The sequence below is a fragment of the Alteromonas sp. P256 genome, assembly GCF_036864455.1.
In the GTDB taxonomy this organism is placed as follows: domain Bacteria; phylum Pseudomonadota; class Gammaproteobacteria; order Enterobacterales; family Alteromonadaceae; genus Alteromonas.
The window spans coordinates 1-57,671 of the sequence record NZ_JAZETM010000012.1; the positions used below are offsets into that span (position 1 = coordinate 1).

The 57,671-nt window shown below is 43.6% G+C and carries 40 protein-coding genes and 2 pseudogenes (1 of these 42 running past the window's edge); 10 read left to right on the forward strand and 32 right to left on the reverse strand.

All coding sequences use genetic code 11. The annotated features are described in order from the left end of the window. Positions 1-435: pseudogene (locus V7R39_RS15550) on the forward strand (DEAD/DEAH box helicase); the annotation flags it as partial. A 734-nt stretch (positions 436-1,169) separates the two neighbouring features. Here V7R39_RS15550 and V7R39_RS15555 read toward each other — a convergent pair. The 6 genes and pseudogenes from V7R39_RS15555 to V7R39_RS15580 form a co-directional block, all read right to left on the reverse strand. Beyond that, positions 1,170-1,706, reverse strand: coding sequence for a hypothetical protein (locus V7R39_RS15555; protein ID WP_334031813.1), 537 nt, complete (start codon positions 1,704-1,706; stop codon positions 1,170-1,172). 3 nt (positions 1,707-1,709) lie between these two features. Next, complete coding sequence (locus tag V7R39_RS15560; RefSeq protein ID WP_334031814.1) at positions 1,710-3,899, reverse strand: integrase; 2,190 nt, start codon at positions 3,897-3,899, stop codon at positions 1,710-1,712. Between the two features lie 11 nt (positions 3,900-3,910). After that, positions 3,911-6,379, reverse strand: a complete 2,469-nt coding sequence (locus tag V7R39_RS15565; RefSeq protein ID WP_334031815.1) for a hypothetical protein — start codon at positions 6,377-6,379, stop codon at positions 3,911-3,913. Between the two features lie 4 nt (positions 6,380-6,383). Next, positions 6,384-7,793 carry a tyrosine-type recombinase/integrase gene (locus V7R39_RS15570; protein ID WP_334031817.1) on the reverse strand — a complete coding sequence of 470 codons (1,410 nt, stop codon included), beginning with the start codon at positions 7,791-7,793 and terminating at the stop codon, positions 6,384-6,386. Positions 7,794-7,979: 186 nt separating this feature from the next. After that, a pseudogene (locus V7R39_RS15575) lies at positions 7,980-8,207 on the reverse strand (Y-family DNA polymerase); the annotation flags it as partial. Further along, positions 8,207-8,614, reverse strand: a complete 408-nt coding sequence (locus V7R39_RS15580) for a LexA family protein (RefSeq protein WP_334031819.1) — start codon at positions 8,612-8,614, stop codon at positions 8,207-8,209. The gene V7R39_RS15580 and the pseudogene V7R39_RS15575, both read right to left, overlap by 1 nt. Before the next feature lie 329 nt (positions 8,615-8,943). On the opposite strand from V7R39_RS15580, the gene V7R39_RS15585 reads away from it, so the two are divergent. Then, positions 8,944-9,804 carry a formate/nitrite transporter family protein gene (locus tag V7R39_RS15585; RefSeq protein ID WP_287008638.1) on the forward strand — a complete coding sequence of 287 codons (861 nt, stop codon included), beginning with the start codon at positions 8,944-8,946 and terminating at the stop codon, positions 9,802-9,804. Positions 9,805-9,868: 64 nt separating this feature from the next. On the opposite strand, the gene V7R39_RS15590 is transcribed toward V7R39_RS15585, so the two are convergent. Beyond that, on the reverse strand, positions 9,869-10,627 hold the full coding sequence (locus V7R39_RS15590; RefSeq protein WP_334031821.1) for a methyltransferase domain-containing protein: 759 nt from the start codon (positions 10,625-10,627) through the stop codon (positions 9,869-9,871). A 30-nt stretch (positions 10,628-10,657) separates the two neighbouring features. Next, entirely contained in the window at positions 10,658-11,419 is a 762-nt protein-coding gene (locus V7R39_RS15595; protein ID WP_334031824.1) for a Nif3-like dinuclear metal center hexameric protein, read from the reverse strand. 234 nt (positions 11,420-11,653) lie between these two features. On the opposite strand from V7R39_RS15595, the gene V7R39_RS15600 reads away from it, so the two are divergent. Further along, the gene (locus V7R39_RS15600) at positions 11,654-12,013 is read left to right on the forward strand and encodes a hypothetical protein (protein WP_334031825.1); all 360 of its coding nucleotides are present in this window, start codon (positions 11,654-11,656) and stop codon (positions 12,011-12,013) included. Between the two features lie 55 nt (positions 12,014-12,068). Here V7R39_RS15600 and V7R39_RS15605 read toward each other — a convergent pair whose 3' ends face one another. The 4 genes from V7R39_RS15605 to V7R39_RS15620 form a co-directional block, all read right to left on the reverse strand. Continuing rightward, positions 12,069-12,692 carry a TetR/AcrR family transcriptional regulator gene (locus V7R39_RS15605; RefSeq protein WP_287008698.1) on the reverse strand — a complete coding sequence of 208 codons (624 nt, stop codon included), beginning with the start codon at positions 12,690-12,692 and terminating at the stop codon, positions 12,069-12,071. Positions 12,693-12,752: 60 nt separating this feature from the next. Next, positions 12,753-13,775 (reverse strand): protease SohB, encoded by a 1,023-nt coding sequence (gene sohB / locus V7R39_RS15610; RefSeq protein ID WP_334031826.1) that lies wholly within the window; start codon positions 13,773-13,775, stop codon positions 12,753-12,755. A 201-nt stretch (positions 13,776-13,976) separates the two neighbouring features. Further along, positions 13,977-16,556: an acylase gene (locus V7R39_RS15615; protein WP_334031829.1), complete on the reverse strand. Its 2,580-nt coding sequence runs from the start codon at positions 16,554-16,556 to the stop codon at positions 13,977-13,979. A gap of 184 nt (positions 16,557-16,740) precedes the next feature. Next, positions 16,741-19,338: a VolA/Pla-1 family phospholipase gene (locus V7R39_RS15620; RefSeq protein ID WP_334031830.1), complete on the reverse strand. Its 2,598-nt coding sequence runs from the start codon at positions 19,336-19,338 to the stop codon at positions 16,741-16,743. 306 nt (positions 19,339-19,644) lie between these two features. Between V7R39_RS15620 and V7R39_RS15625 the strand changes: the two genes are divergently transcribed. Further along, complete coding sequence (locus V7R39_RS15625) at positions 19,645-20,388, forward strand: YciK family oxidoreductase (protein ID WP_334031831.1); 744 nt, start codon at positions 19,645-19,647, stop codon at positions 20,386-20,388. A 164-nt stretch (positions 20,389-20,552) separates the two neighbouring features. On the opposite strand, the gene glnS is transcribed toward V7R39_RS15625, so the two are convergent. Beyond that, entirely contained in the window at positions 20,553-22,220 is a 1,668-nt protein-coding gene (gene glnS, locus V7R39_RS15630) for a glutamine--tRNA ligase (protein WP_334031833.1), read from the reverse strand. Positions 22,221-22,535: 315 nt separating this feature from the next. Between glnS and V7R39_RS15635 the strand changes: the two genes are divergently transcribed. Further along, positions 22,536-23,558, forward strand: coding sequence for a LacI family DNA-binding transcriptional regulator (locus tag V7R39_RS15635; RefSeq protein WP_334031834.1), 1,023 nt, complete (start codon positions 22,536-22,538; stop codon positions 23,556-23,558). 66 nt (positions 23,559-23,624) lie between these two features. Here the strand turns inward: V7R39_RS15635 and V7R39_RS15640 are convergent, their stop codons facing one another. The 16 genes from V7R39_RS15640 to sdhC form a co-directional block, all read right to left on the reverse strand. Beyond that, positions 23,625-25,358: an alpha-amylase family glycosyl hydrolase gene (locus tag V7R39_RS15640; RefSeq protein WP_334031835.1), complete on the reverse strand. Its 1,734-nt coding sequence runs from the start codon at positions 25,356-25,358 to the stop codon at positions 23,625-23,627. Beyond that, a complete protein-coding gene (locus V7R39_RS15645) occupies positions 25,348-26,856 on the reverse strand; it encodes an MFS transporter (protein ID WP_334031836.1) in 1,509 nt (502 codons plus the stop codon). Before V7R39_RS15645 ends, V7R39_RS15640 begins: the two co-directional genes overlap by 11 nt. Before the next feature lie 26 nt (positions 26,857-26,882). After that, positions 26,883-28,814, reverse strand: coding sequence for a glycoside hydrolase family 13 protein (locus V7R39_RS15650; RefSeq protein ID WP_438823556.1), 1,932 nt, complete (start codon positions 28,812-28,814; stop codon positions 26,883-26,885). Positions 28,815-29,236: 422 nt separating this feature from the next. Next, positions 29,237-31,270, reverse strand: coding sequence for an alpha-amylase family protein (locus V7R39_RS15655; RefSeq protein ID WP_334031837.1), 2,034 nt, complete (start codon positions 31,268-31,270; stop codon positions 29,237-29,239). A gap of 97 nt (positions 31,271-31,367) precedes the next feature. Further along, entirely contained in the window at positions 31,368-32,291 is a 924-nt protein-coding gene (locus tag V7R39_RS15660; protein WP_334031838.1) for a PEP-CTERM/exosortase system-associated acyltransferase, read from the reverse strand. Between the two features lie 66 nt (positions 32,292-32,357). After that, a complete protein-coding gene (locus V7R39_RS15665; RefSeq protein ID WP_334031839.1) occupies positions 32,358-32,864 on the reverse strand; it encodes an RNA methyltransferase in 507 nt (168 codons plus the stop codon). A gap of 965 nt (positions 32,865-33,829) precedes the next feature. Beyond that, entirely contained in the window at positions 33,830-35,323 is a 1,494-nt protein-coding gene (locus tag V7R39_RS15670) for a tryptophan halogenase family protein (RefSeq protein WP_334031840.1), read from the reverse strand. Between the two features lie 201 nt (positions 35,324-35,524). Next, complete coding sequence (locus tag V7R39_RS15675) at positions 35,525-38,446, reverse strand: TonB-dependent receptor (RefSeq protein WP_334031841.1); 2,922 nt, start codon at positions 38,444-38,446, stop codon at positions 35,525-35,527. 385 nt (positions 38,447-38,831) lie between these two features. Beyond that, positions 38,832-39,704 (reverse strand): succinate--CoA ligase subunit alpha, encoded by an 873-nt coding sequence (gene sucD, locus V7R39_RS15680; protein ID WP_013783986.1) that lies wholly within the window; start codon positions 39,702-39,704, stop codon positions 38,832-38,834. Further along, positions 39,704-40,870: an ADP-forming succinate--CoA ligase subunit beta gene (sucC, locus tag V7R39_RS15685; RefSeq protein WP_163106255.1), complete on the reverse strand. Its 1,167-nt coding sequence runs from the start codon at positions 40,868-40,870 to the stop codon at positions 39,704-39,706. Before sucC ends, sucD begins: the two co-directional genes overlap by 1 nt. Positions 40,871-41,023: 153 nt before the next feature. Continuing rightward, positions 41,024-42,541, reverse strand: coding sequence for a 2-oxoglutarate dehydrogenase complex dihydrolipoyllysine-residue succinyltransferase (gene odhB / locus V7R39_RS15690; protein WP_334031845.1), 1,518 nt, complete (start codon positions 42,539-42,541; stop codon positions 41,024-41,026). A 9-nt stretch (positions 42,542-42,550) separates the two neighbouring features. Continuing rightward, a complete protein-coding gene (gene sucA / locus V7R39_RS15695; RefSeq protein ID WP_334031846.1) occupies positions 42,551-45,370 on the reverse strand; it encodes a 2-oxoglutarate dehydrogenase E1 component in 2,820 nt (939 codons plus the stop codon). 174 nt (positions 45,371-45,544) lie between these two features. Beyond that, positions 45,545-46,255 carry a succinate dehydrogenase iron-sulfur subunit gene (locus V7R39_RS15700; protein ID WP_334031848.1) on the reverse strand — a complete coding sequence of 237 codons (711 nt, stop codon included), beginning with the start codon at positions 46,253-46,255 and terminating at the stop codon, positions 45,545-45,547. A 14-nt stretch (positions 46,256-46,269) separates the two neighbouring features. Continuing rightward, positions 46,270-48,042, reverse strand: coding sequence for a succinate dehydrogenase flavoprotein subunit (gene sdhA, locus V7R39_RS15705; RefSeq protein ID WP_334031849.1), 1,773 nt, complete (start codon positions 48,040-48,042; stop codon positions 46,270-46,272). Position 48,043: 1 nt separating this feature from the next. After that, complete coding sequence (sdhD, locus tag V7R39_RS15710) at positions 48,044-48,391, reverse strand: succinate dehydrogenase, hydrophobic membrane anchor protein (RefSeq protein WP_032094187.1); 348 nt, start codon at positions 48,389-48,391, stop codon at positions 48,044-48,046. Further along, the gene (sdhC, locus tag V7R39_RS15715; RefSeq protein WP_032094188.1) at positions 48,385-48,759 is read right to left on the reverse strand and encodes a succinate dehydrogenase, cytochrome b556 subunit; all 375 of its coding nucleotides are present in this window, start codon (positions 48,757-48,759) and stop codon (positions 48,385-48,387) included. The genes sdhD and sdhC overlap by 7 nt, the downstream gene beginning before the upstream one ends. Positions 48,760-49,458: 699 nt before the next feature. On the opposite strand from sdhC, the gene V7R39_RS15720 reads away from it, so the two are divergent. Together V7R39_RS15720 and V7R39_RS15725 are read left to right on the forward strand one after the other, a co-directional pair. Then, the gene (locus V7R39_RS15720; protein WP_032094189.1) at positions 49,459-50,736 is read left to right on the forward strand and encodes a citrate synthase; all 1,278 of its coding nucleotides are present in this window, start codon (positions 49,459-49,461) and stop codon (positions 50,734-50,736) included. Between the two features lie 87 nt (positions 50,737-50,823). Next, entirely contained in the window at positions 50,824-51,246 is a 423-nt protein-coding gene (locus tag V7R39_RS15725) for a DUF3429 domain-containing protein (protein WP_163106245.1), read from the forward strand. A 160-nt stretch (positions 51,247-51,406) separates the two neighbouring features. Here the strand turns inward: V7R39_RS15725 and V7R39_RS15730 are convergent, their stop codons facing one another. After that, entirely contained in the window at positions 51,407-52,312 is a 906-nt protein-coding gene (locus tag V7R39_RS15730) for a pirin family protein (RefSeq protein ID WP_334031851.1), read from the reverse strand. A gap of 15 nt (positions 52,313-52,327) precedes the next feature. Beyond that, positions 52,328-53,290: a glutathione S-transferase family protein gene (locus V7R39_RS15735; protein WP_334031853.1), complete on the reverse strand. Its 963-nt coding sequence runs from the start codon at positions 53,288-53,290 to the stop codon at positions 52,328-52,330. Between the two features lie 638 nt (positions 53,291-53,928). Here V7R39_RS15735 and tcdA point away from each other — a divergent pair. Continuing rightward, a complete protein-coding gene (tcdA, locus tag V7R39_RS15740) occupies positions 53,929-54,705 on the forward strand; it encodes a tRNA cyclic N6-threonylcarbamoyladenosine(37) synthase TcdA (RefSeq protein WP_163106239.1) in 777 nt (258 codons plus the stop codon). 141 nt (positions 54,706-54,846) lie between these two features. Beyond that, entirely contained in the window at positions 54,847-55,254 is a 408-nt protein-coding gene (locus tag V7R39_RS15745; RefSeq protein ID WP_334031855.1) for a hypothetical protein, read from the forward strand. Positions 55,255-55,290: 36 nt separating this feature from the next. Here V7R39_RS15745 and V7R39_RS15750 read toward each other — a convergent pair whose 3' ends face one another. Further along, on the reverse strand, positions 55,291-55,872 hold the full coding sequence (locus tag V7R39_RS15750; protein ID WP_334031856.1) for a DUF2919 family protein: 582 nt from the start codon (positions 55,870-55,872) through the stop codon (positions 55,291-55,293). Positions 55,873-56,248: 376 nt separating this feature from the next. Between V7R39_RS15750 and rimO the strand changes: the two genes are divergently transcribed. After that, positions 56,249-57,671, forward strand: the 5' portion of a protein-coding gene (rimO, locus tag V7R39_RS15755; RefSeq protein ID WP_334031857.1) for a 30S ribosomal protein S12 methylthiotransferase RimO. It continues 17 nt past the right edge of the window; 1,423 of the gene's 1,440 nt are visible here — the first part of the coding sequence; it begins with the start codon at positions 56,249-56,251; the stop codon falls past the right edge of the window.

Consider the following 57,671-nt stretch of genomic DNA (forward strand, 5'->3'; position numbering starts at 1 on the left):
GTTGGCATGATAAGTGAAGGAACGAATATACCTCGGCTACGGGTTTGTTGCTATTTATCACTAGTCACAACAGAACTTTATTTTAGACAGGTTTTAGGCCGTATTTTGAGGGTTCAGTATTCACCTTTCGAGGCTGGATATCTTATAACACTCGCACACCCTCGTTTGCTTGAGTATTCCAATCGTGTCGCTGAAGAAGTACCGCATTATGCAGTGGTAAAATCACCAGGCACTAATCAAGTTTCTTACTCTGAGCATCCTGATTCGGAAAACGCCAGTGATTTGCTCCCCAAAAGTACGGAAAAAAATCAATTTCCCACAGCTACCTCGGATATTGAAATAGACGATGAGCCTTCTCAAGGACCACTCAAATCATGGTATGAATCCAAGATTGACTTTTTCGGTCGCTTTCAGCAAAAAGTTTTCATGTTATGACTTTCTGCCAGTTTTTTGCCAAAAATAATCGAGCATCTTTTAAAATAACTTTGGATATTTCATTGTTATCACACAAGGTGGTTGCTGAAATAATGTCGTTTGTAGCAAAGCAAGAAGCATGATATTGAACTTTGTATCGTCTACGAACTAGTTAAGTACAAGGCCCCATCAAAAAGCAGTATCTCAAACAATGCAGTTAAGTCTGTAAATAGATTTTACAATGGATGGTCATAGGCCAGGGTTACCAGTCTTGACTATTGTTGGAACAGGATATGAAAAGGCACTTGGTGCCATAGAGTAAATGGAAAGTTCTAGCTCACTCATATTCCTTCCCAATTCAATCGAAGAAAAGTATAGAGAAGACGTTGATAAGGTAAATTAAAAAATTTTAAGCGTTACAAACAAAACAAAATCGAGTACGACATTGGAAATCCGGTACAAGCCATTTTTTCAATTGAGTCTTTGATAAACGCGAATAAATCGTACTTTCTCCGTTTGGCCCGAAAATACATTTTGCCTGTTCTCTGATTGCTGCCATTACTCACCCTGAAACCTCTGTTTGGTATGTTAGTGAAGAGGGTAATGATAAAAATTCATCTCAAGATCGAGATGTAGCCACGCTCATCGGCTTCAATTGTAAGATAAAGGGAAAAGATAAACCAAAGTATCACGAAAAATATGAGTTGCTTCACCGCGAAGAATCGTATGGAAATTATCTGGAAAAATTCTCCAGATTAATCTAGCTTCTCTCGCTTTTTGAATTCTAGAACGTTGCTTGTTGCCCCCGTTGTTTCCACACCGATCATTAACTCAATATGCTTGCATTCTTCAGGCATATGTTCCCACATAGCAACGGTCATTTGGTGCATTCTCACAGCTTGAGACTTTAAGCGTTTTTTATAATCTCCAAGCTTTTCTTCTTTCTTCTCAATTTCTCCCTTGAGCTTTTTGATTTCTTTTTTAGCTTTGTCTAAGTCTTCCTTAGACTTTATGTGGAGAGAGTAGTCGCTAACCACAGTATCGGACACATTACTTACTCCATAAACGCGATTTGCTTCAGCACTTTCGATCAGCGATTTTGTTTCTGGATAGCGCCTGGCCGATCCATTCGATAACCCCGCTTCTTTCTCAACATTAGAAACAACAATTTTAAGCTTGTTGGCTTTAAGCTTTTGTTTCAACTCTCTGTTAATCGGCTTTTGATCAACAAGCCGCGCCAATGCGTCTCTTAGCTGTCTTTCTGTTGAGCTTAATTCTGCCTTATCTGTCATGCCTTACACCTCCCTCGTCGTTTCGATAACCAAATTCAGCACATCTTCTGCAAATTCATACTTTTCGTATTTTAATCCTAGCTCATCCATGATCGCTTCCGCAGCTTTTACCTGCATAAGGTATTTGGTTGCAGAGCTCGAGTTTAATTCATTGGTTTCTTTTAAAAACTCAACATTTCTCATTGCGTCCATACGAGAGGATTCGGCATAAACAGCATTTTCAATAAAATCATATTCGCAGTCTACACATTCACTTAAATCAATATTGATACGCATTGAGCATTGAGTGTTAGTGCAATACATCCCAGGAGCAATAGCATGTAAATGCTCTTTACCGTTGGTTAACCGATCTATCCAGTAGTCAACCGATAGCTTGCGCTTGCTTACTCCATCTTCAAAGTAACTTTCACCTTCGCGACTAATTTCAGTCGCTGCGGCTTGACCTTTACCTCCTGCGATACGCTTACCATTCGCCATTTTTTGATATATGCGAGCAAATATCTCAGCCTTTTGCGTGACTCGTTCTTTTTGTATTTCGCTGTAAAGTTTTTCAAATGAATAGGCATTTCGGGCATACCATCGCGTCATCGCCATCGATAAGTGAGAAAATTGCTGCTTCAAGGCGGGGAAAGAACACAGCTCATAACCAATTAGATAGTAAGCGAGGGAGCGCCGTGTCTGGTGTGGTGAAAAGTGAAATCTATCACCCTGATTAAAAGATGTCTGGGCTGGGTCGGAGGTCTGTAGATGCCCCATATCTTCTGCTGTAAGTGTAAAATTAAATTTATCGCTGTTAAACCCCGTATTAATTTTAGTGTGCAATGCGCTCTTCCCTATAGGTTGGGGAAAAGCGATGTCCTTCAAGTTTGCAAACATTCGATGATTATTTTTCTTTGCAAATCTATTGCGATAAGGCGTATTGATAGCATTTAACATATGAAAGGCTTTCCAACCCGCCTCAGTGGTTACAAACGTGTCATTTTTGGTTTGACTACTGAGCGTAATTTTTGATTGGCGTGTAGTTAGAAAGTAAATGGTTTCCTTGCCAGTTTCGGACTCACAGCCATTTTTATCGAAAGTCATTCTTTGCGCACCGTAAACAGGACTTATTTTGTACAACTCGTCTACGCGCATTCCTGACAATGCCAAGCAAAGCCATGAGGCTTTTGTGTTCAAGCTTTTCAAATACTCTCTTAAACCAGCCCAGCCATAATGAGTGTTGCCAATGCGTGCTCTGCAGATACTAAGACATTCTCGTCGTATTTGAATGCGGGGTTGAATAGATGTGAATATTTGCATCCACCGTGGATCTTCACCTTTATCCGCTAAGGTTATTCCATTGTTGTTGAGCGCCTGGGTAAATCGTTCCCAGGACTCTGCATAACCGCTACGAGGTTTATAGCTAAAGCCGCTTCTAATCCTCAGTATTTTTCTTTTTACTTCATCGGAATAAAAGGAAATCATCTGCTCAACTGCTTGTTCGATTTCATCTCTTAGTCCGTAGGCTTTTACGATATCTTCACTGTACCCTTTTAATGCCGCAAAATAGATTCGGGGGGGAATCACCACTTTTCCGTTTTGGGCATCAGAACTCATGTTGTACATCTTATGGGTTTGATGTGAAAAATTGACCTTGAAAGGTAGCAGCCCTTTCAAGAGGACAAGACTATTCAACCCTATAAAACAATAGCTCCTAGAAATATCATACCATCCCTCAATAACCAAAATTTCTAGATGCTCTGCATTCAACTCCTCAAATGACTTGATGCCACGTTTGATTAGTTGGGCAATATCCTTTCGAAGAGAGTTTTTTTTATTATTGATTGAAGCCAGTTCTATATGTTTAACAGAAAACCACATATCCGCTAATGCTACGCACTTCATTTGATTAAGCATGTGACGCTCTTTTTGATGAAGTACAATGACATCTTCTTCTTGCTCTGGCTCAATGTTAAAAATCAAGCTCGTGACCCCACTGCCTTTGTAGTCAGAATCTCTAAACGCCCATATATCCTCGCCAAACAAGATGGTCTTTTTTTGATCTTGATAGACCACCATTTTGTCTAACTCTTCCCAATCGCCTCGCAGTAGCGCAGGGAGAAGTTCCTGTTGCAAATAGTCGCCTCTATCACCAATTAAACGCATGGTATCTAAGGTTGAATCCATATCTTGTGAGTTTTCAAAAGACAGCATAGATATAGCTCTTATAAAAATTGGGTGATGGAAGATAACGAGTCAAATAGTGGATAACGCCCTTTTTCTTCGAGCAAATCCTCAGCTTGTTCAACGGTCTCTAATGGTAGTCCGTCAAGGTTCGCTTGAAAGCTATTTATCTTTAATTGAATTACCGAAGCGCGTTCTGGGTATTGGTCAATGGCTTCACTTAACGTATCGAGAAAGCTCAATAGTTTATAAATAGCGTAGGGGTCATCAACGAGTTTGGCGCTTTTGCAAAAGACGCAAAGATCGTATTGATAGCAGGTTATATCTTGACCCTCTTCAATAATCCCTTTTTTTTCAGCGAACTTGCGTGCTGCATAATGCCAATCTTTCTCTGACAGCAAATCAATTTCCCCGCCGCAGCTAATGCCATTGGGGTTTGTAGGAGCATTACGTTGTTTCCAAACATCGTATTCTACGACGGGAATTTCCAATTCTTTCTTTACCGATTCTATAGCTTCACTGCGGCTCTTGCCCTGGGCTATGTAGACTAACCCCATCATCCCTTGTGACACTTGCTTGTTGTTTGAAACAGGGTGGCCATTGGGGTAATGCCTTTCAGTTGTTTCAATATTGTGTTGCAAAATTTTTCGGGCTGTCGACCCTTTTTCTTCTGCTTTATACTCTAAGTTAGAATGAGTAATGCGAATCCTACTGGCGGTAATATTTATAAAATAATCACCGCGACCAATGCCACACAATTTTAACAGAATTTCGCGAATCGGAACCTCACCTTCTGACCACTGACGAGTAACATGTTTACCACCCAGCGGTAGTAAGAATGGATGCTTGGATGTTGAACTCCCCCCACCAAAACCATAATTTTTTCTGGGTAAAGGGTTTTTGCTCGCAGCATAACGCTCAACCAATTGAAGAAAAGGTTTGTATTTAGCTGAAACAATAAACTCACCTTTAGAGCCATCAGCATATTTGAAAGAAACTGTGATCGCTCCATCAGCATCTTTCTCTGAATATTTAAGCGGTATAAGCGCGTTCCGCAATGAAACATCAGTCACACATGAAAGAGCAGCATAAGCAATAGGCATTGCTCTTATTGTTACAACTTGCTTTTTAAGAACGGTGACTTTTGCTTCCATCATGTATACACCATCATCTCGTTTAATCTTGTTAAACGTGGTCATCTTTTGATCTTTAACAATGTCGGCGTAGGTTTTGACTAGATGGTCGGTCAACTCAGCTCTGCTATCAGAAAGCAAATTTAGGTTCTTTGATAATTGGAATGAAGCTCTAGACACATCAACATTGCCTTTATCACCTTCACTATTGAGGAAATATATCAGAGTGTCATAAGGGTCTTCGCTGTAGGTTTTCGAGAGGAGTTCGAGTGCTCGAAGAAAGGTAATTCCGTCAGTTTCTCCAACAGTGTCGCGCTTATTGATGTCAGCGACAATAAACCCAGCCTCCTCATCTTTGGCTTCGGGGTGAGAGCTTTCTTCTAAGCCTGAAAATAACGCTTTTACGTCCTTTGATGCTCGACCTTTGTAAGCGCGAACTTGAGCAACTGTTGATGTCCGACCATCTTTATTTGACGTAACCATTTTGATGGGGTGGCGAACCTGTCTAATCACTGTGTCGTTAAATGCTGTGTAATAGGCAAACAAAGTGTAAGCTGCCGCCATACATTGATTAAAAGGACTCGCTGGGCCTTCTGAAGCTGAACCATTTTTTCTCCCAAGTGTAATCGTAATGTCACGATTACCTATTCTTTCAACCACAATGCTTTCTAGGTATTGAGGCGGGGGCGATTCGGGATTTTCTTCTTTAAACGCAATAAGTTGAGTTACCAAAGAGAAAAAGAGAAGCTGAGTGCGTCTAACTAGTGCATACCATTCGCTTGGTGTATAAGGTAGTGTAGCAAAATCTGTTGTCTCACCAGTAAAGCTCTTGAGCGTGGCTTGCATGTCTGACACGTCAAAATCAAGCACTTGAAGAATCGAGTCGAGATTCATCTTTTTTTGAAGAGCTGAGGATTCCAACAAACCAAACTCTTCACCATTATGATACTGAAATTGGTATTTTTTAGGCTCACTAGCAATGTCAACTAAGCGCCATAACTCACCTGAGTTACCAGCGTAATAAAGATATCCAACCTGACTAAAAGGGTCGAACTTCTTGATGTCGCAAAATGCAATGTAAGTCCTTAAGGCGCTTAATCTAGCCACTAGAGACCATGCATTGGTTTCATTTTTCTTCTCTTGATCAACCCACCTTTTCAGCTTTTGCATTCTTTCCAGCCGAGAGGGTTTAGCTAATGCTTTTTTGGGATCACACTGTTCATGGCACCAATAAATAAAATTGTATCTTGTGCTGTTAAGCACCCCTTCTAGCCTTATATCAACGATCAAATCTAATGAAGTAACATTTTTCTTAGTAACCGGCGGAGCGTGTGATTTATTTTGATTTCTCGATGCTGCTAATCGACTTTTTGCCATGTCATCACCTCAGCGATTGTTGTGCGAATTGATTTTTACGCTGAGCGAATTCCAACCATGTTTTATTGTCATTCATGTAGTTAACGTATTTTTGAGTGGTAGAGGTGCTTTCATGCCCCATCAAATCAGCCAGCTCCTGTAACAGAGCCTCGAAGGGCTTATCTGTTTCCATGTGTTTGCTGTACAGCCAGTCGGTTGCGAAAGTGGCTCGTAAGTCATGAGGGGCAAAATAAATATCAAGCCCACAGTGCGTCAAATCATTGCGGATAGTTTCCACATACTTTTGAATGGTATTTGGAGCGTAGATATTGCCATTCGATTTAACGAATAAGTGGTTATGACGAAGTAATCCTTTTTCAATAGCCTTCTTCCTCGCCTTACTTAACTTGTACTCGTACAACAGATCCATGACACTGGCTGGGATTTCAATTGTTCTGTTTTTTTTGAACTTGGTTAAGCAACCGTTAATACTCTCACCAATTTGCACCTTAACTACTTTAGCTTTTGGCTTGTTCACAACAGAGGCAGGAAATGTTATCAATTCCTCCAATCTCAATCCCGTTTCAGTTTTTAAGTACAGCATTAGGGCTTTAGTGTCATATGAATTTTCAATATCAAGGTGTTTATAAAGCTCTTGTTTTTCATCTTCACGAAGTGGGTTAAGCTCCCGAATATCAGCATCTTGAGGTTTTTTTATGTTCTTAAATGGTCTAGTGAGACCTGTGGTGTATACAATAATTTCCTTACTGTGACTGCGATTGAGATGTGAGAGCATTTCATGTTGTGCTCTGTTTCCTTTGTTGCTTATGCAAACAGTCTTTGCCTTAAACTCAAATGGTCGAAAGGTTTTGCTGATTGAAATTATCCGCTGGCGATGAAGGAAGATGAAGTAATTGACAACTTTTAAAACATAGTTAGAGGCTGTACTTGGAGAACCATCGACTTTTCCATTTTCATTCTTGGTATAAAGGTTTTCCAATAAATAGTCTCGATATCTCACGATTGGACTTTCCTCTACCTTCTCGGTGCAGTCATATATTGTTACCGGGGATTTTTCATCAACCAGAAGGCCAGTCCTTTGGTGAGTATGTTCGGGGATTTCCGTGCTCAACCACCGATAGAAGCTCAATAACGCAACTGCATGGGATTGAATCGTCTTATCGGAGGATATATCTGGGTCTGCCAACAAAGAGTGAAGATATAGATTCACTGGCACCACATTGATACCATCGGGGTCTATTAAAATTGGAAGTTTATGAGCAAATGATTTTGCGTTGTTCCTAACGTCATGGATGATCTCGCCACTTTCAGGGTCTGGCCTACTTATAAATGAGGGATATTTCTCCGTACTAATCCACATAAGACAATAGTCAAAGCCGAAGTCATCTGGAAACGACCTATTCTGTTTAATCACATTAACACCTAAATCATCCGTTATTCACACTGCTAAGCCTTCCCCCAGGGGGGCGCGTTCATACATCTACTTTTTCAAGATACTTCTTAACCAAATATAAGAATTGTAACCACCCCTCGTCTCGACGTCTAATTTATACAACCTGAAACATTACAACATGTGATGTCTAAAATATTTCCCAACTGTAAGCTCATAGTTTGAACTCGTTACCGTTACACCGTATTTTTCGACAACGTCTTTTACCTGAAAATAAGGCACGAATTTCTTAATGCCTAATCGTTTCGCTATGGGACACACTGCCACCACACAGCCATCGTTATTGCTAAGGGTGATCACTGGCTTTTTACGCAGGTCTGGCCGCATCACTTTTTCTGCTGATGAATAAAACCCCGACGCATCGCACAAAAAGAACACTAGGCGCCTACCTTCTTGTTAAGCGGCACGTGAATTCTCACTGAACGAGTGACTACCCCTTCAAGGGAAAAGTCATCGCCCTCTTGTATAAAGTATGGTACGGCGTCAGATTGCGCAGAAAGTAACGCACGACGCTCCATGTCTAGCCGTTTACAGCAAAACACGCCGTTAAGCACCGCAACGATAATAGACATGTGTTTAACCTGTTCCGCTCGTGAAATGATGAGCACATCACCATCAAAGATACCGTCCAGCTCCATTGAGGAGCCCTGAGCGACACCAATCCATGTCGCGGAAGGTTTATCGATGAGCAAGTCGTCAAGGCTTAACTCCATCTCTATATATTCTGCAGCAGGGCTTTCGAACCCTACTAATCCTGCTTGTGCTTTAACCGGTATAACTTTCATAAAAACCACAACACTGTACACATATACAGTATTGTATTTTTAAACGTGGATTGCCGTCAAATTACATTTTGAATCGGAAAGTTAAAGCCCTGATTTTGGTGTAACTATATTCTGGTAAAGAACAAAAAGCCGGATGATCCGTTACTCACTAGATGAAGTTTAAATAACACACTGTTAACTACCTTTGATGCAATACCAGTTCGCTTTACATGCGCCGTGCGTATTGTACGAGAATGTTGTACTAGAATGCTGTATGAGCGTGTTGTATTCGAAGATGGACATCGGCAGCGCGGTCGGGCTGACTATTTAAGCGGAGTGATTGTCAAACTATGTCGGACGAAACAGAACTACGTAGAAACTCTGAAAACAAACATTCTGAGAGCAATGATTCCCAGAGCAATAAAATGGCTCGTGAAGTAGAAGATTTGTCACAGCCAAAATCCCGTATTGTTTATGAAGCCATAAAACAAGCAGGGCAAGAGGAACTCACAAGACCGACTCCAAGCTTGTTATGGTCGGGAATAGCCGCCGGTATCTTAATTTCATTTTCAGTGCTTGGGGAAGCAATTCTTCGCACGTATCTGCCCGATGCACCTTATAGTTATTTAATTGAAAACATTGGTTATAGCCTAGGTTTCATGCTGGTGATATTGGGCCGCATGCAATTATTCACTGAAAATACAATAACGACCGTTCTCCCACTCATAGAAGATTTTAAAAAGAAAAACATGTTCTGCATGGCAAAGCTATGGAGCATTGTGTTGACAGCAAATGTTATTGGCGCTTTTTTAATAACGGCGTTGTATGTGTTTACACCGGCATTACCTGAGGATGTTGCGCCAGCGATGCTCTCTCTAAGCGAACATGCCGTTTTCATGCCCCCCTTAGATAGTTTTTACAAGGCCATCCCCGCAGGGATCCTTATCGCAGCGATCGTTTGGATGATCCCCCAATCTGAGTCATCAGCCTTTATGATTATTCTGGTATTGACATGGTTAATCGCTGCGGGAGACTTTACCCACATTGTGGCAGGCTCCGTTGAGATGGCCTATCTCATGTGGCTAGGGAAACTTGGGTTGATGGATGCCACATTTGGATTTTTTCTTCCCGTATTTTTGGGCAATGTGGTCGGTGGCACATTGATATTCTCATTTTTAGTTTGGGGACAGGTGAAAAATGAAATTGAATAAAATCGGCTAGTAGCTAGCTTCTAGCGACTAGCGACTAGCAGCTAGTGATAAGCAAAGCACGATATCACTTTCTTACAATAAGCTGAAAGTATTTGCCCAGCCACAGGTAGGGGGCAGATTTGTGGTATTTCCTCTCCAAGGCCAGTAAGTCATCGTACTTAGTGTTTTGATGAGAAATGTCGCGCATATAGTCATGAAAGCATCGAATACCGGCCTTATCCAATACAGTAAAACCGAGTGTTTCGCAGTAGTTAAGTACCTTCACTGCAGAGAGAGGCTGCTTTGGATTTAATCGAACCTGCTTTTTAGCCTTCATGCCTTTTTCAATGTAATCAAAATTACCATAAATCGCATTGGCGAATAAATTAGCGTCATGATTAAAGAAGCTTAGACTCATTATCGTCCCAGGCTTCATACGCTCATAGATAGAGGACAATGCTTCGTAGGGGTTGTCTAACCATTCCAATACGGCGTGGCAAATAACAATATTGAAGCGTTTAAAGTCGGCTATCTCCTGAAGAAACTCTTGCCTTATCTCAATGTTATCTCGAATGGCCTCATTACTACTGTGAGAAAATAGGTCTGCTGCTTGTTGAAGTACATCGCTAGAGGCATCGGTTAATACAACGCTATGCCCCAATGCGGCTAAGTGCGCTGCCATTACACCCGTGCCACCGCCTATTTCAAGTACCGTACTGTTGGCAGTAAGGTGGCTATCTAACACGTCACAAAGCAAGGTATGGCGAAGCTTTCCCTTCGTAGTACCGTAAATATTCTTGGCAAACTTATCAGCGATGCCGTCAAAAATATGGTCATCAATCATAGTGTGAGTTCACATCCTGGAACGAGATAATTAGGCTGGATTGTCTATATCAACAAACTCTACGGCTACATCGAAATGAGATTCGATGTGTTCTCCCAGCGCTTTTGCACCGTATCGCTCTGTAGCGTGGTGCCCAGCAGCAAAAAAGGCAATATCCATCTCTCGTGCCGTATGGATAGTTTGTTCAGAAACTTCTCCGGTAATAAATGCATCAACACCTAATTCCACGGCTTGCTCTATAAAGCCCTGCCCGCCACCAGTGCACCAGGCTAAGGTTTTTATCGGTTTTGCTTCACTGCCCTCAAGCAAAATAGACCGTGATAACAGGGAGCCCAATGCAGCACGTAATTCTCCTGATGAAAACGCGTTCTCAAATTCCCCCCGCATTAAAACACCGGTGGGCTTAACTGACGCCACAGCTGCAATATTTTTTATCCCCAATAAGTCCGCTAGCTGACGATTATTGCCAAGTTCGGGGTGAACGTCTAAGGGTAAATGGTAGGCATACAGGTTAATGTCGTTTTCAATCAACGCCTTTAATCGCTGTTTTTTCATGCCGGTAATGGTTTGAGATTCACCTTTCCAAAAATAGCCGTGATGCACCACAATGCCATCGGCATTTCGCTTAATAGCTTCATCAATTAGCGCCTTCGATGCGGTAACTCCCGTGACTAATTTTGTTATTTCTCTAGCGCCTTCAACTTGGAGGCCGTTTGGGCAGTAATCGCTTATCTCATGAGCTCTAAGTAACCCGTCTAGATATGTTTTAAGCGCTTGATTAGTAACCGACACGTGAACTCCTTTAAAGCATTAGCTTGAAAATTAGACAGAATGTAAAAAAAACGTTATAAAAACCATGAGCATTTTTTATACTTTGTGTTGGAAGTTTTGCCGCTAAGTTCTGTATCGGCAAAAACGAAGGCAAAGGCACAAAGCAACGCCTCGAACAGGTCAGCACAATAACAAAATATGAGTAATAAAATAAGCAAAACGAATTAAGCGAAACAAAATAACAACGGGAAAATTATGGCAAAACCTGATAAAAACGACGTTTTAGAAGAATTTATTCACGCCTACACTAAAGCAAACAGTAAACAACCGGATATTCAAGCCAAAAGTGGCTGGTACAGTGTCGATGGTGGCAAAAATGTGAGGCTGGCACAGATTCAAGAGATGACTGCAGCGTTGCTAGAAAGTGGAAGTAAAACACCCTCCACACCGAAAGCGGCAAAAAAGGCTATGTCTGAAACCCCGCCTAAAACTACTTCTAAAACTAGACCTAAGAATGTGGCTAAGACAAAACCGCAGAAAAGCGGCTTCTCAGTAAAACAGTATTGGGCAGACAAACTAAACGCTGAGGCACCGGGCTCTACACAACCTCGCTAGATTTCGGCTAGCTGTTCGTGGTTATTTTATCACTAAGCCTTGCGTCTTATTTTGGCTACCTGCCCGCTAGACCTTGCGCTACGAAGGGGACTAAATGCGCAATGACCTCGCGGATATCAACGTGCTTTTGAAAATCAGATTCGGCGATTTCGGTGAGTGCTTGACTTGATGCCATGGAAAAGACGAAGCTGCCTATGGCGAAATGCAAACGCCAAAATAGCTCTTCCTCAGGCACGTGCGGTAAACAGTGTTGAATAGCACTAACCAGTGCTCGTACCGTTGCGCCATAGTCTGTCATAATAAAACGTCGTAAATGGCCTTGAGTCTCGTTGTACCCTCTGCCAAGTAGCTTAACGAAGTTAGCTGTGCCGTGTTCAGTCACGGTATTAAGCTCAAGCATAGGTGGAATAAGTGTGTAAAGCAGCTCTTCGACGCCTTGTGCTCCTTTAGAAGATTCAAAAGAGTCTAAGCAGATGTCGATATGGGGCATAAGTTGGTCAAAATAGCGTTTGAAAACAGCCTGAATAAGATTTTTTTTACTGCCGTAATGGTAGTTGACCGACGCAAGGTTAACCCCTGCCCGCGTGGTTATTTCTCGCATTGAAGTGTGTGAAAAGCCATTTTGGGAGAACAAACACTCTGCTGCATCGAGAATGTCGTTTTTCGTTTGCCGTGCCATTTTTTCTTTCTTATTTTGCTCGTAAAGTGGGGCAATCACTGCCCCGCTTTCACATGTACATTAAAACCAGTGTCTGGCTTTACTCCACGATTTCATGATTACCCGCTCAACCACTGACGCTGCCGACATACCAAGTTTTTCAGCCACATTCTTTTTCACAGAATACTTAACACTAAAAATTTCTCGTTCAGGGTAATGAGATAAGATGTAGTCGTCAGAGGTTGTAATATCATCGATTAAACCAAGCTCTTTGGCCTTAGTACCAGGCCAATATTCACCTGTCGCTACACGGTCGATGTTCATATCTGGTCGCTGGCTATGGACAAAGTCTTTGAACAACACATGAATTTCTTCAATTTCTTCTTTGAACTTGGCGCGGCCTTCATCGTTATTTTCACCAAACACCGTTAGGGTTCTTTTAAACTCACCCGCGGTATGTTGCTCAAACTCTATGTCGTTTTTCTTTAATAGCTTATGAAAGTTTGGAAGCTGCGCCAACACACCAATGCTGCCAATATAAGCAAACTGAGAGGCGAGAAGCTTATCAGCAACACAGGCCATCATATAGCCACCGCTTGCTGCTACTTTATCAACCGACACGGTCAGTTTAAGCCCTTTTTGTTTTATGCGCTGAAGCTGAGAAGCAGCTAGCCCATAACCATGAACAACACCGCCGCCACTTTCAAGACGCACTAGGACTTCATCATCTTTATCTGCAACACACAAAATTGCGGTAATTTCTTCTCTTAGATTATCCACCTCGCCTGCATCCATCGAACCTTTAAAGTCGATGACATACAGTCTAGGCGGTTTCGGTTCGTCGTTCTTTTGCTTGCCTTTCGCTTTTTCCTCTTTCTTTTGTTCTTTCGCTAGTTTTTTGGCCGAGTTTTTGTCTAGCAGTACTTGCTTAGCGTATTGCGTTATATCCTTTAGCTGATCTGAGATTGACGTAATCTCTAACTGCCCTTTACCGTGTTTTTGCTTATTTGCTACGCCAACAATGGTTGCAACAACAACCACAAACGCAACCACCAAGGTCACCGCTTTGGCTACAAACAAGCCGTATTCGTACAAAAACTCCAAATCTTACTCCTAGTAAAAAATAAAGGGTTTGAACACTTCAAACCCTTACAAGCAAAGATAGAATGGGTACGCATACTCAAACTACAAGTGCGCTACCCCATTCTTCCTATCGACTGTTGGTATTATGTAACGTGTACTACGTTATTTGCGATACATATTAGCGCATTATAATACCAGCCCTCGTTCGTTCTGACGATAGCCTTATTGTGACGATAGCGTAACCTTCTCAATGGTATTTGCTTCAATATCTTCATCTGTGAAATAAATATCTCGCAGAGTGGGCTGTTCTGAATACAGTCTAGTTTGATCTAAGAAGTGTTCGCTGTCGCTTTGGCGAGACTGTGAGTACGTTAATATTCCCCGCCCTTGTGGCCCTTCGTCTGTAAAACTGATCACCATAGCCCAGCTTGTTCCATAGTTAATATGATACCCGCCAGCCTCTGCACTCATGATGGTGTTGTTGTTTACTGGTTCGTACCTATGACTTGGCAGTAGGGTCTCATCACGACCTCTTGCGATATCGAACACATTGAAGCCACCTTCGATGTTGTGTGCACCACCCCAAGGTAGTTTTTCACCACTTGCAGTGCCGTTAGGTAAGCTACGCTCAACAAATTGAACTTCACCTAGGGTAGCATCAAATTCGACACCCGCTTGTTCAATAACCTGAACCGCTTTTGCTAATTGTTGCATGGTGGTGTCGTTTTGAACTAAGCCGGTTGGCGTTGTTACTGGAGACTCAAGAGAGAAAGGCACTTCCCACTGTGGATTTTGGTTAAACTGAAATGCAAACTCTCTAAATACATGTGCGCCAACGCTGGCGGTGTTCATTGTGCCATCCCATGCACCAAGCGCATCACATGCAGCCGAGATATCTACGTCTGTACCGTCAACGTTTACCGGCGTATCACCTTGTTCAGTACATGCTTGTAACAAGCTGGGTAATATGTCTTCAGCAAGATAACTGCGGTTATTTAATAAAAGCTCTTCAACCTCTTCAGGTGTGAAGGTCTCATCGCTTCCAGCCTCAGTCTCGATAAACTTCTGTCCCATTCTGGAGCGTAGAGATTGTTGATTCTCAGTATTACCATATAGTGGGTTTACACCCGTAATTGGTGAAGAAAGATTCGTTAGCCAAAAGCTATCGTTAGAATTTTGTACTGAATCTGAACCCTCGTATTTTGGCGCTTCCTCGTAAGGAACGGGCCCGTCAAAATCGAACTGTGAAATAAACCCTGGCAACACGGTAAAGCCCGCTGCGGCCTTAGTTTGTATCAGCAGTGGGTTTGTCGTTAATTCAGTAATAGCTGTTTCAGTCAAATTCGGTACTGTTGAATCGTCAATGTAAAACACTTGACCATCGCTTGAAGCTGCCATCGTATTATTAAAGATAACACCATCGTAATCTTTAAACGCTTGCTTGAACTCGTCCATCGATGAAGCCATATTCATGGCTAACCAGTGATCAACAACATCAAAATTAGGCAGGTTGGCGTCTTTAATCGCGAATGCAGTTTCATCATCCCAACCAAAGTTTCCAGGTACTTCTATCATTGGCCCATAGTTGGTGTAATAAGACGTTTTATTAAGCGCGATAGTTTGTCCACCGCCAACGGCAACCTCTATCTGTAGAGGTTTTTCATAAATAATGCGTTTATTGCCATCGACTATATGACTCATTCCCGACGCATCATCTTCATCTAAACTAAGTTGATAAACCACAAAGTGCTCTGCTGTAGAGAACGTGTGTGTCCACGCTACATTCTCGTTAAACCCAATGTTGACTGCACCAGGAAGGCCCATTAACGAACTCCCCGTTACATTTAAATAACCGGGAATTTGCGCATGGAAGTTCCAAAAGCGCAAATTGCCGGTGTGAGGGAAATGGGGGTTACCTAAAACAATCCCTTTACCGTTAGTGGTTTTATCGCTACCCAACCCCCAACCGTTTGACCCCATTTCTTGTGGGTTTCTTTCCGGTAAGGTGATGGATGGGTTCATTTTAAATGCCGTCGTTGGCATATTTTCGGCATTTGAAGGTGTTTGCGCTTGAGCACTTGCAGTTTGACCTGAAGCTGCGGTTGGCGCTGGTGTTGGGAGGTAATTCTCACCTTCAGGCGCAGCTAAGAACATGGGGCCTAAAAAGTTGGCAGCACCTGGCAATAGCGCCACACCTAAAGAATAGGTCAGTAAATCTACGCTATCAATGGGTTGTACCCACGGCTGGCCTGCACAGCTTTGATCCTGTTCTGCTAAAGGCGTTTCGTCTAAATAACGGTTATAACCTGCTGTGTAGCCTTGAAACATAGCTCTAGAATTGGCAGATAACCGAGGCAAATTATCTTCTGCTAGTTCACGAATACCTAATGTAAGAAAGCCAAAGTCGTTGATAAGGTGCTCTGAATCACCGCTGCCAGGCTGCATATCGGGGCCAAAATACTTGGCACGCTCAGAGTTGTATTTCAGAATTTGGTCTGCCAGTACACACATGTTGTCTCTGGCAAACGCATAGCCGACACCGTAAGCCATGCTTTCTAAATTGTCGGCTTTAACATGAGGTACGCCATAGGTAGTCCACGTAATGTCAGCCGTTAATGAACCATCGGTGTCAAACGCAGGAACAGGTGTAGGTGCGGTTACAACGGGTGGCGGAGACACTGGAGTGCTGCCGTCTTGCACATCTGAAAAGTCGTTGTCATTGTCACCGCACCCAGCTAAACAGGCGGCAACAGATAGTGCAATTAAAGTCCGTGTAGGGTGAATATTTTTAGTTATTGTCATTGATAGTTTCCTTGTGAATAAATGCAAATATGGCGAGCGAACACACAGAGGCGTTTTACTCAAAACCACAACTCATCCGACCAATTTACATTACATTAACAACGCGAAACTTTCAAATAACAGTCACACTTAGCAATAAAAAAGCCGACTTTCGCCGGCTTCTTAATGAGAACGTTTGTAACGCTTAGTTTGCGACTACAGACTCATCACTGATTGGCAGAAGACCTGCATCAGAAGAAACATATGTTGCAACTTGACGCTGCATTTCTGCGGTCACTGCAGCATTTGAGGCCGGACTCAAGCTAGATGCATGAGCACCACTGTTAAACAGTACCAGACCACTGATAGGGTCTGCTTGAGGCCCTACGGTTGTCGATACCTGCTCAAGGCCAATGATATTAGCGAGTGGAAGCTGACCAGACAATGGCAACGCAGTAGAAACAGGGATAACTTGGTCAGGCAGGTTTTCTGCACTGCCATCGCCCACTACGGTCATCATATGCACAGGTGTATTACTACCTAGAGTTTGTGCATAGTTCGTCGGGTCACCTGAATCCATCACGGTTTGTGCAGCAAAGGCAAACTCAGCAAAAACAGCGTTAACCGCGGCTGCTTGTGCTTCAGTAAGGTTTGCTTCAAACAAGGCCACCGCTTCAACTAGCTGAGCTTCATTGACATCAGTTGTTTCAAACAACTGGTTCAATAGCGCAACGAAGTCATCTGATGACTGAGAAAGCAGAAGTCCTTTAATCAGCGGGCCAAACGACGGTGATTCAATTAAGAATTGAGCGGCACCGCCTCCAGGAGACTCAAGAGACGCTTGTTTAATTGCAAACATGCCATCAAGCGCAGCTAAATCGCCGCCCATAGACGTATTCGCTAAGGCTGCAAAATTTCCACCTGTAATTGCACCTAACGATACACCCATGATTGATACACGACTTGTATCAAACTTAACACCCTGTGTAGCTGTGGTATCGACTACCGCATTAAGGCCAAGACGCAAACCAAGTAAATCAGATACGCTTTGACGCAGGTTGTCTCTTGCAGTAGGCAAACTAGCAAGGTTCATGTAATGCGTTGCACTTACCGACGTTGCATTTAGGTCATCTATTCCGTCGCCATTAAGGTCGAATCCGCGGCTACCGTGAATGGGCTGATCGATAGCAACCGAGGCAACACCTGCTAGCGCTAGTGTACCGGTAATGGCTAACATGTCTTCTTTTTGGCTGGTGATACCGTGAGCAAGTATCACAACAGGCCAACCTGCTTCAGGCATACTGATAGGGAAACCTATGGCACCTGCAATAGCTGGGTCTGGAATAGTTACCTGAACATCTAGCGCTTCAGTGCCCATATTGCCGCCAGTTGGCTGTGGATATGGGTTGAATTTAGTAATATTACGCGCACTATCTAATTTTTCACCGTTAACGCGAAGATCGGCAAGACCTAACGCCGAACACGTTTCTGCATTAGGGCCTGGCGTGGCCGCTGCCAATGCTTCCTGTGGTGCGCCTGCTAGCACGATACCGCTGTCACAGGCTGCAGTCCAAAACTGGTTAACTGGTGCAAGTGGGTTTTCAGCAGAAGGCACACCCAAGAAATATGGAAGGTTAATATTTCCTTCATAGCGCTGGGCTGCGCAGAATGGACCAACTTCAGTGAGAATTGCAGTAGATACACCAACCGCAAACTCATTAAGTGCGCCCCACTGAGCAGATAGCTGACCAGACACTGTACCTGCTAAACCAGCACATGTTTCTAATGCGCTAAAATCCGTTGCATCGATAAATGCTTGTGTTTGAGCCGGTAAACCTTGCTTGCCTGTGTTAACTGCACCAGCAACGACGTCAGATGTGACAAGGTTTAACGCTTCCATTGCAGTAGGATCTTCATCTGCATCACCCACTACAATTGCAGGTAACGCTTGTCCTGCTGTAGGGTCGCCAGCACCTGCGCGGGCAGCAAATTCGCTAATCATCACTTTCTTTATAGTATCAAGAGAGTTAGCAATAGACTGGGTAGTGAACGCCGATACATAAGTCAGCTCTTCGCGCTCGTATCCAGCGCTAATTAGTGGATTAACCAGTGAGTTGACCAGCCCTTGCAGCTGAAGTTGCGAATCACTTGATAGCGGGTTTGTATTGATATCTAATCTTACCAAATCCCAGGTTGTTGAGCCTTGCACCGACTTACCCGATGAATCTTTAAGGTCGGTAGTCATTACGAGCATGTAGCCTTGCGCTGGTTTCAGCGGCTTTAGGGGGACAACTGAAACCGTGTTGTTGTCTGCCAAACTCAAAACATAATCTACGCCGAAAGTAAGCTGCTCACCTAGCTTACAGCCTGCTGATGGTGTAGAAATTTGTGCGCAGTCTGGGTCAGATTGATCAAGGCCTAAGGTTGCCTCAAACAGCAAAATACCAGCAGAAAGTGATGATTCATCCAGTGACGTATTCACCGGCGTTTCAACATTAATCACAAACGGATGTTGTGTCGACCAGCCGTCTAGCACGTTTAATGCATTTTGTGGGTCGCCAAAGTCAGTGGGATCAGCAACCGGTATGTTTAGTGTGTAATCGAAAAAGCCATCATCGCCTGGCAGCATTAATAAGTCGTTAGGAATGTTGAGGTTCCCTGCTGCTGGATCAAATACTATTCGCGAAAATGGGGTTTGTACTTCTGTTTCGGCCTGAATGTCGGAAAGGGTTTCATCGGAGCCACCACAGCCTGCTAGACCCAGTGCAAGGGCCACACTGGAACTTAATACGAGTTTTCTCATCTCTACTCCCTACAAGCATTGTTGTTATTCTGTGTCTAAAATTCGGTTTTATTAAAATAGCTTGGTCTATCCTGCTTTAACAGGCATAGAAGATCGTTTCAAACATGTTAGACCAGTTGTATCTTCCTCAATCTTATTGACTTTGTTGCAACTTTGCAAAGTTTTGTTAACTAGTTTGGTGAACTTTTTTTACGTTTAGCAGGTTTTTGACAGGATTGTTTTACTTAGCGGTCAGGTTGAGTATCATCACACCACTTGTAAAACGCCTAGCAAAGCCTCTTTGCACGATGTAACTGAAGGACAATCATGAACGACTATAATGCGCCCAGCAATTTATTAAACGATAAAGTAATTCTTATTACTGGCGCCGGTGATGGTATTGGTGCGCAAGCGGCTAAAACTTACGCAGCATTTGGTGCTACTTGTATATTGCTTGGCAGAACTGTGGCCAAGCTTGAAGCTGTGTACGACGACATAGTTGCCGCTAAGGGCGCAGAGCCTGCTATTGTGCCTTTAGATATAAAAGGCGCTACTCCTAGTCATTATCAACAAATGACTCAGACGATTATTGACCAGTTCGGTCGTTTAGATGGGGTGTTGCACAACGCATCTATTCTTGGCCATTTAAGTGCATTTAAAGATATTGACGCTCAAGAGTGGCAAGATGTCATGCAAATAAACCTAAACGGTATGGTGTATATGACTCAGGCATTACTCCCTGCTCTTTTGAAATCTGATAGCGCCTCAGTTATTTTCACCACTTCTAGTGTAGGCAGAAAAGGCCGCGCCTTTTGGGGAACCTATGCTGTGTCTAAGTTTGCTACCGAAGGGGTTATGCAAACTCTAGCAGACGAATACCAGAACAAGTCTATCCGCTTTAACTGCATCAATCCTGGCGCTACGCGAACAAACATGCGCGCCCAAGCTTTCCCGGCAGAAACCCCTGAAACATTAAAAACGCCAGAAGACATTATGCCTACCTACTTGTACTTGATGGGTAATGATAGCGCGGATGTTAACGGTGAGTCCTTGGACTGCCAGCCAAAGTAACCTAAGCCGCCAAGTTTAATATGATCAGGCTTTGACATGGGCAGGTTTGTACACGGAAAGGCACTAACGTAAGTAAGTTGTGATTCAGAACTGTATTTACAGATTAATAAAAAGCAAAAAAGCCGCGTAAACGCGGCTTTTTGATCATTAGACGAAGCGCTACATTAGCCTTCCATTTTTGCCCAAGTATCTCGCAGACCTACCGTGCGATTGAATACAGGCTTTTCAGCAGTACTGTCGTTATCTAAACAGAAATAACCGGTACGCTCAAATTGCCATGCACCAACTTCTGGTACATTATCTACCAAGCCAGCTTCAGCCCAGCCTTGTTTTACTTCAAGAGATTCTGGATTGATAGCATCGGTAAAGTCTTCTTCGGCAGCTGGGTTAGGTACATTGAACAAGCGGTCGTACAAACGGAACTCTGCCGCTTTTGCCGTTGCTGCATCTACCCAGTGAATAACGCCTTTTACCTTGCGGCCATCAGCAGGATCTTTACCCAGCGTGTCTGGATCGTAGGTGCAATAAACGGTAGTGACATTGCCCTCTTCGTCCTTTTCTACACGGTTTGCTTTCACTACATAAGCGTTGCGAAGACGCACTTCTTTTTCAAGTACCAGTCGCTTAAACTTTTTATTTGCTGATTCACGAAAATCCTCAGCTTCAATCCAGACTTCACGACTAAACGTGATGTCTCGAGTGCCCATTGCCTCATCATTTGGATGATTAGGAGCCACCAAGGTTTCGGTAGCGCCCTCTTCGTAGTTTTCGATAACCACTTTTATCGGGTCTAGCACGGCCATTGCACGAGGCGCATTCACGTTTAAGTCATCGCGAATACAGGCTTCTAGCATGGACATTTCAACCATGTTGTCCATTTTGGTCACGCCGATACGCTTACAAAACTCAACCACAGAACCCGGCGTGTAGCCGCGACGTCGCAAGCCAGCTACGGTTGGCATACGTGGGTCATCCCAGCCATGAACGTGTTTCTCATCAACCAATTGAATAAGACGGCGTTTACTTAGCACCGTGTATTCCAAGTTAAGACGAGAAAATTCATACTGCTTAGGGTTGCAATCGATAGAGATATTCTCAATAACCCAGTCGTATAGACGGCGGTTGTCTTGAAATTCCAATGTACACAGTGAATGCGTAATGCCCTCTATGGCATCTGATATACAGTGCGTAAAATCGTACATTGGATACACACACCACTTATCACCCGTTTGATGATGGTGGGCGTGCTTCACTCTGTAAATGACCGGGTCGCGCATGCACATGAACGGTGAAGTCATGTCAATTTTCGCGCGCAGGCTGCATTCGCCTTCGGCATAGTCACCGGCTGTCATTTTGGCGAATTCACGTTTATTGGTTTCTACGTCAGTGTCGCGATAGGCGCTATTTTTGCCCGGCTCTTTCAACGTACCGCGCAATTCACGCATGACTTCCTGGCTAGAAAAATCGACGTAAGCTAAACCTTTATCAATCAATTCATTTGCAAAGCCGTGTAGCTGGTCGAAGTAGTTAGAGGAATAACGCTCATCACCGCTCCATGTAAAACCAAGCCATTTAACGTCTTCTTTAATTGAGTTAACAAAAGAAATATCTTCTTTCGCTGGATTCGTGTCGTCAAAACGCAGATTACAGGTTCCCGTGTAATCCTTCGCAATACCGAAGTTCAAGCAAATGGATTTCGCATGACCAATGTGAAGAAAGCCATTTGGCTCAGGCGGAAACCGCGTTTTTATTGAGTCATGCAAACCACTGGCAAGATCTTTATCAATGATTTGACGGATAAAATTGGTCGGACGATGCTCAGTCTCGGCCATTCGCATGTTCCCCTTATTGCACAAGTAATTGTATTAATGTCGTGAGTATACCACTGACACAAATGCTTCAACCACGTTTTATTTATTTAACGCTGACAAGTGGTTGAATAACCGACGACAGAGGCTGATATTGCTACCTTTCACGTTAAACACCACACTATAAATGTTAGTGAAATAAAGGGCGCAAGCTTTTTTGTGAAAGGATGCGTCAATGATTCTCTGTCGGGCTTCACAGTTCAAAAACAAGACATAAAGAAAAAATGTGTTAATCTAATTTTGATGACAACGATGTCGTTGTAGCGAGAAATGATGTTTATGAAAGAAAAAGCGACCTCTTTTGATATTGCTCACTTGGCCGGTGTTTCACAATCGACCGTTTCAAGAGCACTGAACAATAGCCCTCTTGTTAATTTAGAAACAAGAGAACGCGTGCAGCGAATCGCACAAGAACTCAATTATAAAGTCGATAAAAATGCGAGCAATTTAAGAAAGCAGAAAAGCAGTACGATTGCCCTTTTACTTTTTGAGGACCCCACTTCAGACGATTCAATGATAAACCCTTTTTTCCTTGCCATGCTAGGCAGCATCACACGTGCCTGTGCAAAAGCGAATTACGATCTTTTAGTCTCGTTTCAAAATTTGGAAGACGATTGGCACGCGGAATATGAAGACTCAAATAAAGCAGACGGCATAATCTTATTGGGGTATGGCAACTACACCGACTATCAAACCAAAGTGGCGCAACTTGAGTCGCAGGGCACGCATTTTGTTCGCTGGGGCGCGCCTGATAAGGACCACCCTGGAGTCAGTATTGGCTGCGATAATTATCAAGGTGGACAAAGCATTACCGAGCACTTAATCGCGTTGGGTAAAAAAACCTTTGCATTTATTGGCGACAATGGCGTTCATGCGCCTGAATTTATGGCTCGATATCGCGGTTATACCGACACATTAAAAAAACATAAACTTACCGCCAAGAGTGTTCAACGAAATGCCATTTCCACAGAAGATGATGGCTCTGACGCTGTTCGTTCATTAATAGCGTGTAACGAGTTACCAGAAGCCATTGTATGTGCGTCAGATTTGATCGCTATGGGCGCACTGCGTGCCCTACGGCGGGCCAATATCAATGTGCCACAGGATGTGGCGGTGGTTGGCTATGACAATATTGCGGTTTCTGCGTACACCACCCCCGCATTATCGACTGTGCAACAAAATACCAACCTTGCGGGAGAATTATTGGTCGACACCTTATTAAGGGCCATTAACAACGAGAAAGTAGAAGACTATCTTATGCCTGCCGATATCATCATCCGCCAGTCCTGCGGTAGCGATTAAAAACCAAAAAGAGTGCGTAAACGCACCCTTTTTGGTTTGGTTAAGCGAGGTTTGTAAACTTGCGGTTTACTGCCTTTTCATTTGGTCAGCCAGGGTAGCCATTAGCTTATCGCCCGTAATTGCGCCGTCACGCACCCATACTTGAACGCCGTTAGCCTCCACAGTGCTTAAGAGCGAACCACCCTCTTGTATCTGCTGGCTCTCACCGCCCAACTGCTCTTGCCACTGTCCTTCTTGCATAAACTGCGAAACATTGAACGAGGCGGGTTTATTGGACTTGTTCAACAACACCAACGCGGTTTGCTGATTTTCTTTGTCTTGTAACACCCGATAGAACACCGCTTTGTGCTCTTTTAATTCAACATTTAACTGAAGCCCACGTTGCAAGGCCGGCGTTGCTTTTCGCACGTTAGCAATATCGCTAAGCGCTTGCTGAATCGGGTTGGCTGTTGCGCTGTTGATACGCTCTTGCCCTAGGTAATTGCGATTACCAGCATGCTCTGCGGTACCGCGCATAAAACCAATTTCAGACCCCATATATACAACCGGAATGCCTCTTACCGTAAATAGCCAGTTATGGGCATTGATAAACCCATCGTCTGTGGCATTCATGCGGGCCATGTCATGATTGTCGTAAAACGTCGTTAAATCATACACGTTTTCATAAGGCCCATGGGTAAGGTGTAATACCTCTTTCATATCAGCAAAATCACTTTCCAGTGGCTTTTCAAACACTGACAACATGGCTTTTTGCATTGGGAAGTCGAGTACACTGATGTTGCCGTTTTTATCTAGCGTGTGCTGCGCAATATTATTCGCCTCGTAATCGAAGCTTTCTCCGAACATAAAAAAGTCAGGGTTCTCTTCACGCACACGGTCGGACATTTCTCGCCAAAACGCATGAGGCACATGGCGAATAGTGTCTATTCGAAACGCATCAGCCCCCTGAGAAATCCAATAAAGATAACTGCTGATCAGGTAATCTCTTAGAGCTGGGTTTTCGTCATCTAAGTTAGAAAGCTTCACTAGGTCTGGATAATTGTGAAAAAAGGCATGCAGAGGGTTATTTTGCGGGTCTAAATTCTCAGGCGCTAAATTTTGATGGTCTGCCACCAAAAGCCCGTTTTTATCGTATAGCTCACCGTATCCTGGTAAATCATCAGTCATGGTGAAACTGGGTGAACCATGATTAGCCACAATATCAAACACTGACTTTAAACCCTGCTCGCGCATTTGCGCGGTATATTGCTTAACGGTCAGGTCATCACTCACCAAATGCTCGTCGGGTTGATAAAAATTCGACGCCCAATACCCGTGATAACCAGTTTTACCACCGTCTTTAAATGCGCCGCCGTAGGTAATTTGTTCATCGCCATTAAATGCATAATCAGGGTTGTCATGAACCGGTGTCATCCACACTGCGGTAAAGCCCATCTCGGTTATGTAGTCGGCGTTTTGTAAAATACCTTTTAAGTCGCCGCCCATATACCCTACGTAGGCTTTTTTGCCCTCAGGCCCCTCTAACGGAAGCCTCCAAGTAGGATAGTCTCCACCTTGGTCCTCAAAATTATTCGACTTGTCACCATCAACGAATCTATCGGTCACTACAAAGTAAATAGCTTCGCTTGCAAAGGGTGTGGTTGTGCCCACAATGGTTTGATTATTCAGCGACTCAAGGTTAGTCTCGCGGTGATTAACGTCTGCCTTGCTTGTCGAGTTATTCGAGTAATTCGTGTTTGTGCAGGCCGCTGTTAATATTGTCGCCATGGCCATCGCGATTGCTGTGCGTTTAGACACCATCTTGAATAACTCCTTTTTCTTCAACAATTTCACTGGTATCAGCTTCTTTCACAAAAAATACTGCTATAGCACCAATCACCATGGACACACCAGCAACAACAATGATGTACTTAGCGTCGTTATCGAATACGCTACTTAAGATCCAACCTGCTGTTAGGCCTGATACAATTTGTGGTGCCGCGACGGTAAAGTTAAATATGCCCATGTACACACCAGTTTTATCAGCAGGAAGCGCACCTGCCAACATAGCATAAGGCATTGCAAGAATAGCGGCCCACGCAATACCCACGCCAATCATCGGTATGAGTAATTTAACGGCGCCAAGAGGTACGGTAACTTCTGTGATGAGAAGGTTGACGTTTACCATGGTTAAATCTTGGAAGAATAAAAAGCTTACGTAACTCATGCCGCCCAATGCCAACGCGCCAGCATAAACGGTTTTACGACCAAATTTGTCCGCTAGCTTGGCAAGAAAGATTGAGAAAATAGCGGCAAACACGGAATAAGCGGCAAATAGAATACCCACCCAGTCGCCGGCGGCACCTTTGGCCATAATAATAGCCTCTGGAACCATAGGAGCGGCTGCGATAAATGCAGGGTCAAACCATTGCTTATCTACGTTCCAAATATGTTGAGTAATAGCGGGCGTGGTGTATACCCACATAATAAAGAGTGCAAACCAAGAGAAAAATTGCACAACCGCTAACTGTTTCATGGTTTTAGGCATAGTCGCCACTAACGCAAAGAACTCTTTTAAACGCTGTGTTAGTGGTGCCTTTTTTTCTTTTTTCTCTGCGTTAAGCGAAGCGCCCTGTTCAGGACTTAACCCTTTATATCGACTGTATTCTTCAGGCGAATATTCTTTCGTTCTAAACACGGTCCAAATAACGGTACCTAATAACACTGAAGCACCGATATAGAATGCCCACATTACCGAAGGTGCAACCTCCCCCATTTGCGCCGTGTTCTCTAAGCCCACAACGTTGGTGAGCACAAAGGGAAGGATAGAGCCAATAACGGCACCGATATTAATAAGAAGGGACTGAATAGAATAGCCCACATTGCGCTGGGATGGCGGCACCATGTCTGAAACTAATGAGCGAAACGGCTGAAAGCATACATTAAACGAAGCATCCATGAGCGCAACCATGAGCGCCCCCATTACCATTGGCGCTAAAAACGCCACAAAAATAGGCGCGTTGGGTAGCAATATCATACCCACAACGGCAGCCACGGCACCGGCTAAAATAAACGGTCTTCTGCGACCCAGTCTATTCCACGTTCTGTCCGACGCAGAACCCACAATAGGTTGCACGATCAAGCCCATAATTGGTGCGACAAGCCAAAACAATGACAAAGAGTGAAGATCGGCGCCCAGATCTGAAAGAATACGGCTTACATTTGCGTTTTGCAGGGCAAAACCAAATTGAACGCCAAGGAAGCCAAAACTGACATTCCAAATTTGCCAAAATGAGAGGCGGGGTTGAGTTGCTTGCATAATTAGCTCTATTTATTGTTTTTAAATTAATTTACAACGAATACCGTTGCAGACATTGGTGGCAACGTTAACGTGTCGTCAACGTTAAATACGGTTTTATCGCTTAGGCGAGTTGCCTGCGTATAATTTGATAGCATGGTCGAATAACGAGCAAGAGATACCTTCGCCTCTTGTTTATTCATTATTATCATTAACATGCTACCGTCATCCTCTTCAGCGAGGCGGAAATACGTATAAACGCCATCATGAGGGGCGTAATGTTTCATTTCTCCCATAAACACGTTGGGATAATTTTGTCGCAAAGCCAATAATGCTCTCACCCGTTGCTGCGCCCAACGTTCATCTTGAGACAATCCTTCGCCTGTAAACGCATTTACTGCTGAATCGGTATTCTGTTTAAAGCCGCCTGGAAAATCGGACCTGATAATTCCGTGATCTGAACTATCAGGGTTGGCCATGAGAATTTCCGTTCCATAGAATACTTGAGGAATACCTCGGGTGGTTAGGAAAAACGTTATGGCCATATTCCATTTGTCTATATCGTGACCAAGCTGAGTAAAAATACGGCTCATATCATGATTATCAGGGAATATCACTAGGTTGTTAGGATCACCATATAGGAAGTCGGTCGCCAGCGTTTCATAAATATTCCCCAGCCCTGTGTTCCATGACTCTTCTTCTGTGAGTGCGGACGTTACCGCAGCCTGCAGTGGAAAATCCATCACCGACGGTAATGCACTGACGTATTCATCATGTCGATGGCTTCCCGCCTGCCAATAAGCGGTAATGGCTGGGTTAATCGTCCACTCTTCTCCCACAATGTTAAGGCTTGGATATTCTGACATAAGACGGGCTGTCCACTTTGACAAAAATCCTTTATCGGAATAGGAATAGGTATCTACACGAATGCCGCTTAAACCGGCAAACTCCACCCACCAAATAGCGTTTTGAATTAAGTAATTCACTAAATGAGGATTTTTTTGATTGAGATCTGGCATGGTAGGAACGAACCAACCATCGCTAAAGCCTTCAATATCGCTTTCTATAACATGAGGGTCGTGAAGTGATTCTCGCTTGTGCGTGGTGCCAACGAATTTCCCCTCGTTATTTATCCAATCAACTGAGGGTGTATCCTTCATCCACAGGTGAGCACTGCCTATGTGATTAAGCACCATATCCATGATAATGCCAACGCCCTGCTCGTTTGCTTTTTCACTAAGCGTGACATAATCGGCATTGGTACCGAAGCGAGGGTCTATTTGATAAAAGTCGGTTGTGGAATACCCGTGGTAACTGTATTTGGCCATTGCATTTTCAAGCATTGGCATTGTCCAAATTTGCGTAAAGCCCATGTCTGCGATGTAACCAAGATTATCAATAATGCCCTGAATATCACCTCCATGCCGGCCTCCCCTGTTCGACCTATCAACAGTATCTCGGTAACCAGCTACATCATCGTTACTGGAATCGCCATTAGCAAACCTATCTGGCGTAATGAGATAAATTGCATCTTTAGCAGAGAACCCTTCACGACTTTTACTTTCACTGTCTCGAGGCAGCAGTTCATAAGAAAATTCATAAGGGAATGAGTTAGAAGACGAGTTAGCAAACGAATGAGAGACTTTTGCCGAACCAGCTTCGTTGCTTGCTTTAACATTACTCGTATTTTCTTCTCCATCAGTCAACGTAAATATCAGCTCGCCACTTTTTGCTTTTGTAATGTCTAAGGTGACAAACAGATAGTTGGGGCTATCTAATGCGGTAACAGCATCAAGAACAACACCCTCTCCATTAACTGAAACCTTCTTATTGGCAATATTGTCACCATAAAGCATCAATTCAACCAATGGCGATTCCATGCCTACCCACCAGTTTGGTGGATAAACATCAATACCGCCTTTGGCGGCATACACAGGAAGCGCGCTTGCTGAAACTGTGAACAATGCTGCAGTGATTATTTGTGAAAAACGTGCCCGTAAAGAACTTGGTTGTAAAAAGCGTGTTCGCAAAAAGCCAGCTCGCAAAGCGCCTATTCTAAAAAGACTTGTTCCCACAGTCTTTCGTGGTATGGCAAACTTAAGAAGAGACGACCTGAGAAAATTTAAAACTGAAGACGTCACTAAGACCACCTCATGTTAAAAAGACGTTAAGTAAAAAGCGAAAGAAGATAGTACCTGTGTAACACTAAGATACCAATTCACTGCATACGTATTCACTACCTGAGAACTAGGGCCTGCAAACAAAAAAGCCACTTGGCTTGTTTGATACAAACAAAGTGGCTTTTATTGGACGTGGCTTTTATTAGAGGCTGCTTATCAAGCTCTTGTCTGGGCTTTTAACAAAAATTACGAAGCTGGTTTATAGACAATGCTATTGACTCTTATAGTTCAAAAACCAGCGTCTCTAGGCCCTCAAGCGAAACTGATGTCATCACAGTGCCGTCTTTAGCGTCTAACGCGAGTTGCTTTTCGCCGACCAAAGGCTTAAGCATCGACGGTATTTCTGACTCTGCAAACAAAGACGTGGGGAAAATAAGATGCATGTCTTTTACAGGCTGTTCTGAGAAATTAGTAACAACTATAAAACCTTCATCTTGTGAGCGCCTTGCAAAGGCAAACTGCTGCTCACTATAATTATTACTTTGCTGGCTTTGTAAAGTGCGGTTATTTGAGTTTTGGATTTGTGAAGGCGAATTATCACCCTGCGCATTACTCAAGTTGATGTCGTGCAGACTGATAAACTCGCCGTTCACAGCGTTATGGTTTGCAGCAATAGCCATTATTGACTCATAGAAATTCCGTAAAGACTTTTCTTGCTCTGTGGATGCACCGCCATCAAATTTTCCATTGTTCATAAAACGCTGATGAGCAGGCACCCCGGCATAATCAAAAATGGTGGTCCGAGTAGGATCGCCAAACCCCATGTCTTCACTTCCGTCTTCCCCCACGTCCTGACCAAAGTAAAGTAGCGTTGGAGAGCTGCTAATCAGGGCGCTTACGGCAAGTGCTGGCTTACCCTTCTCAGCACTACCTGCAAAGTCCTCACTGGCAATACGCTGTTCGTCGTGGTTTTCTAAAAAGTGAAGCATATGGGGTGCAATATCAGAAACTTGATTGTGAACAGATACCAGCTCACTCACCTTCCCTGAGCCCTGCATAATGGTTTTAAGCGTATCGTAAAATCCAACTTTGTCGTATAAATAGTCCATCTTGCCCAAATGTATATAATCTCGGTACTTGGAGGGTTGATATACCTCTGCCAATAAAAATGCGTCAGGCGAACGATGTTTAATACTGCTGTTTAAGAATGACCAAAATTCGACAGGTACCATTTCTGCCATGTCGTAACGAAAACCGTCGACACCTTTGTCTAACCAATAATGTGCAATGCTTTGAAACTTATACCAAGAATCAGGGAGAGATTTGTCTTTCCAAAAATTCATATGTTCGCTATACGACTTGTTAGCGTACTCTGAAGGTAAGACAGGAAAGTCATAGGTGCCATCAGGCTTCACACCGTAGTTTATTTTAACGGTTTCATACCAGTCGTTAATGTCGGGTTTGGCAGCTCTTGCTCCGTTTCCGGTCCATTTTGCTGGGTACTCTTTAAATTCACCATCAGCTAAAGGATGTTCGTCCCCGCCAAGCGTTTCATAACCTTGTGCGGTAGGTACTTCAAAGGCTTTATCGACAACATAGTAAAAATTGTTGTCTCTTGCATACACCACTGAAGTATTGTCGCTGTGACCAAAATTGGTTTGTCCCTCTGGCAATGATAACGATTGATAGCTGCGAGCAACATGGTTTGGAACGATATCAATAATCACCTTCATGCCATTTTCATGTGTACGCTTTATGAGGGCTTCAAACTCTTCCAATCTGTTTGCTGGGTCTAGCGCGAGGTCAGGGTTAACGTTGTAGTAATCTTTTACAGCGTAGGGGGAGCCTGCACGTCCTTTGACTACATCGGGGTCGTCGTGTGATATTCCATAGTCGCTATAGTCGTTGATGACTGCGTGGTGTGGTACCCCTGTGTACCACACATGGCTGGCACCTAGGGCTTTTATACTCGCAAGTGCAGCATCGTTAATATCGGCAAACTTACCCACGCCATTGTCTTCGATGCTTCCCCATGGAATATTCGCTGTATTCTTATTTCCATAAAGGCGAGTAAAAAGCTGGTATACCACCGGCTTACCCTGAACTGATGATAACTGTTCGGTGGAAGACGTTTTAGTAGAAGGCGCTTTAATAGAATAAGACTGGCGATTCTCAGTAGGGTTCGAGCCCTGAGTTTGTTGATTACTCATTGTGTCGTTGTCTGAACAGGCTAGAAGACTTGAAACCACAATAGCAACCGCAATAGGTTTTCGAAACGAAGGAATAGTAAATGAAGACATATTTTTAACTGGCATCGTATTGATTACTTCTATTTTTCTGAATGCCGATAGGATACGCGTTAACGTATTGTTAAAAAACATGCATACGTATTCAACCCCAAAAAACCTATTATTACGCTGCTGCTGACACCCTATCCTCGCGCTTTGCGACAAACGGAACATTAGCGGTAGAGGTGAAAGCTTCAACACTTATTTTATTCAAACTCGGCTGAATGCTCTGATGGACCTCTTGCTGAAAACGCTTTAAGGTGTTTGAGAGTTCGCTCACCAATGTAGTTGGTGAAAGGCGGTAAGGCACTCGCTGCCCTTTAAAACTGATAGCTTCGCCAACTTCATTAAAGTGAATGCCAAACGCCTTCATTCGTCTAGCCAACTTTGGCTCCATTAGCACATAGGCGTGAGACATATTTAAATGCAAACAGACACTGGTGGCCATTAAATAGAGCGCAATGGATAAATAAGGTAATTGTTCAATATTGAACTTTAGGTTTTTGCTTTGCTTTACTTTCGCGAGTTTTTCATTTGGTAGCACTTTTGTTTTAAGCTGCCTAACCCGAAACTCTCTGGGCACAGCGAGACGAGAAATTTCACACACGCCGTCTGACACTAAACGAGAAGGCAAAAGTGACGAACACGAAAATGCATCTGAAAACTTGTCTTCCAACGGCAGTGCGCCACTGCCATGCTGAGGCAATACAAGTCGTATTGTACCTGCGCACTCTCCCGTAGGAAGGTGTTTAATATAGCAATTCACTGCTCTATCGTCGTACTTGTCTACCTCAAGAGACGACGCTCTTGTCTGTTCAAACTTCATTTCTTCACAATAGACTTTGTGACGTGTTTTAAAACTGACGTCTTTGTCTTTTTCATCGTTAGCAACAACCAGTTGATAACGGCTAAAAAAGAAACGAACAATTTCTTCGTCGATGGCGGGTTGTTTGGCAAACATATTTGGTAGCAATGATGGTAAATTGTTAAATTTCTGAGAAACCACATGGTTAAACTTACCCATCGCTTTTCTAGTTCTTGTGATCAACGCAAAACTCCCAAATTTTTATCATTTTGGTAAGCGTCCTAGCTCACATGAAACACGCACAATCGATTAGATTTTCGTTGTGTTATTTGTGTCTCTACTGCTCCGTATTAGCGCATCCCCGCTAACAAAATCAGACTTTGATAATCTATCGTACAACAGCACATTTGCTGTGGCGGCCAAGTTCATACATGAATATGTTGGTACGTATACAACATGGTCACACCAGGTAAGAACGTCACTTGGCACACTTCCGTCCTCAGGACCGAGTATATAAAACGCATTTTCTGGGTGTTCGAAGTGCGGTAACGGCACAGCACCTTCTACTAACTCAACACACACTACTTTCGCGCCTTTAGGTACAACATCTCTTAAACTATCGACACCAACAGTTGGAATAATTTTGTGAAACGCTTTTGTATCTGCGTTAAATTCCTTTGCCAACCTATATCGCTGGCCGGTATAAAAAACCGACGCTACACCATAGCAGCCGGCAGCCCGTAAAATAGAGGCGACATTCACCGGATTTTTTGGATTTATTAAGCCAATTGAGGCCTTTTGTTTTGCCAGTTCCATACTTCAGCTCAATTCACTGTTTTTATTGTTAGCGGATACTGCCACTTATTCTTACCACCTACCACTCGCAGCAACGTAAATTAGGCTAAGGTATAAGTTTTTAACCCTTTCACTCGTCGCTTAGAGGTCAACTAGGTCTATAAATACCGAAAACAGGTCAATAAATTGAGCCTCAATTGTGTGGCCTGCTTTATTACTTTGTTTAGATAAAGCAATTTATGAACCAGAAGTGCGTAAAAATTACAGTATGTCATTCGAACATCTTACAAGAGTATGTAAAGAGTACAAGGAAAGTATGATTAAACCATTTACATTTAAAATAACGAGTCAGAATGAGGGTATAAAATCAATATATTCAATACTTTAACTACAACTCCTTGTCAGATGACTTTTAAAATTAAAAGTCATATTGGTTCTTTTACATTTTCTTAATTCAATTTTTGAGCGGGACAAAAAGAAGGTTTTTTGAAACAAGTGCATCTCGTTCATATAGATGTATGCAATCGGGTACAGTATAAGGGACTGATTTTTTGCACTTATACATTATTACTCATTTATGGAAAGCGAATTTTAAGCTGTAACAGCATTATGTATAAGAAAAGATACGCTTTTACAGCTTGAATGAATGTATTCACTTTAAGTGAGCGCGCCCCCCAATAATCGAACGAAGCTTGCTTGCGTGGTAATTAACGGCAGCGCTTTAGGATAAATCGTGCAGCATAGACATAGAGCGAGGAAAAACAGGTAAAAGAGATACGAATAAAAAACCGCAATATCGTCGATATTGCGGTTTATACTTTGTTTCGTCGGATAGACGCTGAGCGTGTTAAGAGTTTACTTCATGGTGACAGTCAGTGTTGGCATTGCACCATCAGGTCAGTAATAATTCATCAATCGCACCAAAAGGGTTAGAAAAACGCGTCAAACAACCAATTGAAACTATTAAAGAGTATATGCATCTTCTTTTATAAGCCGCAAAACTGTTTAATAAACATATCGTGAGTCGCAATTTTTCCCACGGGTTCATTTTTAATATTTTTAATATTACGCATTAACTCTAAAAGTTTCTCATCAGACATGGCGTTCGCCAGTGGGTGGTAATCGTTAGCGTCAATGCCCTGCCCCATCATCACCTGTAGCCATGAACTCTCTAAGAAAAGGTCGTTTTGCTCTCTATAAATATTTCCCGATGCCTTAAATAATTCTATTTTATGGGTGAGACTTTTTGGTACTTCCATGTTTCTCACGTCACGCCAAAATTGGCTATCGTTACGTTCGTTTACATGATAATGCAATATTATAAAGTCGCGAATTTGCTCGTATTCCAATTTAGACTGCTGATTGTACTCATCAATCTGCTCTTGCCTAATGCCATTGTGAGGAAACAAATGAATTAAACGTACCACAGCTGACTGAATAAGATGAATACTGGTAGATTCCAACGGCTCAAGGAAGCCGCTAGCTAGCCCTACAGCAATGACGTTTTTGTTCCACTGCTTGCGTCTACGACCAGTTTTAAAGCGTATAAAATTAGGGTCGGCCAGTGGCGTGGTATCGATATTATTAGATAAAATATCTAGCGCCTGATCGTCACTGTAATAGTTACTGCTGTAAACAAGGCCGTTGCCGTTACGATGCTGCAAAGGAATACGCCACTGCCATCCAGCGCTATGCGCAATTGAGCGAGTAAAAGGGCTCGTGTTTTCATGACGCTCTGAGGGCATGGCTACCGCGCGATCGCACGGCAACCAATGTGACCAGTCTTCATAGCCGGTATTGAGGGTTTGTTGAGTAAGCAAACCTTTAAACCCTGAACAGTCGATAAAAAGATCACCGCTTATTGAGGTGCCATCTTTTAGCGTGACGGCTTTTATATAGCCGTTTTCGGTATGCTGCTCTACCCGCTCTATAATCCCTTCTTGACGAACAACCCCCATTTCCTCGCATTTTTTACGAAGAAAGCGGGCGTAAAGCGACGCATCAAAGTGATACGCATAAGGCATTTCAATGATGGGATCAGGGGATTTTATGTGGGCAAACTTTCCCGCCTCGCAGGCAAGATAGTTGAGGTCGTATTCCCAAATAGAGTCTTTCAGACCCAATTTTTGCGCGCGTTTAAAATAATGATGAAAATGGCAAAATGCAAAGCTCTTACCCGGCGCACCAAAGGTATGGTAATAGCTATCACCCTGCTCTTTCCAATTCTCGAAACGAATAGCCAGCTTCATGGTGGCTTTCGTTTCTCTGAGAAATTCTTTCTCATCTAAACCCAGCATCTTATTGAGCAGTATAATGGGTGGTATAGTCGCCTCGCCCACGCCTACGGTGCCAATATCTTCTGATTCCACCAATGTAACGTTAACTCGAGAACCTAATAGACGTTTGACAACCGCAGCTGAAATCCAGCCAGCTGTTCCACCACCTACAATTACTACATCTTTTACTGCTGTGTTTGTCATATTTTTGCCACTGCCGCTTGTAAACTTCACCTTTTTATTAACGCTTGAGCGTACTTTTCTTTGCTTTAACGATAATAAAAAGAAGGGGTATACGATAAAAGGCCCCAATCAGCATGACTATTTGGGGCCTTCATTTGTATCTTTCTAACTCTGTTTATACCACTCCCAATGAGAGCGGCACAAGTTAAGCGTTATCAAACATTAGAACGTGTAGTTAACACCGAGTAGGAAGTTGCGACCAAACTGCTGAAATTCAGTAATTTGACGTGAATCTCCTGGATTAGTGCGAATAGTAGGCTCGTCTGTAAGGTTCTGGCCCTGAAGAGTAACACGCAGACCATGTAGCGATTCAATGCCAGATTCACTGAAGTCATAACCGATTTGTGCATCCCACTGCTCAACACCCGCATCTTGGATTTGCGCTAGAGAAAGGCTAACCGCTCTTGTTTCTGTGCTAAACGCGTCGCGTTTGGTACCTGAAACGCGGAATTCAAACCCATTGCTTTCATAAAACGCTGTCAGTGAGTACGTTTCATCCGATAATCCTGGTACTGCATCGCCGTTGTCTAACTCACCGTCTAGGAACGTTGCACTAGCAAAAACACCAAAGCCTTCAAGAGAGTCGTGAAGCATGTCTAAAGGAAGGCTACCCTGCACTTCCCATCCACGTACGAATCCTTCAAGCCCATCTTCGCGGAAGCTTACTACGCCGTTAAATATTGTCGGTGGCACAATATCATTCTCATCTAATACGTCATCGTTATTAATGTCAGTTTGACCTGAAGTTTGATGGAAGCCTTCAATAAACGACTCAGAAAAATCACCAATAGTTTGGCCACCCACATGCCAGTTAGTCAAATCTTTATAGAAGAAACTAACGGCGACGTAGCCAGAATCGGCAAAGTAATTCTCATAAGCAACATCAAACTGGTTTGCTTCAAGTGGTCTTAAGCGAGCATTACCTGAACTTGCAGACCATGGTCCGTTACCCACATCCTGAGAGATAATTTGTTGGTCATTAAATACGAAATTTACCGTATTGTTTGGACGCATGTCATCCATGCGAGGGCGACTCATTACTTTACCCATTGCAGTACGGATAAACTGATTCTCTGCAATCTCAAAACTTAAGTTAAGCGTTGGTAAAATATCGTGATACGACGCACCGTCAGATATTGGTGTAACCGCTGTGAATCCCGTTGGACCGGTTGTTGTATTAAAACCAAATCCGCGCTGATCTACATCTATTACCTGAACACCTAAGTTACCGGTAATGTAGACGCCACGAAGTTCAGTGTCGATAGTCAGTTTGGCAAACATTGTAAGCAGGTCTTCAGCGATTGTGTATGTATCGCCTATTCGACCATTTTCGAATAGCTCTGCTTCGGTTTCTATATAGTAGCCACTGCGATAAAGACCCAGGCTGTCGTACGCTACAACACCTTCAATGCCAATGTGGCTTAAGTCTGCGGTACCAAGAGGGTTTGGTATAGATTCTGAACTTGGCCAAAGTGGAGATGTTAAGAACGCTCCGTTGTTGTCTTTTGACTTTTCACGTTCTTGGTAGTTAACACCAGCAGTGAATTTAGAGAACATGCCCCAATCAACAAAACCTTCAATATCAAGTCTTACTGCATCTAGAGTTTCATCAAAAACTGGTTCATTAACAAAGCCATCTTGTGCGGTATCTGGACCGAAGCCTTCCACACCTTGGAACTGCTCAACTGGTGCTAACGAGCCACCCCAGGCCTGTGGGCCAGCAAGTTGAATCATAGATGCGTCAGTTAAGTCAACGCTATCAAGTGTAGGGTGGTCGCTGTAAACAGCACCGGTTGATGTCATAGTCCACGAGCGAGGCGTCATAGGACGTCCTGCCACACCCGCGCGTCCAACACCTGAATAGCTTTCAATATCGGTAATCGTCTTATCTACTTGCCCTGTAGATACATCTAGTGTGGCCGTCCAATCATCATTGAGAATATACTCAACGTTAAGTCCGAAGGTAGTAAGCTCTGCCTGCTGCTGACGTGAATCGTTTCGAATAACGGAGAAGAAGCCATCAAAATACCCTGATGTAACCAAGCCATCTTCTACACCAGTAATAGTATATTCGCTTGTTCCCCACTCTGCGCCGCCTTCTTCAACACCACGTCTAACATCGTTCTCTTCAAAGTCGATGTATAGAGCGTCAAATTGAACTTTTAAGTTATCAGTTGGCGCATATTCAATAACACCGGCAACCGAAGTACGGTCAAGCATGGAAGAGCGCGTAAATGAATCGTGACCTCCGAGTACTACAGTACCGTCTGGAACCTCAACTGTATCTTGGCCATCAAATCTTCTTGGATTCCATAGCGGATTACCATTGTCATCAAATGTACCCTCTGGCGTTGTATTGACATTGGCATATCCCCAACCGCGGAAATATTTTTCTTGGCGAGGCGATTCCATATCCGCAACCACTAGCGCTACACCTAACTTGTCATCTGCGAATTTGTCTACATAGTTTACAGAAATTCTATGGCCGTTATTGTCAAAATCAGGGTTTCCAGAATCTTCACCGTTCACCTCATAACTACCGTTTATAGCAAAAGTCTCTTTCGCTGTAAGCGGGTTAACGGTTCTGATATCAATAGTACCACCAATGCCCTGAGTCATAAGACCGGCTTCCGGTGTTTTATAAACAAGTATGTTAGAAACGATTTCTGTAGGGTACAAATCGAACTCAACCCCACGGTTATCACCCATACCTAATAGTTCGCGTCCATTAAGCGTTGTACCCACGTAGTTTTCGTTAAAACCACGCACTGAGAGACCACTTGTTCTGCCGTTTCTACGCTCACCGGCTAGACCTGGAAGGCGTGCTAGTGATTCAGCAATAGAGGTATCTGGCAATTTACCAATATCTTCTGCAGAAAGTGCCTCTACAATTGAGGTGTTGTCCATTTTTATCGCTTGCGCGCGTTGTAAACTTCCGCGGATGCCACTGACTTCAATGACTTCCACTGCCGTTTCATCAACTGCGTCTGTATCTGACTGCTGAGCTAGTGCAGGAGCACTACCAAAAGCAACGCCGCCAGCGATAAGCGCTGTCTTAATTAGGTTTGGTTTAAAGTGTTTCATAAAACAGGTGTCCCGTAAGGTTTCAATTTTTGCCTATTTAATTGTTATTGTGACAAAGAAATGACAATAGATTACATGTCGTAATGCTATAGAGGTGTGAGTTATTGCACAATTGCTTGCATACGTATTCAATCCACTTTTTCAACAATACGTTAACATTAGCAGCAAATTTAATTTTGTAAGTTAATTACGCAAAAGCCATAAAAACGGGGCTTACAGGGCATTTTGTTGTTCTTTTGTTTCACCAAGGCAAAATAAAATGTAAATAGAAGTTTGTGCATTAAGACTAGTAAAAGATGATTAGCCATAAAAAAACCCGCTACAAGCGGGTTTTTATAATTATTTAAAGTGGCTATTTTAAATAGCTACTTGGCATGCCAATCGCTTACCAACCAGTGGTTTCGCGTAGTGCTTTACCAATTTCAGCTAGAGAGCGCACGGTTTTAACACCTGCATCTTCTAGTGCTTTAAATTTCTCGTCAGCTGTACCTTTACCGCCAGCAATGATTGCACCAGCGTGCCCCATACGCTTACCTTCAGGTGCAGTCACACCCGCAATGTAAGAAACAACAGGCTTAGTTACGTTAGCTTTGATAAATTCAGCAGCTTCTTCTTCTGCTGTACCACCAATTTCACCAATCATAACGATAGCTTCAGTCTGAGGATCGTCTTGGAACAACTGAAGAATATCGATGAAGTTAGAACCCGGAATAGGGTCACCACCAATACCAACACAGCTAGACTGACCGAAACCTTCATCAGTAGTTTGCTTAACCGCTTCGTACGTAAGTGTACCAGAGCGAGAAACAATACCTACTTTACCAGGCTTGTGGATGTGTCCAGGCATGATACCAATCTTACACTCTCCAGGAGTAATAACACCTGGGCAGTTTGGACCAATCATGCGAACGCCTTTGGCATTTACGTACTCTTTAACGTAAAGCATATCTAGCGTAGGAATACCTTCAGTAATACAAACGATAAGCTCGATGCCAGCATCAGCAGCTTCTACGATTGAATCTTTACAGAATGCAGCTGGTACATAGATAACAGTTGCCGTTGCGCCTGTTGCTTCTACCGCTTCACGTACTGTATTGAATACTGGAAGACCTAGGTGCTCAGTGCCGCCTTTGCCTGGTGTAACACCACCAACCATTTGCGTACCATAAGCAATGGCTTGCTCAGAGTGAAAAGTACCTTGACCACCAGTGAAACCCTGACAGATTACTTTGGTATCTTTATTAATTAATACAGACATTATTTGCCCTCCGCTGCAGCTACAACTTTCTGTGCTGCATCAGTTAGCGACTCAGCAGCAATGATATCTAAACCAGAGTTCGCTAGAACTTCACGGCCAAGCTCTGCGTTTGTACCTTCAAGACGTACAACAACAGGAACATTAACGCCCACTTCTTTGACCGCACCGATGATACCTTCGGCAATCATGTCACAACGTACGATTCCACCAAAGATGTTAACTAAAACGGCTTTAACGTTATCGTCAGATAAGATGATTTTGAATGCTTCTGCAACACGCTCTTTAGTCGCGCCGCCACCAACGTCTAGGAAGTTAGCTGGCTTGCCACCGTGTAGGTTTACGATGTCCATTGTACCCATTGCAAGGCCGGCACCGTTAACCATACAACCTACGTTTCCGTCTAGTGCAACATAGTTAAGTTCGAACTCAGCAGCATGCGCTTCACGTGCATCTTCTTGAGTAGGATCTTGCATAGCTTTAACTTTAGGCTGGCGGTATAACGCGTTGCCATCGATAGCTAGCTTAGCGTCAAGACAGTGAAGGTCACCATCTTCTTTGATTACAAGCGGGTTAATTTCAATCAATGCAACATCAAGATCTTCGAACATCTTGGCTAGGCCAAGGAAAATCTTAGTAAATTGTTTGATTTGAACGCCAGAAAGACCAAGTTTAAACGCCATTTCGCGTGCTTGGTAAGGCTGAGCACCAACAATTGGGTCAATTTCAGCTTTAAGAATTTTCTCAGGTGTTTCTTCAGCAACAGTTTCAATCTCAACGCCACCTTCAGTAGAAGCCATAAACACAACGCGACGGGTTGTGCGGTCAACTACTGCACCAAGGTACAATTCGTTAGCGATATCTGTGCAAGATTCAACAAGGATTTTGCTCACAGGCTGACCGTTTTCGTCAGTCTGGAACGTCACCAAATTTTTGCCAAGCCAGTTTTCTGCGAAAGCTTTAATAGCGTCAGTATCTTTTACCAACTTAACGCCGCCAGCTTTACCGCGACCACCTGCGTGGACCTGACATTTTACTACCCACTCTTCTCCGCCAATTTTTTTTGCGGCATCAACAGCATCTTGAGGAGTGTCTGCTGCGTATCCTTCAGAAACAGGTAAACCGTATTCTTTGAATAGCTGCTTACCTTGGTATTCATGCAAATTCATGGTGTTTCTATCCGATTTTTAGTAAGACAAAAGTCGCAAATGCGACTTGATTAGTTTGGCTGATATTATCACATCAAATATCAGCGTTGCGTTAGAAGCAAACACAGCATAAACCATATTTGCTACTAACCACAATTGCGTGAGACGGAAGTCTTATACGTCTAATAATAGACGTGTAGGGTCTTCAAGCATCTCTTTTACGGTTACCAAGAAGCCTACTGACTCTTTACCATCAACAATTCTATGATCGTAAGAGAGAGCAAGATACATCATTGGCAAAATTTCTACTTTCCCATTAACCGCCATTGGACGATCTTGGATTTTATGCATACCCAAGATAGCACTTTGAGGAGGGTTAATGATTGGTGTAGACATTAGTGAACCAAAAACACCGCCGTTCGTGATGGTGAAGTTACCACCTTGTAGGTCAGACATTGCTAGCTTACCGTCACGACCTTTCAATGCTAATTCTTTAATACCTTTCTCAACACCGGCCATACCTAACGTATCGGTATCTTTAAGAATTGGTGTTACCAATCCCCGTGGCGTTGATACTGCAATAGAGATATCGAAGTAGTTGTGATAAACAATATCATCACCGTCGATAGACGCATTCACTTCAGGGAAGCGCTTAAGCGCTTCAGTCACTGCTTTCACGTAGAAAGACATGAAACCAAGGCGAATACCATGACGTTTTTCAAAACTCTCTTGGTACTGCTTACGCAATTCCATAATAGGCTTCATGTTGACTTCGTTAAACGTAGTTAGCATGGCCGTAGAATTTTTCGCTTCTAACAAACGATTTGCAATCGTCTTGCGAAGACGCGTCATTGGAACGCGTTTTTCAGTGCGATTTCCAGCCGGTAAGTCTGGTGCTGATTCACTTGACGCAGAAGCTGCCGCAGGTGCTTTATTACCACCTTTCAGATGCTTTTCAACATCTTCTTTAGTGATGCGACCATTTTTACCTGTGCCTTTAACACTCGACGCATCGACGCCTTTCTCTGCGAGTAAACGACGAACTGATGGGCTTAATGCATCGCTGCTATCATCGCTTTCGTCACTATCATCTGCAGGAGCAGATGCAGCTGTACCGCCAGATGCGCCCTCTACAAATTTAGCAATCACTTCTTCAGCAGTAACTGTTGCGCCTTCTTCGGCAACAATTTCTGATAGTGAACCATCAGCAGGAGCAACCACCTCAAGAACCACTTTATCAGTCTCAATATCTACTAAATTTTGATCGCGAGATACCGCCTCGCCAACACCTACATGCCAGGTAGCTATGGTAGCGTCAGCAACAGACTCTGGTAATACTGGCACTTTTACGTCAGAAGCTTTACCAGAAGGTGCACTGTCAGACTTATCAGCTTGTGCTGGTTTAGACTCTTTCTCAGAGTCAGACGAGTCTGATTTAGCCGGAGCAGCAGCGCCGCCCTCTTCAAGTTTCGCGATAACCTGCTCACCTAAAACCGTTGCACCCTCTTCGTTCAAGATCTCACCGATTGTACCGTCCGCTGGCGCTACAACTTCTAGAACTACTTTATCAGTTTCAATATCAACCAGATTCTGGTCTCGTTTAACTGCATCACCGGCTTTAACGTGCCAGGTTGCAATGGAGGCATCGGCAACTGACTCAGGTAGAACCGGAACTTTTATCTCAATTGTCATTTCTGTTCCTTATTTAATAGTGAGAGCGTCTTCAATCAGTGCTTTTTGCTGCTGATTGTGAACGGATACATAACCTACTGCAGGCGACGAGGATGCTTCACGACCCGCATATGTTAACTTTGCACCTTCTGGAATTGCTTGCCAGAAATGGTGTTGGCTACAGTACCAAGCGCCCTGATTTTGCGGCTCTTCTTGGCACCAAACCCAATCTTTTACGTGGCTATACTGTGCCACAATTTTCGCGCATTCTTCTTGCGGGAAAGGATAAAGCTGCTCTAAACGAACGATAGCAACATCGCTTTGTTCATTCTTACGGCGTTGGTCAAGCAAATCGTAATACACTTTGCCAGAACACATTACCACGCGTTTGACGTCTTTCGGGTCTAAATCGTCTATTTCACCAATTACGTTGTGAAACTTACCTTCACTGAGCTCTTCAAGAGAAGATACAGCCAACGGGTGACGTAATAGTGACTTAGGCGACATAACAATAAGCGGCTTACGCATAGGGCGGACCACCTGACGACGCAGCATGTTATATACCTGTGCTGGCGTTGACGGCACACACACTTGCCAATTGTGATCGGCACACATTTGTAAGAAACGCTCTAGTCGCGCTGAACTATGCTCTGGACCCTGACCTTCGTAGCCATGTGGTAACAAAACAGTTAAACCACACAAGCGGCCCCATTTTGCTTCACCTGAACTTAGGAATTGGTCAAACACAACCTGTGCACCGTTAGCGAAGTCACCAAACTGGGCTTCCCAAATGGTCAAACAAGTCGGCTCGGCAGTGGCATAACCGTATTCGAACGCCATTACTGCCTCTTCAGACAGCACAGAATCGTAAATTTCGATTTCGCCTTGGCCTTCTCTTATGTGTTGCAGAGGTAGATAAGTCGAACCGTCTGTTTGGTTGTGAAGTACCGCGTGGCGGTGGAAGAACGTACCGCGACCACTGTCTTGGCCTGTAATACGAATATCTTCGCCAGCATCAACAAGGGTAGCGTAGGCTAAATTTTCTGCCATGCCCCAATCGAGAAGCTTTTCGCCAGCGACCATAGCTTTTCTGTCTTGATATAATTTGTTTACACGAGAGTGAAGCTTGTGGTCTTCAGGGAAAGACGTAATAGACTCTCCCAGTTCTTTAAGTTTTTCTACACTTATGCTGCCGTCGTACGGCGTATCCCAGTCGTGACCAAGATACGGAGACCAGTCAACGCTGTGCTCTGTCATCGGGCGCCACTCTTCTACAACACAAGCACCGTGATCAAGCGCTTCGCGATACTCTTGTAGATAGCGGTCCGCATCACGCTGCTCAATAACGCCTTCAGCAATGAGCTGATCGGCATATATAGCACGTGGAACCGGATGCTTCTTGATTTTCTGATACATTAACGGCTGTGTTGCGTTAGGCTCATCAGCTTCGTTATGACCGTGACGGCGATAACAAACCAAATCGATAACCACATCTCGCTTAAACTTCTGACGGTATTCAAGCGCTAGTTGGGTTACAAATGCAACGGCCTCAGGGTCGTCAGAATTTACGTGAAAGATAGGAGCCTGAACCATTTTCGCAATATCAGTACAGTATTGCGTAGAGCGGGTATCTTCCGTTTTTGACGTAGTAAAACCAACTTGGTTATTGACTACTATTCGCACAGTCCCGCCGACAGCAAAGCCTCGGGTTTGTGACATATTGAAAGTTTCTTGTACAACGCCCTGACCTGCTACAGCCGAATCACCGTGAATGGTAATAGGCAATACCGTATTGGTATCGTTTTCGCGGCGAACAAGACGTGCTCGCACAGAACCGATAACCACTGGGTTAACGATTTCTAAGTGGGATGGGTTAAATGCTAACGCTAAATGAACGTTGCCGCCTGGGGTGGCAAAGTCAGAAGAGAAACCAGCGTGGTATTTAACGTCACCTGCACCAAGTGAATCGTCGTGCTTTCCTGAGAACTCGTCAAACAATACTGAAGGGTTCTTACCTAGCACATTAACCAACACATTTAATCGGCCGCGGTGGGCCATACCAATAACCACTTCTTTAGTGCCAGCCGCGCCGGCTTTGGTTATTAGTCCTTTAAGCATGGGCACTAACGCGTCGCCACCTTCAAGAGAGAAGCGTTTTGCGCCAGGGAATTTCGCACCAAGGTACTTTTCCATGCCGTCAGCAGCAGTAAGCCCTTTAAGAATGCTTAATTTCTCGTCACGAGAAATTTCTGGCTTAGCCTGCACTGATTCAAACTTTTGCTGTAACCAACGTTTTTGGTCGGTATCGGTAATGTGCATATACTCAGCACCGATAGAGCCACAATACGTTCTGTTAAGCGATTTGACTAATTCACCTAACGGAAGCGACTCTTTACCAATGGCATATGAGCCTACGTTGTAAACAGAATCGAAATCTTCTTCAGAGAGGTTATGGTGAGAAAGTTCTAGGTCGCGTACTCTAGCTTGTTTCCAAAGCCCTAGCGGGTCAAGGTTAGCGTGCTGATGTCCGCGGAAACGGAATGCATTAATAAGCTGGAGAACTTTAACTTGCTTGCCGTCTGAACCACTTGCAGAGGGTGCCGTGGAACTAGACATTCGTGCAGTTGGACCTAACGCAGCAAGTTGCCTAAATTGATTTTTAATTGCTGTATGATTAGTTTCTAATGCTACGCCATCAAGATTGGGGAGGTTATCGAAGATTTGACGCCATGTTTCGGAGACGCTTTGAGGGTCTTCCAAATAGGCTTCATACAACTCTTCAACATAGGCAGCGTTGGCACCTGCCATGTGCGAGGAATCCCACCACGCTTTCATCACGCTTTCTTGCATTTAATTTGCCTTGCTACGTTTTATAAAATCTAGTTAACAATCAAGTACTATTATAAGGCTATTCTCAACAGAACCAAGTGTTATCACTATGAATACATAAAAAAAGCCATCCTAACTGGATGGCTATTTAGATTATCAAAAATCTGTGACTAACTTAGTTAGTAAAGATTCGAACTAAACAGCCCGAGACAGAAGCATAGACTTTATTTGTCCAATTGCTTTTGTTGGGTTTAATCCTTTCGGGCATACGCTTACGCAGTTCATAATACCATGACAACGGAATACGCTAAATGCGTCGTCCAGATCGTTCAATCGCTCGTCTGTCGCCGTATCACGGCTATCGATTAGGAAGCGATAAGCATGTAATAACCCTGCAGGGCCGATGAACTTATCTGGATTCCACCAAAATGACGGACAAGATGTTGAACAACAAGCACATAATATACACTCATACAGACCATCTAACTTCGCACGCTCTTCAGGAGACTGCAAGTGCTCTCTGGCAGGTGGCTGCTTTCCATCGTTGATCAAGAAAGGCTTAATCTTCTCGTATTGAGTGTAAAATTGCGTCATATCAACAACAAGGTCACGTACTACAGGTAGACCTGGAAGTGGACGTACAACAATTTTGCCCTTTCCTAACGCTGACAGTGGAGTAATACAAGCAAGACCGTTCTTGCCGTTCATATTCACACCATCTGAACCACATACACCTTCACGGCATGAACGACGGAAAGACAACGAGGCATCTTCTTCTTTCAATGCAATCAGTGCGTCTAGTACCATCATATCTTGACCTTCCTCTACTTCTAGAGTGTAGTCTTGCATGCGTGGTTTAGCGTCAACATCTGGGTTATAACGGTATATCGAAAATTCTAATTTCATTATCGTTACCTCTCTTAATACGAACGCGCTTTAGGAGGGAATGCCTCTCTAAGTTTCGGCGCCATATTGACATCACGTTTAAGCATTTTTTCAGTGTTCGGATCGTAAACGCTGTGGCATAGCCAGTTGTCATCATCACGATCTGGGAAATCGAAGCGGCTGTGCGCGCCACGGCTTTCCGTTCTGAAATTCGCTGCTACTGCTGTGCTGTACGCGGTTTCCATTAGGTTATCAAGTTCTAGGCATTCAATACGCTGTGTATTAAAGTCTGAGCTCTTATCGTCTAGGCGGGCATTCTGCAAGCGCTCGCGAATTTCGCTAAGCTCTTTCAGGCCGTCAGCCATTGCTTCACCTTCACGGAATACTGAGAAGTTAAGCTGCATGCATTTTTGCATGTCTTTCTTGATCTGAACTGGGTCTTCGCCCTTGCCAGTCTCTGAACTTTCCCAGCGGTTAAATCTAGCCATTGCTGCATCTAGGTCAGACTCTGATGCGTCGCGACTTGGCGCCATGTCTGACAATGTCTTGCCAAGGTGCATACCCGTGGCGCGACCAAATACAACCAAGTCAAGTAGTGAGTTACCACCTAGGCGGTTTGCGCCGTGTACTGATACACAAGCAATCTCACCACAAGCAAATAAACCATTCACAACTTTATCGTTGCCGTTTTCGTCCACTGCTAAGCACTGACCGTCAACATTAGTAGGAATACCGCCCATCATGTAGTGACACGTTGGTATTACTGGAATTGGTTCTTTTACAGGGTCAACGTGAGCAAAGGTACGAGACAACTCAAGAATACCAGGCAGACGTGATTCAAGTACGTCCTTGCCAAGATGATCTAGCTTAAGTTTGATGTGCGTGCCCCAAGGCCCCTCGCAACCACGACCTTCTCGAATCTCAGTCATCATTGAACGAGCAACAACGTCACGGCCCGCTAAGTCTTTCGCATTGGGTGCATAACGTTCCATGAAGCGCTCGCCGTCTTTGTTGAGTAGATAACCACCCTCACCACGACAACCTTCAGTAACTAGTGTTCCTGCACCAGCGATACCCGTTGGATGGAACTGCCACATTTCCATATCTTGAACCGCAACACCAGCACGTAGTGCCATACCAACACCGTCACCAGTGTTGATGTGGGCATTAGTGGTAGATGCGTAAATACGACCCGCACCACCTGTTGCTAGTACCACCGCGCGAGACTTAAAGTACACGACTTCGCCAGACTCGATGTCGATTGCTGTGCAACCAACAACGTCACCGTCTTGGTTTTTCACTAAATCAAGGGCGTACCATTCAGAAAATACTTTTGTTTTATTTTTTACGTTCTGTTGGTAAAGAAGGTGAAGAAGCGCGTGACCTGTACGGTCAGCAGCAGCTGCTGTACGTGCCGCTTGCTCGCCACCAAAGTTTCTAGATTGTCCACCAAAAGGACGTTGATATACTTTTCCGTTTTCAAAACGAGAGAAAGGTAGACCCATATTTTCCATTTCTATAATGGCTTCAGGACCTTCTTTACACATGTATTCGATTGCATCTTGGTCGCCGATGTAATCTGACCCTTTTACAGTGTCATACATGTGCCATTCCCAGTTGTCTTCATGTGAATTACCTAGCGCAACAGTAATACCACCCTGTGCAGACACAGTATGAGAACGGGTTGGAAAAACTTTTGATAACAGTGCACATGACTTACCAGACTGTGAAATCTGTAGCGCGGCACGCATACCTGCGCCACCAGCCCCAATTACAACTGCATCAAACTCGTGTACGGGTAAACTCATCTTACACTCCCCACAATACAAATAGGCCGACAGCTACGTAGCCAAAAGCGATGATATTTAATATATATTGTAATCCCGCGCGCAGACTTGTTGACTTAACATAGTCTGATAGTACCTGCCAAAGGCCGATACGTACGTGGATCATCACTGCGATTAGTGCTGCCAATGTGAAAACTTTCATAGCTAAACCAGAAAATAACCCACGCCATTCGACGTAACTTAAGCTACCGCTGGTTATAAAGTACCACGCCATGAAAATCGAGTACGCGAAAATAATTGCTGCTGTCGCACGAAGTGATACGTAATCTTGTACACCATCGCGCTTCATACTTGCTTGGTTGGTTACCATAATGCAACTCCCAATACTACGGTCAGTACAATCCACAGTGCGATTGTTGCTTTTGCACTATTGTTGCCTGACTCTAATTCTTCCCAGTGACCTAAATCCATAACAACATGTCTTAGGCCGCCTAGAATGTGATACGTCAGCGCTGAAGCTGTGCCTATTGCGACAAATTTTCCAAAGAAACCGTCCATAATTGCTTGTACATTCGCGAAGCCTTCAGGCGACTGAACAGATACTGCCCATGCCCAAATAACGAAAAGTAACGCGAAGAACATTGCAACACCGGTTACGCGGTGGAGAATTGACGAAATAGCAGAGGGCGGAAATTTAATAGTATTGAGTTCTAAATTTACTGGTCTTTGCTTTTTCACAATGTATGCCTGTTTAATCCGTAGGGATAAGAATTACTTGTATTTATTATGTCCTGAACAAGTGAATTCGCTTTTAACCTGTTAATTGCCTCATCCATTGAGTTGTTAACAATTTGTGAACTTATCTTTAATGCTTTTAACAGAATGATTATTCTAGTATTCAAGCACCGCCGAGTATATCCAGCGTAGTATATAATTACAATTTTTTGTGTCGTAGTAAGACTTTAGTCTGCATTAGCACTTTATTGGTAACTATTTTAAATAAAAAGAGATCACAATTGCTCCAAACCCGCCGCTTCTAACGTACTAACGTTTGATTTAGGTTATCAGTGCTGAGTTCGTGTGACCACATTATATAGAGCAAGTTAATGTCTTTTAATGTAACTGGTTAATTATTCTGCACGAGGTTTAAAACCTTGAAACTTAACTAGGTATAAAAACATCGATTAATGATTTACCTTTTCCCAAAAGTAATTAAAATTATTGGGGTATTAAGGAAAGTGGTGTTTTTATTTAATGAATAGTGAGCAACAAAGTTGCTGATACAAATCTCAGTGATAGAGAATATTTATTATACATATATGCAATAAAATTGACTTATTGGTGCATAATAAAGTACAAATACGCCCACTTTTCCCAATTAAGCGGACATTTTCGTCCGTTTTGCTGCAAACAGAACCATTCTGAGGAGAGCAATATATGGCAGATCAAAAAGCCATTCTTAAAGCCGGCGACAAGGAAATCGAGCTTCCTATTTTGTCTGGCACAGAAGGACAAGATGTAATCGACGTCCGTTCAGTTGGACAACACGGTTATTTTACTTACGACCCTGGTTTTATGGCTACAGGATCTTGCGAGTCAAGTATTACCTACATTGACGGCGCTGCCGGCGTACTTCTTCACCGTGGTTTCCCCATCGAAGAACTAGCGCGCGACGCTGACTATCTAGAAGTGTGCTACATGCTGTTACACGGTGATGCACCGTCTACAGAGCAATACGAGGAATTTAAAGAGACAATTACTCGTCATACAATGGTTCACGAGCAAATTAACATGTTCTTCCATGGTTTCCGCAACGACGCCCACCCTATGGCGATGTTGTGCGGTACTGTTGGTGCAATGTCATCGTTTTATCACAGCGACCTTGACGTTTCTAACGAAGAACAGCGCGTACGCAGTGCGCACCGTTTAATCGCGAAAATGCCTACACTTGTTGCTATGTGTTATAAGTACAATGTAGGTCAACCGTTCGTATATCCTCGTAACGACTTGAGCTATGCAGCTAACTTCTTAAACATGATGTTTTCTGTACCTGCTGAAGAACATAAGATTAGCCCTGCAGTAGAGCGAGCAATGGACCGTATCTTTACGCTTCATGCTGACCACGAGCAAAATGCATCTACCTCTACCGTTCGTCTAGCTGGTTCATCTGGTGCTAACCCTTATGCATGTATCGCTGCAGGTGTTGCGTCTTTATGGGGTCCTGCTCACGGTGGTGCAAACGAAGCATGCCTTAACATGCTAGAAGAAATCGGTACTGTTGACCGCATTCCTGAGTTTATTGCCAGAGCGAAAGATAAGTCTGACCCATTCCGCCTAATGGGCTTCGGTCACCGTGTTTATAAAAACCACGACCCGCGTGCCACCGTTATGCGTGAAAGCTGTCATGAAGTACTCAGTGAACTTAACGTAAAAGATCCACTGCTTGAAGTAGCAATGGAACTGGAAAAAATTGCGTTGAGCGACCCGTACTTTGCAGAGAAGAAGTTATTCCCTAACGTTGATTTCTATTCTGGTATCGTACTTAAAGCCATTGGTATTCCAACTAACATGTTTACATGTATCTTTGCGCTATCGCGCACAGTGGGTTGGATTTCACACTGGCATGAGATGATGAGCGATCCAAAACAAAAAATTGGTCGTCCTCGTCAGCTATACACCGGTCACAGCCAAAGAAAATATACTCCTATAAAGTAGTTATGAACTAACTGCCTTTTTAGGTTGTAAAAATAGCGCCACGATTGGCGCTATTTTTGTTTATGGCGTTTTTTTTAAGGAGTGTAAATGCCCTATTCTGCACTTGGTCTTGGTTTAGCAGGTTTAATACCGTTTATTGCTATGCCGCTGGCCTACGTATTTAATATTTTATCCATTACGCAAAGCGCAACGTACTTCGTGCAGTATTCCGCAGTGTTACTTTCTTTCTTTGGTGGCGTTCACTGGTGGGATTCAATAAGCAATCAGCGCTACGACAGGCAAATGTATTTGGCCATGTTGCCCACTATTGTGGGATGGCTTTGTCTTGTTTTCGCCAGTGATGTAAAGGTCCTCGGTGTGCTGTCGTTGAGCTACGTTGCCGTTATGCTTTACGATAAATTCACTCTCAGCCTACCAAAAGACCAAATTGTGAGTTACATCGGATTACGCATGGGATTAACCACCGTTGCGGTAGTCAGTCATGCCTGGATGATATTTCTATTATCATAAACATGACGATGTAAAAAAGCAGACCGCCACAGCTCGTTTGAGCTGTGTCGCGGTCTCGTCACTCTTACTTAGTGACTCTCGTGATTAGTGACTCTCATAATTCGCGTCTCTCTCACGTTGCTACAGTGCTACTTGGCAAGTCTCTTATGTTGCAAGTCTCTTATAATGTCAGTGTCCCATTTTTATACGCCTCAAACGCCTCCATTATTTCTTGCTGCGTATTCATAACAAACGGCCCATATTGGACAATGGGCTCATTAATCGGCTCACCAAATACCACAATACACTTGCAATCACCCTTGGCGAGAAGCGTTAGTTTTGAGTTCTCAGTACTTGTGGACGACAGTACCCCGAGTTCTGTTGCACTGAGTGTGTCTTCCAATGCTGCTGATTCTGGATTTACTGTCAACGCCCCCTCATAAACATAAATAAACCCCTCTTGTATTCCCTTAATATTAATAGAAATAACAGAGGGTTCATCCTCGGTGGGTGTAAGATGAACATCAAAAAACGACGGTGCGACAGCGGTGGTTTTTACAGGTCCAGCAACACCGTCAAATTCACCAGCAAGCACCTTCACTGTGGCTCCGTGACTATTTACAACCGGTACGTCTGACGGTTGAATGTCTTGGTAGTTAGGCGGTGACATTTTTTCATGAGACGGAAGATTCACCCATAATTGAAAGCCTTGTAAAAGACCCTCTTCTTGCTCTGGCATTTCTTCATGGATAATACCTTTACCTGCATTCATCCACTGGATACCACCTGCCTCTATAACCCCCTCGTTTCCTACAGAATCTTTGTGACGCATTTTCCCTGCCAACATATAGGTCACGGTTTGGAACCCTCTATGAGGGTGGGCAGGAAAACCTGCAAGATAATCATTCGGTTTATCGGAACCAAAAAAATCGAGCATTAAGAACGGGTCAAGCCTAGGGAGCAACGGCTGCCCAATAATGCGTGTTAAAGAGACACCGGCCCCATCACTCGTGGCTACCCCTTTTACCCGTTTTGTGACGAAGCGTTGAGTAACAGCATGTTTTTGATCATTAGTGCTTGAATTCATAACAGGTGCTCTCGCTCATTTACCGATGTTTTCTCTGCCATGGGCAGACATCAAATCTTGAGATGGTCCCACTGGAATAACCTGGGTTGGGTTAATCATGGTATGACTAAAATAATAGTGACGCTTTATATGGTCAAAATTGACGGTTTCTGCAATGCCAGGTATTTGGTAAAGCTCCTTCATATACCCGAATGTATTTGGGTAATCGGATATTTGCTTTTTATTACATTTAAAGTGTCCGTGATACACGGGGTCGAAGCGTATTAAGGTGGTAAATAGACGCCAGTCTGCCTCAGTTAACGTGTCTCCCACTAAATAACGCGATGAGGAAAGACGAGTTTCAACCTCTTCAAGGGCATCGAACAACGCATTGACGGCTTCTTCATACGCCTCTTGTGTAGTGGCAAAACCAGACTTATACACCCCATTATTAATATTGTGGTACACCAATTCGTTAATTTCGTCGATGTCAGAGCGCAATATCTCAGGGTAATAATCATCATAGTTTCCTGTTAGCGCATTAAAGTCGCTATTGAGAATTCGAATGATGTCTGCTGACTCGTTGTTAACAATGGTGTTGAGTTTTTTATCCCACAAAATTGGCACAGTCACTCGTGTTGTAATATCAGGGTCAACCTTGGTGTATAGCTGGTGAGCAAACTCAAAGTTAAAAAGTGTATCGCCAGTTGCACCAGGATACTCTTTAAATTCCCAGCCATAATCGAGCATTTCTGGATGCACGACAGATACGTCGATGTGGGATTCTAGCTTTTTAAGCTTGCGAAAAATCAGTGTTCTGTGGGCCCATGGGCACGCTAAAGATACATACAGGTGATAGCGTCCGCTTTCAGGGGCAAACTTTCCATCACTACCCCCTATTCGATGACGGAACTTACTTGCCTGCCGTTCAAACTTGCCGCCACTTTTATCAGTGTCGTACCATTTATCTTGCCACTTTCCATCAACTAATAAACCCATAACCTTACCTCTTTGTTAAGGGCGCGTTAACCGTTGCCGCGCATCCGAACCAACGGTTTTTAAAAAACGTTAACGCGCCTAAATGTTGAACACCTTAATTTCGATAAATTAATTAAAACATGTAATTTATAGAACGTATGTTGACTTAATACGGATTTATCATTCTAAAAAAGCTAAAGAAACTGATGGTTAGTGACCCGTTACGAGTACAAAAAACGTATCGTCGGTGTAACATGTTGAGTCCGTTGATGATTCTGGCAATGATTTTTGCGGTGATTTCTGAGAAAATGCGCCCCGTTTCAATTTAGGTGCAGCTAAGGTTGGCAAAAGGTGTGGCTAAAGCGCCAATAGATTGCTGACAGAATGCTAATAGAGTGCAGAGTAAAGCGCCGAAGAATTCATTGAGCTAATCACTAAATTATTTACGTAATTGGTTGCAGAGCTATCCATTGAATTAGTCGACGCGCTGTTCCTTGAGCTAATTACCGTGCTGTTCGAAATACAAAACGTAAAATGAAGTGCGAAACAAAGTGCGATAAAGGTGTTTAGCGCGCAATAAGCCATTCGCAGAGATAAACAAAACTAATTGAACAAGCTTGTTTCATTGAGCGAGTCATAACGAACTGAGTAAAATTACCATGTCTGAAGACCCACGGTTAGGTGGCATAGTGCGCCTGTACGGCGCAGAACAAACCCATGCACTAGCAAATAGCCATGTTGCCGTTATTGGCATAGGTGGCGTGGGCAGTTGGACCGCTGAGGCTCTTGCGCGCTCGGGAGTGGGCAAAATAACCCTAGTAGACTTAGACGATGTTTGTGTCACTAACACTAATCGCCAAATCCACGCACTCAATAACACAATAGGCGAGCCGAAGGTCGAGGTAATGGCATCTCGCATAGCGCAAATCAATCCAGCGTGTGACGTTGCGGTGATAGAAGATTTCATTACTCCTGAAAATACAAAAGATTTGCTAACAACTGAGATGGATATGGTTGTGGATGCTACTGACAGTATTCGCGCTAAAGCAGCCATGATTGCCCACTGTAAACGCAATAAAATTCCTATTGTTACTGTTGGCGGCGCAGGCGGTCAGATAGACCCTACCCAGGTGACACGGGGCGACTTGTCAAAGACAACCCAGGACCCTCTTGCGGCAAAGCTTCGAAGTGAATTGCGACGTTTTTACAATTTCAGTAAAAACCCCAAACGCCGTTTTGGCGTTGAATGTATCTACTCCACGGAACAGCTTCGCTACCCTCAGCCAGATGGCTCTGTGTGTTTTAGCAAATCAGCAATGGAAGGTGGAACCCGACTAGATTGCGCTGGAGGATTTGGTGCCGTTGTCACAGTAACGGCAACATTTGGCATGTTCGCAGCAGCAAGCGTCATAAACCGATTAACGGGTAACAAGTAATTTAAACGCGCTTTCATATTACCTTAGGGCAAACAACCTGTTATATTTCAGGGCCTATAGTATTGTCATGCCCAATGTATTGTACTGACTAGCCCGTGTAGATCTTAATCCACGGCTGTATCGCCTAAAAAGGAGAAGACTGTGTCACCAGAAGAGCTCAATAAATTAATGGCCGATTGTGCATCCGACGCAAAAGTTGTCGCATCTAAAGAGTTCGACATCACCCTTGATGACTCACCGCAAAGTATTGCAACGGTAGATGACGTTTTACTTAGCTTTATTGACAAGTTTCACGACCAGGCCTTAGAAGATGAGGCGGTTTTTACTATTTGTAATATTTTTGGCGCCTACGTGGGTGAAATATTAAAAAATCAAATTGGCGGAGAGTGGGTTTACGATCAGTCTAACCCGAAAGCCCCAACTGTCTTTTTAGGTGTTGGTGGCAATACTTATGCATTAGCTGGCATTTGTTACGAGCGTTTAGTCAACGACAGTCAAGTGAGTGTTTATGCTTACTATGAACAAGCCTTGGCCAACCATAAGCACTAATGCGGCTATGATTAGCAAGAATAAGGGTTAACTCCCTTAGCTTTTGTTAATTCCTTCATCTGGCTGTTCATCCTTATCTTCACTGTTGTTTTTTGAGGCGTTTTGGTTTTTGCTTTGCTCGTCAGGCGTCTCTACGGTCTCTACGGTCTCTACGAAGGGTGTTGCCCAATCGTAAATCATCCACTTTAAGTGGCGACTACGAGTTACCACATAGAGTGTTACTGAATAGAGTAAAATCTTTACTGCTGTAACCACCTCAAAACCCCATTGATGATGCATGAGATAATAAATTTGAGACGTGAGTAGAATAAGTACCCCTAGTTGTATAGATGGCAAAATACAATGACGCCAACTTACCAGGTCGTGCTTCCATAAGCGCTCTCTTTGACTGATCAATAAAAGAGTGAGCAATACAGGCAAGCTTGCTACCAAATTAAGGCCTAAGGCTTCTTTTTGTGGATAGAAAAAGGCTAGCAGGTCAGTGGTTTGTGTACGAGATGCAACGGAAAAAATAAACACAAGCCAATCTATACAAAGCAGTAGCAATAGCGAATACAACCAGACAGGCGGTAGTATTCGTCCAGATTCATCATAGTACTTTAAGGGTAGTTTAAGCATTGTGTCAGCTTTGTCATAGTCGATTTCATTTTAGTTTTTGTTTTTGCGCCAGTCTGATTAATGGGGCTGTGAATATAAAATTAAAGCGCACCAGCTAAAAATACCGTTAATTAAAAGCTGCCTCTTCATTACATCACCACCTTTGCACCTCATTTAATCAATCCCTCTGCGAAAATGTATAGCAAACGTCGTTTGTTACTCGTGATTAAAAACGTCTAATTTAAAACTCGTGATTTAAGAATTCTTATTTAATGAAAAATGGGCAGCTATGTACTGTGTTATTGTGCCACTTACTGTATACTTTGCGCCCTTTTTAAGTCGCGCCTAATGTACGTATAGTCATTGGGGCATCGTCATTGGCTAGGTGATATTTTAGATGACAGTAGAAACGTTTAATCCTAACAAAGTAACCAACAACACTACGACGTTAGAAACGCCGGTAAAAGTGTTGAATGAGACCAAATCGAACAACGCCAGCAACGGCAGTCGTATCGGCTTTGTTTCGTTAGGCTGCCCCAAAAACCTAGTGGATTCTGAGCGTATTCTTACTCAACTTCGCACAGAAGGTTACGATGTCGTACCGACTTATAACGATGCCGACCTCGTCATTGTTAACACCTGTGGGTTCATTGATGCCGCGGTTGAAGAGTCACTCGATACCATTGGTGAAGCGCTTAAAGAAAACGGTAAAGTAATTGTCACCGGTTGCTTGGGTATTAAAGAAGACGAAATACGTGAAGTGCACCCTAACGTTCTCGCTATTACAGGTCCTCATGCGTATGAAACCGTGGTAGAGCAAGTGCATGAACATTTGCCAAAACCGTCTCACAACCCGTTTGCCGACCTTGTTCCAGACCACGGTGTAAAGCTTACACCAAGACACTATGCTTATTTAAAGATATCGGAAGGCTGTAATCACAGATGCACATTCTGCATTATCCCCTCTATGCGTGGCGACTTAGTCAGTCGCCCCGTTGGCAATGTGCTTGATGAAGCTAAGCGCTTAAAAGATGCTGGCGTTAAAGAGCTTCTTGTCATATCACAAGATACTAGTGCCTATGGTGTTGATGTAAAACACAGAACAGGCTTTTGGAACGGCATGCCTGTTAAAACCCATATGCAGCAGCTGTGTGAAAAGCTAGGTGAAATTGGAATTTGGGTACGTTTACATTACGTGTACCCCTACCCGCATGTTGATGATCTTATTCCTTTAATGAACGAAGGTAAGATTCTACCCTACCTCGACATTCCGTTTCAGCACGCAAGCAAACGTATTCTGCGTTTAATGAAACGCCCTGGCAGCTCAGAGCGAGTACTTGAACGAGTAAAGAAATGGCGTGAAGCATGTCCGTCACTTGTCATTCGCTCTACATTTATTGTTGGCTTCCCTGGTGAAACAGAAGAAGAGTTTGAAGAGCTTCTCGAATTCTTACGAGAAGCGCAGCTTGACCGTGTTGGCGCGTTTGCTTATTCGCCCGTTGAAGGTGCAAGGGCTAACGATCTGCCTGATCCGGTTCCAGAAGACGTTAAGCAGCAGCGCCTTACTCGCTTCATGGAGGTGCAGGGAGAAATAAGCGCGGCTCGCCTACAAGCACGCATTGGCAACGAATACCAAGTGGTTATTGATTACGTAGACAGTGAAGGTGCAGTAGGTAGAACGTACGCTGATGCGCCAGAAGTTGATGGCCTTGTTCATCTAAATGGCGTTTATGATGTGAAACCTGGTGAGCGTGTTTGGGCCGAGGTAATCCACGCTAACGAACACGACGTTTGGGCTGTGCTCTCTGATGAGCAGGACG

Excerpts from the sequence above, each read along its gene's own strand:
- glnS (WP_334031833.1), bottom strand. The coding sequence starts at position 22,220 with ATGGCCGAGACTGAGCATCGTCCGACCAATTTTATCCGTCAAATCATT.
- odhB (WP_334031845.1), bottom strand. The coding sequence starts at position 42,541 with ATGACAATTGAGATAAAAGTTCCGGTTCTACCTGAGTCAGTTGCCGAT.
- V7R39_RS15580 (WP_334031819.1), bottom strand. The coding sequence starts at position 8,614 with ATGAAAGTTATACCGGTTAAAGCACAAGCAGGATTAGTAGGGTTCGAA.
- sucD (WP_013783986.1), bottom strand. The coding sequence starts at position 39,704 with ATGTCTGTATTAATTAATAAAGATACCAAAGTAATCTGTCAGGGTTTC.
- V7R39_RS15700 (WP_334031848.1), bottom strand. The coding sequence starts at position 46,255 with ATGAAATTAGAATTTTCGATATACCGTTATAACCCAGATGTTGACGCT.
- V7R39_RS15670 (WP_334031840.1), bottom strand. The coding sequence starts at position 35,323 with ATGACAAACACAGCAGTAAAAGATGTAGTAATTGTAGGTGGTGGAACA.
- sucA (WP_334031846.1), bottom strand. The coding sequence starts at position 45,370 with ATGCAAGAAAGCGTGATGAAAGCGTGGTGGGATTCCTCGCACATGGCA.
- V7R39_RS15665 (WP_334031839.1), bottom strand. The coding sequence starts at position 32,864 with ATGGAACTGGCAAAACAAAAGGCCTCAATTGGCTTAATAAATCCAAAA.
- V7R39_RS15555 (WP_334031813.1), bottom strand. The coding sequence starts at position 1,706 with ATGACAGATAAGGCAGAATTAAGCTCAACAGAAAGACAGCTAAGAGAC.
- V7R39_RS15590 (WP_334031821.1), bottom strand. The coding sequence starts at position 10,627 with ATGATTGATGACCATATTTTTGACGGCATCGCTGATAAGTTTGCCAAG.
- V7R39_RS15655 (WP_334031837.1), bottom strand. The coding sequence starts at position 31,270 with ATGCCAGTTAAAAATATGTCTTCATTTACTATTCCTTCGTTTCGAAAA.
- V7R39_RS15725 (WP_163106245.1), top strand. The coding sequence starts at position 50,824 with ATGCCCTATTCTGCACTTGGTCTTGGTTTAGCAGGTTTAATACCGTTT.
- V7R39_RS15585 (WP_287008638.1), top strand. The coding sequence starts at position 8,944 with ATGTCGGACGAAACAGAACTACGTAGAAACTCTGAAAACAAACATTCT.
- sucC (WP_163106255.1), bottom strand. The coding sequence starts at position 40,870 with ATGAATTTGCATGAATACCAAGGTAAGCAGCTATTCAAAGAATACGGT.
- V7R39_RS15645 (WP_334031836.1), bottom strand. The coding sequence starts at position 26,856 with ATGCAAGCAACTCAACCCCGCCTCTCATTTTGGCAAATTTGGAATGTC.
- V7R39_RS15600 (WP_334031825.1), top strand. The coding sequence starts at position 11,654 with ATGGCAAAACCTGATAAAAACGACGTTTTAGAAGAATTTATTCACGCC.
- V7R39_RS15565 (WP_334031815.1), bottom strand. The coding sequence starts at position 6,379 with ATGGCAAAAAGTCGATTAGCAGCATCGAGAAATCAAAATAAATCACAC.
- V7R39_RS15615 (WP_334031829.1), bottom strand. The coding sequence starts at position 16,556 with ATGACAATAACTAAAAATATTCACCCTACACGGACTTTAATTGCACTA.
- V7R39_RS15720 (WP_032094189.1), top strand. The coding sequence starts at position 49,459 with ATGGCAGATCAAAAAGCCATTCTTAAAGCCGGCGACAAGGAAATCGAG.
- V7R39_RS15605 (WP_287008698.1), bottom strand. The coding sequence starts at position 12,692 with ATGGCACGGCAAACGAAAAACGACATTCTCGATGCAGCAGAGTGTTTG.
- V7R39_RS15560 (WP_334031814.1), bottom strand. The coding sequence starts at position 3,899 with ATGCTGTCTTTTGAAAACTCACAAGATATGGATTCAACCTTAGATACC.
- V7R39_RS15640 (WP_334031835.1), bottom strand. The coding sequence starts at position 25,358 with ATGGTGTCTAAACGCACAGCAATCGCGATGGCCATGGCGACAATATTA.
- V7R39_RS15730 (WP_334031851.1), bottom strand. The coding sequence starts at position 52,312 with ATGAATTCAAGCACTAATGATCAAAAACATGCTGTTACTCAACGCTTC.
- V7R39_RS15675 (WP_334031841.1), bottom strand. The coding sequence starts at position 38,446 with ATGAAACACTTTAAACCAAACCTAATTAAGACAGCGCTTATCGCTGGC.
- V7R39_RS15735 (WP_334031853.1), bottom strand. The coding sequence starts at position 53,290 with ATGGGTTTATTAGTTGATGGAAAGTGGCAAGATAAATGGTACGACACT.
- sdhA (WP_334031849.1), bottom strand. The coding sequence starts at position 48,042 with ATGAGTTTACCCGTACACGAGTTTGATGCAGTTGTAATTGGGGCTGGT.
- V7R39_RS15750 (WP_334031856.1), bottom strand. The coding sequence starts at position 55,872 with ATGCTTAAACTACCCTTAAAGTACTATGATGAATCTGGACGAATACTA.
- sdhD (WP_032094187.1), bottom strand. The coding sequence starts at position 48,391 with ATGGTAACCAACCAAGCAAGTATGAAGCGCGATGGTGTACAAGATTAC.
- V7R39_RS15625 (WP_334031831.1), top strand. The coding sequence starts at position 19,645 with ATGAACGACTATAATGCGCCCAGCAATTTATTAAACGATAAAGTAATT.
- V7R39_RS15635 (WP_334031834.1), top strand. The coding sequence starts at position 22,536 with ATGAAAGAAAAAGCGACCTCTTTTGATATTGCTCACTTGGCCGGTGTT.
- V7R39_RS15620 (WP_334031830.1), bottom strand. The coding sequence starts at position 19,338 with ATGAGAAAACTCGTATTAAGTTCCAGTGTGGCCCTTGCACTGGGTCTA.
- tcdA (WP_163106239.1), top strand. The coding sequence starts at position 53,929 with ATGTCTGAAGACCCACGGTTAGGTGGCATAGTGCGCCTGTACGGCGCA.